This window comes from Erwinia sp. V90_4 (assembly GCF_029967685.1).
Classification (GTDB): Bacteria; Pseudomonadota; Gammaproteobacteria; order Enterobacterales; family Enterobacteriaceae; genus Erwinia; species Erwinia aphidicola.
Genome location: NZ_JASCAQ010000069.1, coordinates 1 through 48,888, shown reverse-complemented (window position 1 = coordinate 48,888; position 48,888 = coordinate 1). Strand labels below are relative to the sequence as shown.

Sequence of the window (48,888 nt, the reverse complement as noted above, 5' to 3'; positions counted from 1 at the left end):
ACCGGAACAAATGGTCGACCCCTACGATTCGTGGCAACTTCAGCATCAATACGCGTTGACCGGAAAAAAAATCGTCCCCCACGGTTCGTGGCAACTTCAGCATCAATACGCGCTGACCGGACCAAATGGTCGACCCCTACGATTCGTGGCAACCTCGCCTTTGTAGGGGCTGACCCTCTTTTTCGGTCAGCCCTCTGTCGACGCCACCACCACCAAACGCTCGCCGTACTTCGCCCGCTGCTTCAGCGCCGGGGAGGCCTCGGTAATAATCATCTCGATATCCGACAGCGGGCAGACGTGCGCCAGCGCGCGATAGCCCATTTTGCTGCTGTCGACCAGCACCACGGTCTTTTCCGCCGCCTGAATCATCGCCTTCTTCACCGGGATTTCGACGGTGTTGATATTGGTCACGCCACTGTCGAAATGCACCCCTTCGGCGCCGAGGAACGCCCAGTCGACGTGCAGGCTGTTGATCTTATCCACCGTCTCCTGGCCGATCAGCGTATAGACGTTATTCAGCATCATGCCGCCGGCGACGTGAATGGTGATGCCCGGGCAGGAACTGAGCGCCACCGCCGTCAGCACATCATTGGTCACTACCGTCAGGTTGCGTTTATCGCGCAGCGCCAGCGCCAGCTCGTATACGCTGGAGCCATTGTCCAGAATCAGCGACTGGCCGTCGCGCACCAGGCTGGCGGCATGGCGGGCTATCGCCACCTTCGCCGGGTTGTTCATCTGGTGACGCACGCTCCACGGGGTATCGAGATTGCTTTCCGCAACCGCCATCGACGGCAGCAGCCCGCCGTGGGTGCGCATCACCTGGCCGGTCTTCTCCAGCTGCGCGAGGTCGCGGCGGATGGTGGAGCTGTCAACGCCAAACTGCTCCGACAGCTCGGCGGCGTTCAGATAACCTTTTTCCCTGATCATCTCAACAATCTGTAATCGTCTTTGTGACGCGCTCATGTGTCCTTCCCGTTACGATAATTGCACGCTTTCATGCACATACTGTACGAACAATGCGCAGATGTCAGTATAGCAGACAAATTTACGGCAAAAAAATAAGCAATTGCGCGAAAAATGCACATTGACTGCACGAATTCGTGCAGCTATGTTTAATTCATCAGCAACATTAACGGGGAGTGAGTATCAATGGAAGCAACAGTGCTCAGCGAATACGAAAAAGATATTGAGCAGCAGGTTGATGCGCTGCGCGATCAGCTGGCCAGCCAGCTGCCTGCGCAGCTCAACAGCCTGGATCTGAATAGCTACGATCGTATCGTTCTGGCGGGCATGGGATCCTCGGATTATGCGCTGATCCCCATCGAGCGCGAACTGATCGAGCGCGGTTACCCGGTGTGGCGCATTGACGCCGGGCGGCTGCTGGATATGCCGCAGCTGGTCACCGCCGACAGCCTGCTGTGGGTCACCTCACAGTCGGGGATGAGCGGTGAAGTGGTGGCGCTGCTGGAGAACGTCAGCGCAGCGAAAACGCTGATTGGCGTGACCAACGATGCCGCCAGCGCCCTGGCGCAAAAAGCCGATGTGCAGGTGCTGCTGCACTGTGGGCCGGAGGCCACCGTCAGCGCCAAAAGTTATCTCAATACGCTGGTCGCCAGCTACCGCGTGCTGTACGCCCTGACCGGGCGCGATGAAAAAGATCTGCTGGCAGCGGTGCAGGCTGTTTTGCCCGCTATCGCCCACATTATCGGCCAGCGTGACAAGGTGCAGCAGCTGAGTGATGCTCTGCTGAAAGACAACAACCCGCGCGTGGCGATGGTCGGCATCGGCGCCGATGCAGCAACCGCGCTGACCGGCGCACTGATTACCAAAGAAGCGTCCAAAGTGGCGGCAGAGGGCTTTATCGGTGGGCAGTTCCGCCACGGCCCGATGGAAACCTCGGGCGCCGGTATGCTGGCCCTGCTGTTTGGTGACGGCAGCGACAGCACGCTGAATACTCTGGCGGCTGACCTGCGCCAGAACGGCACGCTGGTGACCAGCGTCGGTCCGGTGGCCTATGCCGACAGCGTGCATCTGCCCACTCCCGCTGAACCGCTGCCGCGCTTACTCTGTGCCATGCTGTGGGTTCAGCATCTGACCGTCACGCTGGCGCGTGGCAATGGTCGGGTGCCGGGTGAGTTCCTCTACGGCCAGAAAATAACGGTAAAAATATGACAACTTCTGACGCCCCCTCCCTCAAAGCAGGCATTGATATCGGCGGTACCGGTACGCGCATTATTATGCTGGCCGGGCAGCGTGAAATCGCGTCAGAAACCGTCCCGACCGCATGGTTCGCCACCCTGCCCGCCTGGCAACGTGCCGGGGCGCTGGCGGATAAGGTGCGCCAGCTGGTGCCGGCGGGCCAGCGTCTCGCCAGCCTCGGCATTGGCGCCAGCGGCCCGGTGAATATGCGTACTGAAGTGATTGAAAATCAGGATACGCTGGCCTGCTTCTCCGGCTTCCCGCTGGTGGCCCAGCTGCGCGAGCTGCTCGCGGTTCAGGTCGCCATCGATAACGATGCGGTAGCGGCGGCACTCGGCGAGTTTCATCTCGGCGCCGGCCAGGGCAGCGGGCGCATGTTAATGGTGACGCTCGGCACCGGAATTGGCGTGGCGATGCTGGAGGGCGGAACGCCGTTTCGCAACGTCGACGGCAGCCACCCGGAAGCCGGCCATATCCCGGTATCGGACCACCCGGTCGTCTGCTATTGCGGCCTGCAGGGCTGCTGGGAAATGCTGGCCTCACGCGGCTGGCTGCAGCAGGCACTGACGGCGGCACTTCCCGATCTGCGCTGGGACGCCACCCTCAGTGAGCGCATCGCCACGCTGTGCGCGGAGAACGCGCGCGTCAGCGGCATTCTGTATCAGTACGGTCAGATTGTGGGCCGCGGGTTAAATACCCTGCTGGCGCTGTACGGCCCGGATGTCACGGTGCTCAGCGGCAGCGCAGCCACGCTGTTTCCGCATTTTCAGGGAGGAATGGAGAAAGCGCTGGCGCGCGCCAGTGGTTATGCGGTTAACAAGCATATTATTCCATCTTCTCTGGGCGATGCGGCGGGCGCGCTCGGGGCGGCGATACTGCCAACACTTAGGGGAACCCGCCAACCATAATAAGCAAGACCTATAAGACACACTGATAATTAAGTATTTAAATTGAGTTATTTACGATAATAATAAATGTCTGAGCCGCTGACGTTTTACGGCTCAGCCATTTTATTGTTCCAGGCGAATAAGACCGTATATCTGACGCTTCCTTATCAAGGTTAAATGGAGAGTAAGTAATGAATAGCCGTTCTGCCGTGTATGTCATGACTCTGCTTGCTCTGAGCGCCTCCAGCGCCTTCGCAAAAACGCAACTCAACGCCCTCTTTATGTCCCAGGCCGCCTACAGCGAAAGCGACGTGCGTGCCATGACCAGTGATTTCGAAAAAGCCCACCCTGACGTCAGCGTTAACCTCGAATTTGTGCCGTATGAAGCCCTGCACGATAAAATCATCGCGGCACGCGGGGCGGGCAGTAACGGCTATGACGTGGTGCTGTTCGACGATATGTGGCCCGCTGAATTTGCCAAATTTGGCCTGCTGAAAGATATCACCAGCACGGTCAGCGCCGACGAAAAAGGCAAAGTGTTTGACGGGGCCTGGAGCACGGTAAGCTGGGATAAAAAACTGTGGGGCATGCCGTGGATCCTCGATACCAAATACCTGTTCTATAACAAAGCGATGCTGGCTAAGGCCGGGATTGCCAACCCGCCCACCAGCTGGGCGCAGGTGATGGAGCAGTCGAAAATCCTGCAGGACAAAGGCATCGTCAAATATCCGCTGGTGTGGAGCTGGTCGCAGGCCGAAGCGCTGGTGTGCGACTACACCACGCTGGTTTCCGCATTCGGCGGCCAGTTCTATCAGAACGGCAAGCTCAACTTCAGCGATCCCGGCTCGGTGAAAGCCGTCACCTTTATGAAAGAGTCGCTGGATAAAGGCGTGACGAACCCGAACTCACGTGAATATCTGGAAGAGGACGTGCGCAAAGTGTTCTCCAACGGCGATGCCGCTTTCGCGCTGAACTGGACCTATATGTACAACATGGCCAACGATGCGAAGCAGAGCAAAGTCGCGGGCGAGGTCGGGATCGTTCCGGCGCCATCGGAAATGCCGGGCAAGGTGGCAGCGATGAACGGCTCGATGGGGCTGGGCGTGACGCAGGCCAGCGCGCATCAGGGTGAGGCGCTGGCGTTTGTGCGCTACCTGACCTCGCAGCCGGTGCAGGATAAATACGCCAAACTCAGCCTGCCTATCTGGAAGTCTTCATACGACGACCCGGCGGTGCAGAAAGGCCAGGAGCCGCTGATTGCCGCGGCGAAAAAATCCCTTGATGTGATGCTGATGCGCCCGATTACCGCGGACTATTCACGCCTGTCTAACGGCCTGCAACAGCAGCTGCAGCAGGTATTACAGGGCCAGCAGACGCCGCAGTCGGCGATGGATGCCGTTACCAAAAGCGCGTCACGTCTACATTAAGAGGTCTTGATGCTCAGTCTGCAACACCGTGAGCAACGTCAGGCGTGGGTGCTGCTGGCACCCATGCTGATCGTCATGGGCCTGCTGACCGCCTGGCCGCTGCTGCGCACTATCTGGCTCAGCTTTACCGATGCTGAGCTGATTGGCAGCGGCGGCCAGACCGGTTATGTCGGGCTGGACAACTACCTCTACGCTCTCACCGACCCGGATTTTCTGGCGTCTATCGGCCGCACGCTCTACTTCACCGTGCTGTCAGTGGCGCTGGAGGGCATTATCGGCGTGCTGGTGGCGCTGCTGCTTAATCAAAAATTCCGCGGTCGCAGCGTGCTGCGCGTGCTGGTGATCCTGCCGTGGGCGCTGCCTACCATCGTCAACGCCATGATGTGGCGGCTCAACTTCAACCCGGATTACGGCAGTATCAATGCCCTGCTGACCCAGCTGCATATTATCGACAGCTACCGCAGCTGGCTGGGTTCGCCGGATTCGGCGCTGAATGCGGTGATGCTGGCGGACGTATGGAAAAACTACCCGCTGGTGACGCTGCTGGTGCTGGCCTCCATGCAGTCGATCCCCGGGGACCTGTATGAAGCGGCGCGGCTTGACGGCGCTTCCGCGTGGCGGCGTTTTCGTGCCATCACTTTTCCGGCCATCGTCGGCGCGCTGAGCGTGGCGCTGATCCTGCGCACCATCGACGCGTTTAAAATCTTCGACATTATCTATGTGATGACGCGCGGCGGCCCGGTCGACAGCACCAAAACCCTCAGCTTCTATGTCTATCAGGAGTCGTTCAGCTACCTGCGCGCGGGCAGCGGCGCGGCTTACGCCATTCTGATGACCCTGATGTGCAGCGTACTGATCGCCATTTACATGGCGCTGCTTTATCGCCAGCGCCGCAGGAGCTTCGCCGATGAAACGTAAACTGCGCCGTATTGGGCTGTATGCCGCCGCCGTGCTGCTGGGGGTGTCGATCCTCGGGCCAATGCTGTGGCTGTTTCTGATGAGCGTCAGTTCCAACAGTGACCTGGCGCGCATTCCGCTGGCGTGGCTGCCGCGCCAGTGGGACTTCAGCCGCTACGCCGCGCTGCTGTCGCTGCAGCCGGGGCAGCCCGGCGAACTGTTCCTGCATGCGCTCGGCAACAGCCTGCTGGTGGCCTGTTTTGCCACGCTGATTTCACTGCTGCTGGCGATCCCGGCGGCGTTCAGCTTCTCGCGCTACCCGGGGCGCGACGGCTGGCTGATGGCGTCGCTGGCGATTTACATGGTGCCGCCGGTCGCCTTCGTCCTGCCGCTCTACTTCGTGCTGCAACAGCTCGGCCTGCTGAACACCCACCTCGGGCTGGTGCTGGTTTACTGCTCGCTGATCCTGCCGTTCCTCACCTGGATGCTAAAAAACCAGTTTGATGCGCTGCCGCGTGATATCGAACAGGCGGCGCGCCTCGACGGGCTGCGCTTTTGGCAAGTGCTGCTGCGCATTACGCTGCCGCTGGCGAAGCCGGTGCTGGGCGCCTCGGCGCTGTTCGGCTGGCTGCTGGCGTGGGATGAGTTTTTCTATGCGCTGCTGTTCACCAGCAATATCAGCGCGCAGACGCTGCCGGTGACCATCGCCGGATTTACCGCCGGGCGCGCCACCGATGACGGACTGATCGCTGCCGTCGGTATTCTCGCCTCGCTGCCGCCGCTGCTGATCGCTATCTGGCTGCAAAAAAGCCTGGTCGGCGGCCTGGCCAGCGGCGGCAGTAAAGGTTAACGACAGACACCCGGTTGCGCAGGGGTCGGGCATGCCCGACCCGTACTAAAGGTTAACGACAGACACCCGGTTGCGTAGGGGTCGGGCATGCCCGACCCGTACTAAAGGTTAACGACAGACACCGGTTGCGTAGGGGTCGGGCATGCCCGACCCGTACAGGGCCAAACAACACGTACAGGGGCAAGGTGGCACAATTATCATGACGGGAACAGACTATGGCACGCGTTGAACTGGTGAAAGTCGCCAAACATTACGGCAAACAGACCGTATTACAGCCGCTCGATCTGACCATCGAAGACGGCAGCTTTACCGTGCTGGTTGGTCCCTCCGGCTGTGGGAAATCGACGCTGCTGCGCCTGCTGGCCGGGCTGGACACGCTGTCTGACGGCGCGATCCTGCTGGATAACCGTCAGATCAACGATCTCGATCCGGCGGATCGCGACATTGCGATGGTGTTTCAGAGCTACGCGCTCTATCCGCATCTGACGGTGGCCGAGAACCTGGCGTTTCATATGCAGGTCAAACGGGTAAAACGCGACGAGCAGCAGAGCCGCATCGCGCGCATCGCTGGCATTCTCGGTATCGACAAGCTGCTGAACCGCTACCCGCGTGCGCTCTCCGGCGGCCAGCGTCAGCGCGTGGCGATGGGGCGGGCGATGGTGCGTAATCCGCAGGTGTTTCTGTTCGATGAACCGCTGTCGAATCTGGATGCCCAGCTGCGTATGGAGCTGCGCGCCGAAATTAAATCGCTGCATCAGCGCTTTAAAACCACCATGGTCTACGTCACCCACGATCAGGTCGAGGCGATGACGCTGGCAGACCAGATCGTGGTGATGCGCGACGGCGTGATTGTGCAGCAGGGTAAACCGCTGGAGATTTACGACCGCCCGGTAAACACCTTTGTCGCGCGCTTTATCGGTTCGCCGCCGATGAACCTGCTGCCCGGCGAGCTGGAAACGCGTGGCGGCCAGCCCGGCGTACACTGCAACGGGCTGTGGTTTGCGCTGCCGCAGCGCTGGCACGCGGCCGCGGAACGTCAGGGCGCTCAGCCGGTGATCGTCGGGCTACGCGCTCACGATTTTGCGCTGGCCGCCGATTCTCCGTATCCTGCACGCCTTAAAGTGCTGGAAGTCACCGGTGAAGCCAGCCTGCTGCACGTTGACTGGCAGGGTTTTCCGCTGCACGTCCAGCTCAATGGCCGCGTCGATTTGCAGCCGGGCGACTCCCCGCATCTCGCCATCAACCCCGATAAAATTCATCTGTTTGATGCACAAAGCGGTGCGCGGCTGGCTTAAGCATCGCCATTAACCCGGGCGAGGCATGCCTCGCCCCTACGGGATATGTGGCATCGTGTAGGGGTCGGGCATGCCCGACCCGTTTTTATTTAATGGGGTAAAACATGGAACGTCTGGAATGCGATCGGATGTTTGTCGCGGTACTGGAGCTGGGCAGCTTTGCCAGGGCCGCCGCCCGCCTGGGCACCAGCAGCGGACAGGCATCAAAACTGGTTTCACGCCTGGAGAGCGAGCTGGGGGTGCAGCTGCTGAAGCGCAGCACGCGCGCACTGTCACCGACCGAAGTCGGCCAGGCGTATTATTCCCAGGTGAAAAACCTGCTCGACGAGTGGGATGCGCTCGACGCCTCGGTGCGCCACGCGGCGGGCAAACCCTCGGGCCGCATCAAGCTCAGTGCGCCGATCACCTTCGGTGCCAGCCAGCTTGCTCCGCAGCTTGTTGCCTTTGCGCAGGAGTTCGCCGATATCGAACTGGACGTCAGCTTCTCCGACCGGGTGGTGAATATCGTCGATGAAGGCTTTGACGTGGCGCTGCGCATCGGCAGGCTGAGCGACAGCAGCCTGATAGCCCGCCGCCTGTGTGATATGCGCGTGGTTATCGCCGCCAGCCCAGCCTATCTGCAGCAGCACGGCACGCCGGACGACCCTCAGCAGTTAAGCAATCATCACTGCATTATCGACACCAACTTTCGCGATCCGCACAACTGGCCATTTGGCAGCGGCGGCGCGACGGTGGCGGTCAGCGGTCGCCTGTACTTCTCCAACGCCGAAGCCTGCCTGACGGCGGCCGTTAGCGGGCTGGGCATTGCCAGGCTACCGACCTTTATCGCCGGCCCGGCCCTGAGCGCAGGCACCCTGCTGCCGCTGCTGCCCGCCAGCGAAATCCCGCCACTCGGCCTGTATGCTGTCTATCCGCCCGCCCGCCACCTTGCCCATAAAGTACGGGCGCTGATCGACTTTCTGGTCAGCCGTTACGCCGGGCAGCCGACGTGGGATCGGGACTGGTGATTCCTTCCATATCGGAAGGAATATTTGCAATTTTGACGGGATAATCGGCATAACGGAATGCGTGTAGAGTGTTCCTCAACAACTAATGAGGAACAAAACATGCTGGTAAACGGTAAATGGACGGTGGAATGGCACCCGGTGCAGGCCACTGATGAGAAAGGCGGCTTTGTGCGCCAGACTTCAAGCTTCCGCCACTGGGTCAGCGCGGCCGGCAGCACGGCGTTTGCCGCCGAGCCGGATCGCTATCATCTGTACGTTGCGCTCATCTGCCCGTGGGCGTCGCGCACGCTGATAGCCCGCAGGTTAAAGGGGCTGGAAGCGGTCGTCAGCGTGTCGGTGGTTGAACCGCAGCTGACTGATGAAGGCTGGCACTTTGGCGACTTCCCCGGCGCCGATCGCGACACGCTAAATCACGCCGACTATCTGCACCAGCTCTATACCCGCGCCGACGACAGCTTTACCGGGCGCGCCACCGTGCCGGTGCTGTGGGACAAGAAAACCGCCACCATCGTCAGCAATGAATCGGCAGATATCGTGCGCATGTTTAACAGCGGCTTTGGTGCGCTGGCAACGGGCAGTATTGACCTTTATCCTGCTGCACTGCGCAGCGAGATAGACCTGCTGAACGCCGAAATCTACCCGCGCCTGAACAACGGAGTTTATCGCGCCGGGTTCGCGACGACTCAGGAGAGTTACCTTGAGGCGTATCACGACGTGTTCGGCATGCTCGACGAACTCGAATCACGCCTGCAGCACGGCGGCCCTTATCTGCTCGGCAGCGCGCTGACCGAAGCGGATATCCGCCTGTTCGTCACGCTGATCCGTTTTGACGTGGCCTACCACGGTTTGTTTAAGTGTAATCAGCGCCAGCTGCGCAGCTATCCGGCGCTGGACGGCTATTTACAGCGCATGCTGGCCCTGCCCGGCGTGCGCGACACGGTGAATATTGACCATATCAAACACGGCTATTATTCGATTAAAGCCCTGAACCCGAACGGTATTGTTCCCGCCGGGCCGGATATGCAGGCTTACGGTTTTTAACGTTTACAGGAGGCCGCAAATGGCCGACAAATTAGTCATTTTACTCCACGGCGTTGGCAGCAGCGGCGACGATCTGGCAGGCCTGGGCGACCACTGGTCAGCAGCCTTGCCCGACGTCAGCTTCGCCAGCCCCAATGCGCCGTTTCATTTTCCGCACGGTGCGGGCTGGCAGTGGTTCAGCCTCGACGGCATTACACCGCAGAATCGTCCGGCGCGGGTCGCTGCCGCGCGTGAAGCGTTTGACCAGACTTTGCAGGCGATACTCGACCAGCATCAGATGGGCGATCGGCTGCATAACGTGGTGCTGGTTGGCTTCTCGCAGGGGTCGATTATGGCGCTCGATGCGCTGGTCTCCGGGCGCTGGCCGGTCGCTGGGCTGGTAGCCTTTTCTGGCCGCCTCTCCTCGCCTGAGCCGTTTAGCCCCGCGCTGAGCACGCCGGTGCTGGTGATCCACGGTATGGCCGACGGGGTGATCCCGGTGCAGGAGAGCGAATCGGCCGCCCAGCGCCTGCGGGCTCATGGCGTCGCGGTCGACAGCCAGTTTGAACCCGGCGTCGGCCACACCATTTCCGCGCAGGGCGCGCAGAAAGCGGCGGCGTTTATTGCGGCACGGTTAGCGTAAATCGGGCGAGGCATGCCTCGCCCCTACCCATCCCCGGCATCCTTATAACGCTGATGGCGTTTCCTGCCCCTTACGATGGCGGCCTGTTACCATCGCGATCAGACCTGGAAGGCACATCCCCAGCAGGATAAGTCCTCCACCCAGTAGCACATTTCCAGACAAGTTCTCACGCAGCAGCCAGACGGCAAAAAGCGCCGAAAAGACGGGTTCGAGGTTATAAATCAGTACGGCACGTGTTGGCGTGGTATAGCGTTGATAATGTGTCTGCACCCAGAAAGCGATGACGGTAGAAAATAGAGCCGTCACTATCAGGGCAATCACCAGCGTGCTATCCCACACCTGCGGGAACCACTGTCCGCCCCTGATATGCTGAATAAACATAATGACCAGCGCCATGGTGGCTATTTGTAAAAAAGTGAGTGCCGTGTTGTCGTGTCGGGCACTTAATTTATCCAGTGCAAGGATATGCAACGCGGTAAACACCGAACCAATCACGACCAGAGAATCTCCCCACTGCAACTGCCAGCCGTGAATATCTGACATCAAAAATAATCCTGCCACGCCAAACAGCGTTGCCAGAATAGCGTCGATAGAGGGTAATTTTCCCGCCAGCGGTCCGGAAAGTAATAGCACCCAAATGACGGCCAGCCCGGCGAGAAAACCGGTATTCGATGCCGTGGTCATTTGCAATCCGAGGATCAGAAAGACAAAAGCGGCACCCAGCAGCAAGCCCAGCGCTACGCCAGCAGCCAATGTCCGGCGCCCAATGGCGACCAGGTTTCTGGCACTCAACGGCAACATCACCAGAGCAGAAAGCAGAAAACGTAATCCCAGCACCATCAGTACCGGATGCATATCCACGGCCTGCTTCATTACCGGAAAACCAATTCCCCACCCAGCCGCTACGCATACCAACAACAGCTCAGCCACCCAGCGTTTGCGCATTGATAATCTGTTCATGATGTGCCCCTCAAGCGGTGAGCAGTACTGGTTATTAGCTCAAGTGCGTGGCCAAGCTCATCAGCATTTGTCGTGTTGCTAAAGCTCAAGCGAATAGCAGACTCCAGGGACATTTCGCTTAATCCCATAGCGCTCAAAACGTGACTGAATTTCTGTTCTGCTGAATGGCAGGCAGAAGCACTGCTTAATGCCACCTTCATCTTAAGCTTTTTCAATAAGGTGCTGGCTTTGATGCCGGGCAGGGAAAAATTAATCGTATTGGGCAGGCTTTTGTCGCGACAACCGTTAATGCTGGCGTCAGGAAATTGCGACAGCAGTTGCTCGATTGCTTTCTGCTTCATGTTACGGTGTCGGGCAAGGACTGCAACATGGTTGGAGATAAATAACTCTGCGGCTTTAGCCATTCCCGCCACACCCGGCAAATTAACAGTTCCGCTACGCACGCCCCACTCTTGACCGCCGCCATGAATGAGTGGCGAACCGAGGAGGAGTTCAGGCTTTGAACAATAGAGTGCACCGATCCCTTTGGGTCCGTAAAACTTATGTGCTGAGAAGCTGACAAAATCAGGCTGATATTCTCGTACGGAAAAAGGCAGTTTTCCAACAAACTGCGCAGCATCAGTGTGAAACAAAATACCGTGCTGTCTGGCAATCTCTCCAATCTCTCGCAGCGGTTGCAACGCACCCGTTTCATTGTTTGCTGCCATGATACTGATCAAACGGGTTTCTGGCCGGATGGCAGCAATTAGCCGATCAATCCTGATAACGCCCTGGAAGTCGACGGGTAAATAGGTCACTTCGCACCCCCGCTTTTCCAGATACTCGCAGGATTTAAGCAGGCACTTATGCTCAATGGCGCTGGTAATGATGTGTACTTTCCCCCGCTGGGAAAAAGAGTCAGCGACGGATTTGATCACCATATTGTTGGCTTCGGTCGCCCCGGAATTAAAGAACAGGTTTTCGGGTGCGGCTTCAATCATCTTTGCAACGACTGCGCGACACTCTTCAAGGTAAGTATTGGCCTTGATGCCCTCAAAATGATTGAGAGAGGCGGAGTTTGCATAATATTCCTCCATGCAATAAAAAACCGTCTCTCTGACTGCCGCAGCCGGGGCTGTTGTCGCGTTATTATCAAGGTAAATCATAACAGCGGACCCTTTTGACCATCGATACGGCAGATTTCACCCTCATCATCACCAAAGAATACATTTGTGATATCAACAGTAACTTTCTCCCTACTTAATCCACCCTGCAGAACTTGCAGCGCAATCTTTCCTTGTGAAATTTTATTTCTGTCTGCGAGATCGGACCAATCAACAATGAGAAAATGATCGCATTCAAAAAAACGTTGTCTTAATTTTAATAACACGTCCTTGTAATGCTGGGAGATAATTGCCGGGCACTTAGCGATAAAGGTACTCCCTTGCCTTTTGGCAAGCAGGAACTCGCTGTCATCAGGTGCACGTACTTTAATCTCATCATAATTGCCATTTTCTGTCAGCATTAATCCATCACATCCATTTTTAATGGATTTTTTTATGGTATCAATGGCACGGTTTTTACTGGTGCGTTCCGAGAAAATCATAAGCTTATCGCGCTTTATTAACTTACTGGCCCCAATAAAAGCTTCCAGCTCTTCCGGCAGCGAGGCCACACTCTGCTGGCTGATAACAGGTGTGATAGTACATTGTTCGTCTGCGCACGAAAGGCCTAAATCATCTGCCAGAATGCCATAAACTAATTTAATATTTTTATTGTATTTCTTGATGAGTATTGAACCGATATGGACTGCATCTTTTAATGAATTGAGACAGAAATCGTCCACCCCGAATCCTGTATTGAAATGCCCAGCCTCAAGATAAACAACTAATTTACCCTCTGAATTTTTATAATTATCATCTATTGATGATAACAGCGGTTCAATATATGAAGATACAGCATGGTCGATACAAGATAATGACATGACTCGTCCTTGATTGACTAAATGATAATTTCAGCGGAAGATTAAATCGAGTAATTATTAATAATCTGGCAGGAAGGAAAAAATTAAAATCGGCTCCATGATTTTACAACTCCTTGAATTAGCTTATGCGTTTATTTAATAACTTTGTGCAAATTTCAGAAATAGTAAAACATGTTGGTTAAGCAGGCACAACCAAAACATGCAGATTTATTAACTAAAAAAAGGCACTTCCATTGCCATTTCAATCGCACTAATCAATAAACATCCAATAAAACAACAAGTTGAAAAAACATAGTTTTCATCAAAAATTAATAAGCATTCACTTTTTTTAACTATTCAGTCAGCGTGTACGCTGCATTATTCGGCATAATCCGCAATCACCGGCGGCGGCGTCAGCGGCAGGTGGATGATAAAACGCGCACCGCCCTGCGGGTGGTTCTCAACGTGAATCTCGCCGCCGTGGAGGGTGACAATCGCCTGGCAGATTGCCAGCCCCAGCCCGACGCCCGGCACCGCCGACTCTTTATTGCCGCGCGAAAACTTCTCAAAAATCAGCTGCTCCTGCCCGCCCGTAATGCCCGGTCCGCGATCCCACACTTCCAGCTGGAGCTGCCGTTCGGCGGCGCGGGCGCGGATACCGATCTCGGCCTGCCCGGCGTACTTGAGGGCGTTCTCCAGCAGATTGGTCAGCACCCGCTCCATCAGCGGGCCGTCAACGTCAATCAGCAGCAGCTCGCCCGGCAGATCGAGCTGCACCTCGCGCCCGGCCAGCGACGGGGCCATCTGGCGCAGCGTGCTGCCGATCAGCTCATCCAGCGCCATCCATTCGCGCTTCAGGTTGAAGCCGCCGGACTGCAGACGCGCCATATCCAGCAGGTTATTCACCAGCCGCACGGTGTTCAGCGTCTGCTCGCGCATCGCGCTGGCCTGCGGAGCATACGGTGAATTCTCGGCGGCGAGATCGAGGGTCAGGATTTCCGCCTGGCCGAACAGCACCGTCAGCGGAGTGCGCAGATCGTGGGAGAGCGCCGACAGCAGCGCGTTACGCAGCTGCTCGCGCTCGGCGGCCAGCCGTGATACCGCTTCGCGCTGGCTCAGGTTCATGCGCTCCAGCGCGTTGGCGATCAGCACGGTAAAGGTCTCTACCAGCCGCTGCTGTTCAGGGATCATCAGCTGGCGCAGGTTGCGCGGTTCGAGGATCAGCAGCCCAAGCGTCTCGCTACCGCTTTTTAGCGGCAGCATCTGCCACGGCACGCCGGGCAGCGTATCGGTGCCCGCGCCCGCGGGCTGGCCCTTATCGAAGCTCCAGCGCGCAATGGCACGGTCCGGCACCGCGCTGAGATGGGTTTCACCCACGGCCACCAGCTCGCCGTTTTCATCCGGCAGATAGAGCTCGCAGCTGGCCTGCAGGGTGCTTTCAACGCTGTGCTGGAGCGTAGCGGCAATATCGCGCTGGCTCAGCGCCCGGCTCAGGGATTTCGCCATCTCATACAGGTGGTGCGCCCGCTGTTCGCGATAGCGCGCCACCCGCGCCTGATAGCGCACCCCGGCGGTGAGATTACCGACGATCATCCCCACCGCCAGCATCACGCCGAAGGTCACCAGATACTGCACGTCGGAGACCGCCATGGTGCCGGTCGGCGCAACAAACACCAGATCGAAGGCGACGATATTCAGCAGCGTGGCCACCACCGACGGCCAGCGCCCGTAGCGTAGCGCGACAATCACTACCGCCAGCAGATAGACCATCACCAGGTTGACTGAATCGACGGCGGGCAGCAGCCAGCGCCCGGCCACGGTCACCAGGGTACACAGCAGCAGCGCCGCCGCACAGCCGCGCAGCTGAGCCTGCCATTTGTGTTCACTGCTGCGCGGGGCCAGCGGGCTGGCGGCTTCTGGCGGCGGGTCATCCAGCGCGACAATCAGAATATCGAGGTCCGGCCCAAGTTCACCGAGCCGGTCGGCAAAACGCTCACGCCACCAGCGCCTGGTCGGGCGGCGGCCAATAATGATTTTGCCGAGGTTGTGCTGGCGGGCATAGCGCAGCACCGCACTGGCTTCGCTCGGATCGGAAAGCGTTGCCGTCTCCGCGCCGAGATCGGCCGCCAGCTGCAGGGTGCGCAGAATGCCGCGCCGCCGCGCTTCGGACAGGCGATACAGCCGCGGGGTTTCGACATACACCGCGTGCCAGGCGCTATCGAGCCGCGCCGCCAGCCGCGCCGCGCTGCGCACCAGCTTTTCGCTGCCGCTGTTGTCGCCGATGCACAGCAGAATAGCATCGCGCGTGTGCCACACTTTCTCGCGCCCCTGGGTGTCACGCCAGGCACGCATCTGGTCGTCGACGCGGTCGGCAGTACGGCGCAGGGCCAGTTCGCGCAGGGCGATCAGGTTGCCCTTGCGGAAGAAGTTTTCGATGGCGCGTTCAGCCCCTTCGCCGATATAAACCTTGCCCTCTTTCAGCCGCTGGCGCAGGTCGTCCGGCGGCAGGTCCACCAGCACGACTTCATCGGCGGCATCGAAAAAGGGATCCGGCACGGTTTCGCGCACGCGTACGCCGGTCACGCCGCCGACCACGTCGTTAAGGCTTTCCAGATGCTGCACGTTGACGGTGGTCATCACGTCGATGCCGGCATCCAGCAGCTCCTCAATATCCTGCCAGCGTTTGGGATGGCGCGAGCCACGGGCGTTACTGTGCGCCAGCTCATCCATCAGGATCACCGCCGGATGACGGGCCAGGGCAGTATCAAGGTCGAACTCCGGGTGGCGATGCTGGCCGGTGGCGCGGCGCGGCAGCAGCGTCAGGCCGTCGAGCAGCTCCGCCGTTTCGGCGCGGTTGTGGGTCTCCACCACGCCGACCAGCACCTCCAGCCCCTGCGCGCGCAGGCGCCGTGCCTCCTGCAACATCGCGAAGGTTTTCCCCACCCCGGCGCAGGCGCCAAAGTAGATTTTCAGCTTGCCGCGCCCGCTGTGAGCCGTCTGGCGCAGCAGCGCATCCGGGTCAGGCCGCTGGAGTTCGTCGTTCATTGGTTTCCTTAAGGTATAAAACCTCGGGCGAGGCATGCCTCACCCCACCAGATCGGCGTAGGGGGTCGGACATGTCCGACCCGATGTTATTTATCGCTGTAATTCATCCAGCGCCATATTCAGTGCCAGCACATTGACCCCCGGCTCGCCGAGAAACGCCGGGCGCGGCGTGACGGTGTTATCGGCGATCAGGCGCTGCACTTCCTCAATGGGCAGATGGCGCGCCGAGGCCACGCGAGCCGCCTGAAACGCCGCCGCCTGCGGCGAAATCTGCGGGTCCAGCCCGCTGCCGCTGGCGGTCACCAGGTCGACCGGCACCTGTTGCCCGCCCTGTGGATTTTCCGTGCGCAGTGCCATAACCCGCTGTGCCACCGCCTGGTCCAGTGCCGGGTTGCTGCCCGCCAGATTGCTGCCGGAAGAGGCCAGCGCATTATACGGCGCATCACCCGCCGCTGAAGGGCGCCCGTGAAAATAGTCGGCGCGGGTAAAGTTCTGGCCGATCAGCGCCGAGCCGCGAACGGTGCCCTGTTCGCGCAGCAGCGAGCCGTTAGCCTGCTGCGGAAACCACCACTGCGCAAGGCCAGTGGTTAACAGAGGATAGAGCAGCCCGGTGACCAGCGTAAGCAGGATCAGTAAAAACAGTGCGGGACGTAACTGACTCATCATTATTCTCCTTATGCCAGGCCGGTGACGGTCAACAGCATATCAATTAGTTTGATGCCAACAAACGGCACCAGCAGCCCGCCCACGCCGTACAGCCACAGGTTGCGGCGCAGCAGCGCGGCGGCACTCAGCGGGCGATAGCTCACGCCCTTCAGTGCCAGCGGGATGAGAAACACAATCACCAGCGCGTTAAAGATCACCGCCGAGAGAATGGCTGAATTGGGCGAGTGCAGCTGCATCACGTTCAGCCTGTCCAGCTGCGGATAGGTCGCGGCGAAGGCGGCCGGGATAATCGCAAAGTATTTCGCCACGTCGTTGGCGATACTGAAGGTGGTCAGCGAGCCGCGCGTCATCAGCATCTGTTTGCCGATGTGCACCACCTCCAGCAGCTTGGTCGGGTTAGAGTCGAGATCGACCATGTTGCCCGCCTCTTTCGCCGCCTGGGTACCCGAGTTCATCGCCACCGCCACGTCGGCCTGCGCCAGCGCCGGGGCATCGTTGGTGCCATCGCCGGTCATCGCGACCAGACGCCCTTCGGCCTGATACTGGCGGATCAGCGCCAGCTTAGCTTCCGGGGTCGCTTCCGAGAGGAAGTCATCCACCCCGGCTTCAGCGGCGATCGCGGCGGCGGTCAGCGGGTTGTCCCCGGTGATCATCACGGTTTTGATGCCCATTTTGCGCAGCTCGGCGAAGCGCTCTTTAATGCCGCCTTTCACGATGTCCTTCAGCTCGACCACGCCCAGCACGGTCGGCCCGTCGCACACCACCAGCGGCGTACCGCCCGCGCGCGCGACCTGCTCCACCAGGCCGTTCACTTCCGGCGGGAACTGGCCGCCGTTGCTGTCAATATGGCGGCGCACTGCGTCCACCGCCCCTTTGCGGATCGCCCGCTGCTGCACGTTGACGCCGCTCATGCGCGTCTGCGCCGAGAATGGAATAAAGGTGGCGTCCATGCTGGCGAGGTCGCGTTCGCGCAGGTTAAATTTCTGCTTCGCCAGCACCACGATGCTGCGCCCTTCCGGGGTTTCATCCGCCAGCGAGGCCAGCTGTGCCGCATCGGCCAGCCGTTCTTCACTGACTCCCGCCGCGGGCAGGAACTGCGTGGCCTGGCGGTTGCCGAGGGTGATGGTGCCGGTTTTGTCCAGCATCAGCACGTCGACATCGCCCGCCGCTTCCACCGCGCGCCCACTGGTGGCAATCACGTTGGCCCCCAGCATGCGGCTCATGCCCGCCACGCCAATCGCCGACAGCAGCCCGCCGATGGTGGTGGGGATCAGGCAGACCAGCAGCGCCACCAGTACCGTGACGCTCACCGCGCTGCCGCCCCAGGCGGAGAACGGATAGAGCGTGGCGGTCGCCAGCAGGAAGACGATAGTCAGCGCCACCAGCAGAATGGTCAGCGCGATCTCGTTGGGGGTTTTGCGCCGCGTAGCCCCTTCCACCATCGCGATCATGCGGTCGAGGAAGGTTTCGCCCGGGTTGGCGCTGCACTGGATAACCAGCCAGTCGGAGAGCACGCGCGTGCCGCCGGTCACCGAAGAGAAGTCGCCGCCGGACTCGCGGATCACCGGGGCAGATTCGCCGGTGATGGCGCTCTCATCCACCGATGCGCCCCCCTCCAGCACTTCGCCGTCGCAGGGGATAGTATCGCCCGCTTCCACCAGCAGCCAGTCGCCTTTGCGCAGGGATTCCGCTGCCACCGGCTGATGGCTGGCGCCATATTTCGCCTCCGCCAGCTTCTTGGCCATAATGGTTTTGGTCACGCCCTTCAGGCTGTTGGCCTGCGCCTTGCTGCGCCCTTCCGCCAGCGCTTCGGCGAAGTTGGCAAACAGCACGGTAAACCACAGCCAGACGGCAATCGCGCTGGTAAAACCGGTCTCGCCGGGGGTTTTGCCGCTGGCAATGGCGATCGCCAGCAGCGTGGTCATCACGCTGCCCAGCCACACCACAAACATCACCGGGTTGCGCCACTGGGTGCGCGGGTCGAGCTTTTTCAGCGCATCGACCAGTGCAGTGCGCAGCAGCGCGCCGTCAAACAGTGCCTGTTGATTACGACTCATGACTCATTCCGTCCTTACGACAATAACCAGGGGCGCGGCATGCCTCGCCCAATGGTCGCTAGCGGGTCGGGCATGCCCGACCCCCACGTTAACTCAGGTGTTCCGCCACCGGCCCTAAGGCCAGCGCCGGGATAAAGGTCAGCGCACCAACCAACAGCACAGTGCCAATCAGCAGGGCAATAAACAGCACGCCGTGCGTTGGCAGCGTGCCCTGACCTGCGGGCTGAACCTTTTTCAGCGCGAGGGAACCCGCAATCGCCAGCACCGGAATGATGATGCCGAAGCGGCCAACCAGCATGCAGAACGCCAGCAGCAGGTTCCAGAACGGGGTGTTGGCACTCAGGCCCGCAAAGGCGCTGCCGTTGTTGTTCGCCGCTGACGACACCGCGTACAGCACCTCGGAGAAGCCGTGGGTGCCTGGGTTCGCCATGCCGCTGCGCCCGGCCTCGGTCATCATTGCCAGCGCGGTGCCGAGCAGCACCAGGCAAGGCGTGACGAGGATCGCCAGGGCGGTCATTTTCATCTCCCAGACGTCGATTTTTTTCCCGAGGTACTCCGGTGAGCGACCGATCATCAGCCCGGCGATAAACACCGCCAGCAGCACAAACAGCAGCATGCCGTACAGCCCGGCCCCGACGCCGCCGAATACCACCTCACCAATCTGCATCAGCCACATCGGTACCATGCCGCCAAGCGCGGTAAACGAGTCATGCATGGCGTTCACCGCCCCGCACGAGGCCGCGGTGGTGATCACTGCAAACAGGCTGGAGTTGAGAATGCCGAAGCGCGTCTCTTTACCTTCCATATTGATGGCGCTATCGGCGCCAAGCGTGAGGAAATGCGGGTTGCCATTTAGCTCGGCCCACATCACCACCACCACCGCCCCCAGGAACATCAGCGACATTGCCCACAGCAGCGTGTGCCCCTGACGGCGATCGCGCAGCACGTCGCCAAAGGCAAAGCACAGCGCGGCCGGGATCAGGAAGATCGCCAGCATCTGCACAAAGTTGCTATACACGGTCGGGTTTTCAAACGGGTGCGCGGAGTTGGCGTTAAAGAAACCGCCGCCGTTGGTACCGATCATCTTGATCGCTTCCTGCGAGGCCACCGGCCCCATCGGCAGCGTCTGCTTGACCCCTTCCAGCGTGGTCAGGCTCAGGTAGCCGTCGGTGTTTTGCAGCACGCCCTGGCTGACGAGGAACAGCGCCATCAGCAGCGACAGCGGCAGCAGCACGTAGAGCGTGATGCGCGTGATATCGCGCCAGGCGTTACCGAGGTCGCCCACTGCACGGTTAACGAAGCCGCGCATCAGCGCAAAGGCCACGGCGATCCCGGTGGCGGCAGAGAGGAAGTTCTGCACCGTCAGTCCAACCATCTGGCTGAAATAGCTCAGGGTGCTCTCCCCGGCGTAAGCCTGCCAGTTGGTATTCGTGACAAAGCTAACGGCGGTATTCAGCGCCAGATGCCAGCTGAGGTTGGGCAGCTGCTGCGGGTTAAGCGGCAGCGACGCCTGGTTCATCAGCAGGATAAACAGCAGCAGCAGGCCGCAGGCGTTAAACAGCAGGATAGCCACAAGGTAGCGCTGCCAGTTCATGCCCGCCGGGCGCACCCCGCTGACGCGCCATAGCACACGTTCAAACGCGCCAAGGCCCGCTAACGGGCGATCCTCCACCAGCCGCGCCAGCCCTTTGCCCAGCGGGCGGGCCAGCAGCATCAGCAGCGCCAGATAGCTGGCAATCAGTAAGAATGCAGGGGCAGCCATCAGAACGCCTCCGCATTGATCAGGGCATACACCAGGTACGCCAACAGCATAAAGACCAGCACAATTCCGCTTATTACGGCAACGCTCACAACACACCTCCAGAGGCGTTTCAGGTTGCAGCTATTGTTGCGAGCGGCGTGCAAAGTTGATGTAAAAATAGGGGGGAGAGGTGTAAAAAAAGTATAAAAATGCGCAGGATCAGTACGAATTTTAATCTGACTGCAACAGGGAGTTCAGGCGCAATGACAACACCAACGACACCACCAGGATTTGACACATGCGCACCCTCCCTTTCCGCATTGATGATGAGACGAAACGGCTGGCGATGCTGGCCGTTGGACAAGCCAGCCAGGGGGGCGGGCATGCCCGACCTGCGGCTTATTCAAAATCTGGCAGAAACCGCTTAACGTCGACTTCCTGAAACTGGCAGCGCTGGAAGCGATCTTTCAGCGCATAGGGCACGGTACAGTCGAAAATGGTTTTGCAGGAAATACCCTTCGCGCCGATCGACGGGCTGAATTCCGGCACCTGCGACGGGTCCAGCGGGTGGCAGCGCACGCCGGGGATAAACAGGGTATCGACATCGCCCTGATAGCGGGTCTGCATCGCCCATAGCACGTCGTTGCTGTCGAAAATATCCACGTCCTCATCCACCATCATCACGTGCTTCAGCTCGGGGAAGGCGGAGAATGCCAGCAGCGCCGCCTGCCGCTGTCGCCCCTCATCCATCGGTCCGGCTTTTTTAAACTGCATCACCGCGAGGAATTTCCCGCCGCCGGATGAGTGGGCAAACACGTTCAGCAAACGCCCCGGCATCGCCCGCTCCACCATGCCGAGTATGCTCGCCTCGGTTGGGATACCCGCCATATTGACATGCTCTTCGCTGCAACCGAGGGTGTGCTGCAGGATGGGGTGGCGGCGATGGGTAACCGCTTTCACCTTGATCAGCGGCAGGGAGGCGTTGGCCGCGCCGGTATAGCCCGGAAACTCCGGCATCGCCTTACCCGTATTCGTGTTCTGGTCCTCGCGCACGCGCACAGTGGGGAGCAGCTCGCCCTCAATCACCACCTCAGCATGGGCAATCGCCCGCGCATCCACCGACACCGCCTGCGCCAGCTCAACCGCTTGCCCGCGCAGCGCGCCGGCCACGCATAACTCGTCGAAGCCGAGCGGTGTGGTTGGCGGTTCGAAGCAGGCACCGATATAAATCGCCGGATCGACGCCGATGCTGATGGTGATCGGCAGGGCTTTCCCGGCGGCTTCGGCCTTCTGGCGAAACGCATCAATATGACGGCCGGGAACAAAATAGATCGACAGTTCATCGCGCCCCTGTATACACAGGCGGTGAATGGTGATGTCCGATTCGCCGGTTTGCGGGTCGCTGGCGTAGCACAACCCCATGGTAAAGTAGGGGCCGGCGTCCTCTTCAGTATTAGTGGGCGCAGGCAGCAGCGTGCGGATATCAAAACCCTTATCGCTGGCGAGATGTATCACCTGCTGGCAGGGGATGTCGGTGGCTTTGGTCAGCACTGGCGGGATCGGGTTGTTCACCGAATTAATCAATAAATGCCCGAGCCGCGCAGGCTCGCAGCCGAGCAGTTGCCCGACGCGGCGGCGTGATGCCAGCACTCCGGTGACGACGCGAAAATCGTCAAAACCTCTGACTTTGTTAAATAACATTGCCGGCCCCGCGCGCGTAGGGCGCAGCGTGGTGCCGCCTGCCCCGACATAGCGATAGACGCCGGAAAGCTCGGCGTGCGGGTTCACTTCAGTATCGGTGCTGACCAGCTCACCCGGCGTCTGCGCCAGCAGCGCCAGCGCGGATCGCAGGTCATTAACGCTATTTGCCATTTTCCCCTCCTGGGCAGGCCGGGAGTCGCCGCCGAGAGACCAGCTTTTACTCCCCTGTGACTGAGAAACTCAGTCAACATACCCTTTCACTCCCGCTTTAGCCCTTCAGTAAATGCGGTGACCTGCGCCTTGGGTTTTGCACCGCCGGTCACCAGCCACACCGCGACGATAATCACCAGCGCCCCGGCGATAAAGCCTTCCGAGAGGGTTTCACCGAGGAAAAGATAGCCCCACAGTACGCCAAACGGCGGGATCAGGAAGGTGACCGTCAGGGTGCGCAGCGGGCCAATATCGGCAATCAGGCGGAAGAACAGAATATAAGCCCAGGCGGTACACACCAGACCGAGCGCCAGCACGCACAGCCAGACGCCAGGGTGGTTCCACTGCACTGGCGGCTGGGTCGCCACCGAGCCGATAAACACCGGCAGCATAAACAGCGTTGCACCGATCTGGCTGCCGAGCGCCACCAGTTTGGCATCCATTCCGCCGCGGTCGCCAATCCACTTTTTCGTCAGAAACCCGGCCATCGCATAGCAGGCGGTAGCCACCAGGCAGGCGGCAATGCCCATGAGCACCAGATGCGACAGCGCCAGGCTGCCGGTGGTCGTCAGCAGCACAATCCCCAACAGCCCGATAAACACGCCCAGCACTTTGCGCACGGTGAAAGTTTCAGAGAACAGCAGCCCACCAATCAGCACGCCCATCAGTGGCGTGGTGGCATTCAGGATCGCCGAGTAACCCGCCGGCAGCCACTTGGCCGCCAGGCAGTACATGACAAAGGGCACCGCTGAATTGATCACTCCCAGCAGCATCGCCGGCAGCGCTTTACCGCTAAAATTTATCCTGACGCGCAGTACCAGCAGCAGGGCCAGCAGGCCAAGGCAGCCGAACAGCACGCGCAGAAATGCGGTATTCAGCGAGCCGAAAACCGGCGTGGCCACACGCATAAATAAAAAGCTGGCGCCCCAAATGGCCGCCAGCAGTAAGAGTCGCCCAATATCCAGTTGCTTCACCCTGCTCTCCTGCCCGTATAGTTAAGCATCATTTATAGGCGGACCCGCCGGTCGAAACAAGCCGTTATCGGTCATTGAAATCGCTTATACCCTAAATAATTCGAGGTACAGGAAGAATGACGGGTAGACATTTATTTGCGAGCTGCGTCGTGGTATCAAGATAACAGGCGCTGCAGGGGTTCTCATCCGCCGCCCCCGGTGTTTAAATCCGCTAATCATCATCGACCGGAGGTTTTTAATGCTGTCCTCACACACCCTTAGCCTTGCCATTCATCGTAACTGGGTCGATCTCTATGAAACGATCTGGAAACCCGAGTTCTTCCCGAAGTGGGCATCCGGCCTTAGCCAGGGTCCGCTGGAGCAGGAAGGCAGCGTCTGGAAAGGCCGTGGACCACAGGGCCCGGTCAAGGTGCGCTTCACCGATCACAACCCGTTTTGCATCATGGACCACTACATCGACAGCGGTTACAGCAAGGAAATTTTTGTGCCGATGCGTATCGTCGCCAATGAAGAAGGGGCGCAGGTACTGATTACCCTGTTCCGCCAGCCGCTGCTGTCGGACGAAAAGTTTGCCCAGGAAATGGAATGGGTGAAAAACGATCTCCAGGCGCTGCATAATCTGCTGACCCGCTGATGTTCAGGCAGGGATGCGCGCTCAACGGATAAGGAGCTTCTGATGGAAAAAGTGATCTTTGATACCGATATTGGCGTCGATGACGCCTTTGCGCTGGCGTATGCGGCGCAAAGCGTCGATATCCTCGGCATTACCACCGTTTTTGGCAATGTTCCCGTCGCGCAGGCGGTCAGCAATGCCCGGCTGTTCAGCCAGAAAATCAACCTCGACGTGCCAATCTATCGCGGCTGCTCGCGCCCGCTGGCGCATCAACCCACCGAGCCAGCCTGGGCCGTACACGGTAACGACGGCCTCGGCGGGGTGTTTGATAACCCGTGGAGCGGAGCGGCGGAAAATGCCATTGAATTTATTATCCGCAGCGTGCGCGCGCATCCTGACGCGCTGACGATTGTCGCCATCGGTCCGCTGACTAATATCGCCACGGCGATTAACCAGGCACCGGATATTATCCCGCAGATTAAACAGCTGGTGATGATGGGTGGCGCGTTTGGCAGCCACGGCCACGCCGGCAACGTCACGCCGTTTGCGGAATTTAATATCTGGAAGGACCCGCACGCCGCCGATCAGGTGCTGTGCAGCGGTATTCCGGTAGTGATGCTGCCGCTGGATGTGACGCTGGAGGTGCAGCTCAGCAGCGATGAGATCCGCTCCCTCAATCATCCGGTACTCAGCGCAATCTCGCAGGGCTATATGGAGTACGCCCTGCAAAAAGAGGGCATCGCGGGCATGGCGCTGCACGATACCCTGACCATCGCTTACCTTAATCACCCGGAGTGGTTTGGCGTGACCGAATCCCCGGTGCGCGTGGTCACCGACCGCGTTTCCCGGGGCCAGACGCTGCGCCAGCTGCAAAGCCCGGCGTCCATGGACGATCCCTTTGCTGGCTGCCCGCGCCAGAAGCTGTGCCTGACGGTAGCAGCAGAGAAAGTGAAAGCACATTTCCTCACTACGCTGCGGCGTTAATTCAGGTTCCGATTGGGCTGGCCAAATGTCACAAACTGTCTAGTGTGTCAGGCCAGCTTTTTAAGCGTAAAACAGCGTCAATTGTTGAACAATAATTTTGAACAACTTCTGCAAAACCCTCCGCTATCAGATTTCCTTCAGCAGGCGTAACATTGTTTTCAACGGGGCACACTGCCCCAGCCAATCAAACTTAATGAAGGAATTATCCGATGAAATCTATCAAAACTTTTGCTGCTGTTATCGTACTCTCTACCGTCTCTTTCGCCAGCTTCGCGCAGAGCGTGAGTGCTACCGGTTCAACGCTGGACAGCGCTGAAGCAAAAATTGCCGCACAGGCAGAGCAGGCTGGTGCTTCTTCATACAAAATCACCGGTGCTAACTCTAACAACGGTGTTTACATGACCGCTGAACTGATTAAGTAATTCTGCACCACCGGCAATGCCCGAACTCTGGATCCCAGGGGGCGGGCATGCCCGTTTTCCCCCCTGCTTTCCCCACTTCACCTCACACCATCACCGGCACAAAATAATCAATGTGGGCCTGCTTGCCCGCCGCAGCGGCAAAACTTTGCGCATCAATGCGTTCAATGTCGTAGCCGTCACGGCGCACCGCACCGGCGGTCGGCAGGGCATGTTCATAAATCAGCTTAATAAAATCCGCGTAGTGACGCACATCGCCGCCAAAGGTGAAGTGCAGGTAAGGCTGCCTGACGATCTCAAGCATAAGCGGAGCGGCCGCTGAGGGCGCGTCATCCTCCAGGCAGGTCAGATACTGCAAGGTGCCACAATCCTCTTCGCGCGGGCCGCCCTTAACCACGTTAATCATGCCGTACAGCGTGCCGGGGTTTGCGGCCCTGCCCGCCAGCCGCGCCTGCCAGAACCGCTCACGCGCTGACCAGCCAAAGTCACCGATGGTCGCCAGCGTAAAGGCATACTCGTTTAGCGCGCCCGTCAGCTGCAATCCATCCAGCTCCACCTGCTCTCCCTGCGGTATGGATTGCGCGCTAAGGTTGATTGGCGGGCACAGCCCCTTGCACGGCCAGTGCAGCGCATCGCGATACTGCGCGGGCGTGACGTTGAAGTGGCGCTTAAAGGTTTTGTGATAGACATTGTGGCTGGAGAAGCCGTGTTCGCTGCCCACTGAATCGATCTGCCGGTCAAACAGCCGCAGCATAAAGGCGCTGGAGGTCAGCCGCCGCTGACGACAGTAGGACGCCAGCTTCTGCCCGGTCACTTCTTTAAAAATGCGCTGCAAATGCCATTTCGAGTAGCCCGACTTTTCCACAAAATCATTTATCGTCAGCGGCGTATGGATATTCCCTTCCAGCCAGTGCAGCAGTTGATGAACAACTTCCTGTTTGAAGGTCGATTTCACAATGGTTCACTCTCTCGGGTCAGGGCCAGTAAATGGTTTTTCAGGATCTGCGCATCGCGCACGGCGCTGTGCACTTCCAGCGAGCCGGACAGCCAGGCGCCGTCCGTCGCCAGCCGCGCCACCTCATGCAGCGGATGACTGTCGGTCAGCTGGTGCTGCTGCAGACGCCCCGCCAGCCACTCATTCCAGCGCTGGCACAGGGCGGGGGATGCCATCATCGACAGTGAGAGGGGAATGTGAATATTCTCTCCGCGCTGGGACATCTCCTCAAACGCCGTGGTGATATACGCCCGCGTAAAGCGGCCGCCAGGATGGGGGTCGGCAGCTATCAGCGCATCTATCTCCTGCTCGCGCTCGGCCATAAAGGCATCAAACACCGCATCCAGCAGCGCCTGCTTGTGGGGAAAATGGTGAAAAAATCCGCCTTTTGTCACGCCAGCGGCGTCAGAGACGGCCTGAACGGTCACGCCGGTCAGACCCTGGCGGGCGGCCAGCTCGGCCGCACACTGAATAAGCGCGGCACGCACCTGCTCTGGCTGCTTTTTACGATGCCAGCCGCGCTGACAGGTGGGCGTTTCGCCAGCTGAGCTGCCGGGTTGGTGTGATTTCATCAACATTCTCTTTACAAAAGATACCGGGCGGTATGTTTGCACAAGATAGCATAAAATTTGTGCTTTCCGCACCTTCTCCTCACAGCAAAATGAAACGTTCAGACTTTAAGACTCATATAATAAAAAAAATAATCTGACTCGCATCATATCCCGCAAATTAATTCGCGCGAGCGGCTGGCGGGCCGTGATAGTTTTTTCTCATTACGCTTATCAGGGAGCCGTAGCCGATGAAAAAAACCACGCTGACAGACATTGCCCACGAGGCCGGAGTGGGGGTTGCCACCGTTGACCGGGTGCTGAACCGTCGCGCGCCGGTCAGGCCCGATACGGAAAAACGGGTGGTGCAGGCTGCGACGCGCCTCGGTTACCGCTTCGACCCCGAGTTTTTGCCGCAAGATACCCCGCTCCGCCGTAGCGGTACGCTGCGCATTGGGGTGATCCTGCTGTCGCGCGACTACTCCTTTTACGACACCTTCTCCCGCGCGCTGGAGAAGCAAGCCGCGCCTTACCTGCAGGAGGGCACCGGGATTGAATTCGCCTTTCACGGTATTCATGCCATTGAACAGACCGCCGCCGCGATTGAGCAGTTAAGTAATAGGGTCAATATGCTGGCGTTAATCGCGCTGGATAACGCGCTGATACGCCGGGCAGTGGAGCAGGCGGTGAAGAAAGGGGTGAAGGTCTTCACCATCCTGTCGGACCTTTCGCCATGCGGCCATGCGGGTTACATCGGGCTGGATAACCGCAAGGCGGGAAGAACCGCCGCCTGGGCCGTCCAGCGCCTGAGCGGGCCGCCGGGTAAAGTGGGGGTGATCGTCGGCGATAACCGCTTCCTCTGTCAGGAGACCTGTGAGATCAGCTTCCGCTCCTATCTGCGTGAATTTGCTACCGGGCACAGGGTGCTCGAGCCGGTAAAAAGTTTTGAAAACGTCGAGCAGGGCTACCAGGTCACGGCGGAACTGATCCGCAATCATCCTGAACTGTCAGTGATCTATGCGCCCTGTGGCGGTGTCGAAGGGGTGGTCAATGCCCTGCGCGACAGCAGCAGGCGGCAGGAGATCACGCTGATCTGCCATGGTCCGTTGCAGGATGCGCAGCTGGCGCTGATCGACGGTACGCTGGATATCATGATCGCCCACCGGCTTGATGAGCTGGCCGCACGGGTGATTGAGGCGATGCAGCTGGCACACCGCCAGGAGTCGGGCAGCTTTATCACGTTGACCAGCGGCTTTGAACTGATTACCAAAGAGAACTACTGAGCCCTGCACCCTACGCGCTGACCGCCGGATAACGTCCTGAAATGGCTAAAATGATAGAATTTTATCATTTAAAACTATCAAATATAGTGAGATCGCCATCAAAAAATAAACATTCCATCATTGGTGGTAATGGAATATTCATTTAATACTTCCTGCAAATAACGTTGCTGGAGTCTCCCGTGCCCTCATTTCCTGCGTCATCAAATCCATGCGCCAGCACGACCGGCTCTCCCCGGTTGGGCCGTCTCCAACGTCATTATCGGCTACACGGCGGACAAACTGGCCGGCCGCTGTGGGCGCAAAAGCATGCCTGTCGTACCAACATCAATGCAGATCAGCGACTCATTCATTAACAAAGGAGCCCGTGATGACGATCCATATTGCTAACGCCCCCTGCAGCTGGGGCGTGGACGACCCGAAAAACCCGCATCTGCCGCCGTATGAGAAAGTGCTGAAAGAAGCGGCGCAGGCGGGCTATCCGGCCATTGAACTTGGCCCCTGGGGCTATCTGCCTACCGACCCGGCACGGCTGACGCAGGAGCTGAATCAGTACGGTCTGACGATTGTGGCGGGCACGATTTTCGACGACCTGGTGAGTGAAGCTAACTTCCCGGCCATGGTCGAACTGACCCACGCTCTGTGCGGCAACCTGGCCAACGTGCCGACCGCCAGCAAAACGCACGGCGATAATCTTCCGGCTCCTTATCTGGTAATTATCGACTTCGGTAACGCCGACCGCGCCCGCCTTGCCGGTCAGTACGACAAGGCAGAACGCCTGTCCGACAGCGACTGGCAGCGCATGATGCGCCACATCACCGAAATCGCCCGCATCGCTCAAGGGTACGGCGTGCGCCCGGTGATCCACCCGCATGCCGGGGGCTGCATCGAGTTTTCCGACGAACTGGAAAGGCTGGTGCGGGATATTCCGCACAGCGTGGCGGGCCTGTGCCTCGACACCGGGCACCTCTACTACGCGGGTATGGACCCGGTCCCGGCGCTGGCGCACTATTTTGACCGCATCGACTACCTGCATTTCAAAGACATCAACGACGCGGTGTTCCGCGATGCGATCGCCCGCGAGCTGGACTTTTTCACCGCCTGCGCCGAAGGGGTGATGTGCCCGCTTGGTCAGGGGGCGATTGACTATCCGGCGCTGCGTGCCTTCCTCGCGGAGCGCAACTATCAGGGCTGGATCACCATCGAGCAGGAGCGCGACCCGCGCAGTGCCGATGGCAGCCTGCACGACGTTAGCGAAAGCCTGCGCTACCTGCACACCGTCGGGTTTTAATTGAGGAATTACATATGATTAACGGCATTAAACCTCTCAACCGCTCCCTGCGCTGGGGCATGGTCGGCGGCGGCGGCACCAGCCAGATTGGCTATATCCACCGTTCCGCTGCGCTGCGCGACGGCACGTTTACCCTGATTGCGGGCGCGTTTGATATTGATGCAGCACGCGGCCGGGCCTTTGGCGAGAGCCTGGGCGTTGACGGTGAGCGCTGCTACCCGGACTATCAGACGCTGTTCCAGCAGGAAGCAAAGCGCGCTGACGGCATTGAGGCGGTCTCTATCGCTACGCCGAACAACACCCATTTTGCTATCTGTAAGGCGGCGCTGGAAGCCGGACTGCACGTGGTGTGCGAGAAGCCGCTGTGTTTCACCACGGCGGAAGCGAAGCAGCTGGCCGAACTGAGTCAGCGGCAGAAGAAAATTATCGGCGTCACCTACGGCTACGCCGGTCATCAGCTGATCCAGCAGGCGCGCAGCATGATAGCTGAAGGGCTGCTGGGCGATATCCGCATCGTCAATATGTCGTTCTCGCACGGCTTCCACCACGAGGCGGTGGAGCTGGATAACCCCAGCACCCGCTGGCGCGTGGACCCGAAATTTGTCGGGCCAAGCTACGTGCTGGGCGACCTGGCGACACACCCGCTGTTCCTGGCGGAGACCCTGCTGCCGGAGCTGAAAATCAAGCGCCTGATGTGTTCGCGCCAGAGCTTTGTTAAAAGCCGGGCGCCGCTGGAAGATAACGCCTTTGTGCTGATGGAGTACGATAACGGCGCGGTGGGATCGCTGTGGTGCTCGGCGGTGAACTGTGGATCGATGCACGGGCAGAAGATCCGCGTGATCGGATCCAGGGCCAGCCTGGAGTGGTGGGACGAGCAGCCCAACCAGCTGCGCTATGAGATTCAGGGCGAACCGCTACGCATTCTGGAGCGCGGCATGGGCTACCTCGCCCCGCGCGCGCTGGAAGAGGACCGCATTGGCGGCGGCCACCCCGAAGGGCTGTTCGAAGCCTGGTCAAATCTCTATCGCCGTTTTGCCGTAGCGATGGATGCCACCGATCGCGGTGACGCGCAGCTGCTGGCCGATTTCTGGTATCCGGATGTGCATGCCGGCGTCGCGGGCGTGCAGTGGGTTGAACGCTGCGTCGCGTCGGCGGATGCCGGGGCAACGTGGGTGGATTACGAATAAGTTATCCAGCGTAAGAAACGGGCGGACCGGAAAAGAGGGTCCGCCCCTACAGCTCGCACGCAGCCATAATCATGATCCATTAAGATAATTTAGACCTTTATCGCACTTCCTTTGTTTTCTCTCCCATTTCACCCTTTTCGCAAAAATCACGCATGCTGTTTATGTCATAACCCATTGCGCCATCAGCGGATCTGATGTCGGCTTTATCATTCAACAATCCAGGTGCCAATTTCTTTAAAACGCTAAAGACAAGGACGCTGAAAACCATGATATATAAAGATAACCAGCAAATTGATGATATTGTCAAAAGCTTTATCCAACGTAAGTTAAACAGATTTTATGATTTTACCTATTCCTACCTGGCAATTAACAAAAAAGACCCCAGTAAAATAAAGATAATTTCAAATTACCCTCTTGAATGGATTGAGTTATATAAAAAAAACAAATTTCATCATATTGACCCTATTGTTCTTTCATCTTTAAATAGAATTACACCATTCTCATGGGATGAGAACCTAAATATTAAATCAGGCATTATTTTTAATTCATCCAAAAAATTCAACATTCAACATGGATTTACTTTTGTATTACATGACTCATATGATAACTTAGCTCTGCTATCCTTGCTTATAAAAAAAGACGAGAGTTATGACTTAGAAGCTATTATTGAAGAGAACAAAGATAAGATTCAGATGGTTATTTTAAATTCACATGATAAGATATTGTCTTTATATAGAGAGAGCTTAGAAATCAATTGTATTAATACTTCTCAAAAAACCATGCTATCTCAAAGAGAGAACGATATTCTCTACTGGTCTAGCATAGGTAAAACCTATCAGGATATAGCACTGATTCTTGATATTAAAGTTTGCACTGTAAAACTTCATATGAGTAAAGTTGTGAAGAAACTAGGAGTGCTCAATGCTAAACACGCCATACGTTTAGGGATTGAATTAAACATAATAATTACCCCCTGGAATGTCTAAAATTACAACATAGCCCCAACCTCGCACTTAGGTCTATCAGTAAACTAGACCTTAGTATAGGTGTATTGCTTCCCTGAAACCCATATCCTTCCTATAGGTTTGTCTTATCCAACTTTGTATTATGTAAAAATTATTTATAAATAATACATTACCCAGGATATAAAGTGATCAGAAAAAAAGACTGGCACAGGGCAGATATCATGGCTGCCGTCAGAAAAAAACATCATTCGCTCGCTGCATTGTCCAGAGAAAATGGTCTCTGTTCTGCAACGTTAGCCAATGCGCTGTCACGCCCCTGGATTAAAGGTGAGGAGATCATCGCCAGAGCGATCGGAGTGGAGGCTAAAGAAATTTGGCCATCGCGATATATTAATGAAAAGGGTGAATCAATTAAACGTGCGCGGAAAATTATCCCCTAAGTTTAGTGCAAACCAGGCAGACCGGAAAAGAGGGTCCGCCCCTACAACGATAGAGCAGCCCAGCCGTAGGGGTCAACCACTGAGGTATCCCCACAAAAATTGATTTGAGTATTGTTGCGGGATGACAGGAGCCCGGTTTCAGGGGGGAGGGCTGCTCTCTGCACCGGCATGAATACCTCCTTGCACCGAAAGCGGCAGCGTTGCGGTTTGAAAGCCACAGCGAGCATGATGCGAGTGGGGGATGAGCACGGCCTGAGGTAAGCCGGACGTCACGCGGCAGGGATGCCGCGTGCCGAGGCCCGCAGGGAGCGTCTTTTGCCGTTCCGGCGTGCTCAGGCTGCGCTCAGACCGGTTAGCGGACGTTTAGCGATGAAAGTGATTTCTGGGGATACCTCAAGGTTCGACCATTTTTTTCGCTCGACCTGTAAAATCCGGTGACAGCGCTCTGACAGAACGTCACCTTTTCTCAGCATGAAGTCGTGATGAATTTTTTGTGGTGCGCGGAGGAAGCGGTGGAGGTGATAAGCCCCGGTCAATCCGTGACCGAAGTTATCGAGGGTTTTCGATTGCTGCCGGGCTCAGAGTACTGCGCCTGGCGGTACGTGTTTGAAGGTATCGACATAGATGCGAAACACGTATTTAAAGAATTTTTTCATGGGGTCCGCTTGTAACTTTTGTTGAATTACGCAAAAAAATTATACAACCAGCGCGTTTTTCAGGCAATGAATTTTGAAGCAGATCACACTTTCGACTTTTAGTATGTCAGGAAAAAGTTAAACCTTCCCTAAACGAGCCGCTGCGCTTAGCGATTTCTCCGCGTGATTAGCGGAGCAGTTTACTGCCCGCCTGCGCAATATTTTCCAATATTTCCCTCTCAGCGCGGGTGATAATCTGCCTCTTTTTCATGCTGGATCGGACGCCAATGCCCTTCTCTAACGGTTTTTTACTCAGTCTTTCTCTCTGCCTCGACATTGGCATCGCCAATATCGCGATGATCACACTGGCGATGCAGCGCGGTTTTTTTCACGGCCTGTGGCTGGGGATCGGCACCTGCATTGGCGATCTGATCTACGCGATCCTCGCAATGGCCGGAATGGCGGTGCTGTTGCAGTTCACCCCGGTGCGCTGGGTGCTGTGGATTGGCGGTTCGCTGATCCTGCTGTGGTTTGCCTGGAAGATGGTGCAGAGCGCGCTCAAGCCTGCTACGTCACTTAGCGTCGGTGATATTGGCGAAGCGCTGAGCATCCGCCAGAACTTTTTGCGCGGCATCTTCCTGGCGATGTCATCACCAACGGCGATCCTGTGGTTTGCCGCCGTGGGCGGCGCGCTGATTTCGCGCATGGGCAGCGGCAGCACGGCGGATTCCGGCTGGTTTTTAGGCGGCTTCTTTCTGGCGGGCGTCAGCTGGTCAGTGATGCTGTGCGCGGTCGGCAGCATTGGCGGGCGCATGCTCGGGGCGAAAATGCTGCGCTGGTCGTATATCGCTTCGGCAGCGATCTTCTGCTACTTCGCGGGATATGTGATTGTTTCCGGCTATCACGAGTTTATCGGCGGATAAGGCGCAGGTATTGATGCGGCGTGATGCCCATCATTTTACGGAAGCTGTTAATAAAGTGGCTCTGATCGTAGAAGCCCAGCCGGTGCGCCACCTCCAGCGTGCCGTGCTGATGGCGCAGCAGATTGCGCGCCGCCAGCAAGCGCAGCTGCATATGGTACTGCAACGGCGCAATGCCCATCTGCTGACGAAACTGACGCACGAAGTGGAATTTGCTCAGCCCGGCAGCGGCGGCCAGCTGGTCCAGCGTCAGTTTGCTGGTCAGGTTATCGCGCATACACTCCAGCGCCTGGCCCAGCGACTCCGGGGCCGATGACAGCGCTTCATCCCGGCTATATTTCAGCAGCTGGCTGGTCAGCCACAGCAGGTTTTGCTGCTGCACCTCCTGCTCCTGCGGCGACTGCGCAAAGCCACAGATTGCGGCAAACAGCTGGGGATCGCGCAGCACCCCTTCCCGCAGGATCGGCGGCGCACGATCGGCGAGATCGGCAAACACCTGCTGCGGCAGGTGCACGCTGAAAAACTCGACCGGACGATCGCCAAACTGCGAGGCCTGTAAAGTTTCGGGGTTGTAGAGGGTGATTTCCCCGGCGTGGACCGACAGGGTTTGCTGATGCAGGCTGAGCTGTTCAACGCCGCTGAGATTGGCACTGATTACATACTCTTCGTGCGTGTGCAGCGGGAAAGCCGCATTGCGGGCGGTGAGGTGCGCGCACTCAATCTGATTGTGGCTGTTCCAGTTAACGACCGATAACGCCATATCCGCTCCGCTGCGCGCTGAAAGGGCGGAGGATTAACTCATCAGCCCAAGGTGTTCAACCAGAATACTCGAACCGATACCGATCAGCACCACGCCGCCGAAAATTTCTGCCCATTTGCCCATCACCGGGCCAAGGAAGCGGCCGAGAAGGATACCCGCGGTCGCCATAATCATGGTCGAGGCGCCAATCGCCAGCGCGGTAGTGACGATATTGACCTGCAGGAACGCCAGGCCAACGCCCACCGCCATCGCATCAAGACTGGTGGCGACTGCGGTACAGACCAGCAGCCAGAAACCGTGACGGGTTGGCGCTTCTTCCGGCTCCTGTTCTTTTTTACGCAAGCCTTCAACGATCATACGGCTGCCTAAAATAAACAGCAGGCCGAATGCGACCCAGTGATCCCACGCCATCACGTATTGACTGGCGGCAAGGCCAATAGCCCAGCCAATCAGCGGCGTCAGCGCTTCAATCACGCCGAAAATCAGACCGGTGCGCAGTGCTTCTTTCAGGGTCGGACGATGCAGGCTGGCACCTTTGCCAATTGCCGCTGCGAAAGCGTCCATCGACATGCCGAAAGCGAGAATCAGGGTGGCGTATAGGTTCATTGTATTTATCCCGGTCTGAAGCGACGGGTGCGTTCCAAATCGTTAAAACATCAGCTTATGTCGGAAAAATAACCACAAGCCAGCTCAAGTGAAACGCATCCTAGCACGCAAATGGTCAGAAAAAAAGACAGTAAAATCAGGGATTTGAGTATAGCCTCGGCTATACTTTTTAACAGCGGCTATTTTAGACAGGGATTTTAAAGCGGAAACTGTAAAAGAATTACCGTCTTACAAAAAGAGTAGGGATATACACCCCTGAAGGCGTTGGGGGATATTTCGCCCGTTTAAGACGCCAGTATCCCCTCAAATCTATGGCCTAAAGAGTTGGCGCTGAATCAAGGCGGCAAATAACCCATCCCGATGAGCTTACCTAAGTAAGTGATTCGGGTAAGTGCATGCAGCCAACGCAGAGACAGCGTCAAGGTTGACGGGCATTACCAGACGCGGTAAACGCGCCCCGTCTCATTGCCATCGACGCTGCGGCGATAGGCTAACGCCACGCGGCTGGCCGGGGCACTTTCAAATCCGGGGAAGAACGGACCGTAGCTCTCCAGCGATTCGGTTAATACCGTCGGGCTGACGGCGTTGATGCGCAGGCCGTTTAGCTCATTGGCCGCTGCCAGCACGAAGCCTTCCAGCGCCGCATTGACCGCGGTGGCATTGACGCCGGTACGGATCGGCTGCTGCGCCAGGATGCCGCTGGTCAGGGTAAAGGAGCCGCCCGGGTTAACGAACGCTTTGCCGATCAGCACCAGGCGCACCTGGCCCATCAGCTTATCCTGCAGCCCGCTGTCGAACTGCGCGCTGGTCATTTCGCCCAGCGGACCGAAGTGCACGCCGCCGGTGGCGGAAATCACCGCATCGACCTTCCCCGTCCTGGCAAACAGCGCTTTCACACTCTCTTCACGGGTCAGGTCGACCTGGAAATCGCCCTGGGTTTTTCCCACGCGGATCACCTGATGGTCACGGCTCAGTTCGTTCACGATGCTCTGGCCGACGGTACCGGATGCGCCAATCACTAAAATTTTCATCTGTTCTCTCCTCATAGGTGCGGTTGAGGGATTGTCGCGCAGTGCAGAGCCGGGATAAATGCGCGATACTTTCGGGAACTCCTAACCCAGGGTTTGTAATCATGGATAAATTACGCAGTATTGAAGCCTTTATCTGCGCGGTCGACAGCGGCAACTTCAGCGAGGCAGCGCGGCGGCTGGATATCACCGCCGTGATGGTCGGCAAGCATGTGCGCCAGCTGGAGAGCGCGCTCGATACCCGCCTGCTGCAGCGCAATACCCGGCGCCAGAACCTGACGGAAGCGGGCGAGAGCTACTACCGGCAGTGCAAACAGGCGCTGCTGCAGCTGCGAGTGGCGGAAGAGAGCGTGGAGAATATGAAGCGCACGCCGTCCGGGCTGCTGCGCATCAGCGCGCCGCTCAACCTTGGGGCCAGTGCGGTGGCTGCAGTGGTCGCCCGCTACCAGGCGCGTTACCCGCAGGTGAAGATCGAGCTGGATCTCAACGACAACTTCGTCGATCTGATCGCCGAAGGGTTTGATTTCGCCCTGCGCGTGGGCAGCCTGAAAAATGCCGAACCGCTGGTTGCCCAGAAGCTCGGGGATTATCAGATGGTGGTGTGCGCCGCGCCGGAATATCTGGCGCAGCACGGTACGCCGCAAACGCCAGAGGCGCTTTATCAGCACCGCTGCCTGTGCAATATGGCGTGGAATAAGGGCAATGCCTGGCGGCTGGGTGAGGTGCAGTGGCCGACCGACGGCAGCTTTATCTGTAACGATGGCCAGGCGCTGCGCCAGGCAGCGCTGGCCGGGGCCGGATTGATTCTGCAGCCGCATATTCTGCTGGCGGAAGATATTGCAGCGGGCCGGCTGGTGCCGCTGCTGCGCGAGTGGCAGCAGAGCAGCCGCCCGATCCATCTGCTGTGGCGCCAGGATCTCAGCCCGTCAGAGAAGCGCAGCAGCTTTGTCAGCTGGATGCGCGAACAGCTGCCGCTGGCGCTGGCCGTTTAAAGGTTGAACCGCGGGCATCGATGGCTGAAAATAGCCGCAACTCGCTGACACGGAACCGTGATGAAAAATCCATTTTTAACCTTTTTGATGCCGATGAGTACGCTGATGCTCGGCTTTCTTTCGGCGTTGCTGCTGCCTGCACCGGCATTTGGCCTGACGCTGACGCGTAAACTGGTGGAGATGTTCCATCTGGCGGATATCAGCCAGCTGTATACGCTGGTGTACTGCCTGTGGTTTTTACTGCTGGGCGCGCTGGAGTATTATGTGATTCGTTTTATTTATCTGCGGTTTATCCGCCCTTAACGTCAAGGGTCGGGCATGCCCGACCCCTACGCTTAGGTTCACTGGATTGCTGTAGGGGCGGACCTTATTTTCGGTCCGCCCGCTCGGGCGACTCAGCCGCTAAAAATCATCGCCAACCCGCTGGAAAAAATCAGCAGGCCGACAAAAAACAGCACGATAGCGGTGACTGCATTGTCTTTTTTCACCACTGTTTCCCCCTCAGAACCACTGGCCGAAACGGCGGATATACAGGCGCTTCATGCCCTGCGTCAGCAGGCAGTAGCCGAGCAGCGTGGCCAGCAGCCATGGGAAGTAGTTCCACGGTAATGGCACCAGCCCAACGGCGTGACCCAGCGGTGAGAACGGGATCATGATGCCGAGAATCATCACCAGCCCGGTGGCCAGCATCACCGGCAGCGCAGCGCGGCTCTGGATAAACGGGATCTTCTGGGTGCGCAACATATGCACCACCAGCGTCTGCGACAGCAGCCCTTCAACAAACCAGCCGGACTGGAACAGCGCCTGCATTTCAACGCTGTTTGCCGCAAACACATACCACATCAGGCAGAAAGTCGAGATATCGAAGATCGACGACGTCGGTCCCATCCACAGCATAAAGCGCCCGATGTTCTTCGCATCCCACTTACGCGGCTTGCGCAGGAACTCTTTGTCCATTTTGTCCCACGGCAGCGCCAGCTGTGACAGGTCGTACATCAGGTTCTGCAGCAGCAGATGGATTGCCAGCATCGGCAGGAACGGAATAAACGCGCTGGCAACCAGCACCGAGAACACGTTGCCGAAGTTAGAGCTGGCGGTCATGTTCAGGTACTTGATGATATTACCGAAGGTCTCGCGCCCCTTAATCACCCCCTGTTCCAGCACCATCAGGCTTTTTTCCAGCAGGATGATATCCGCTGACTCTTTGGCGATATCGGTGGCGCTGTCAACGGAGATCCCGATGTCCGCCGCACGCAGCGCGGGCGCATCGTTGATGCCGTCACCGAGGAAGCCGACGGTGTGGCCATTGCTCTGCAAAGCCTGCAGAACGCGGGTTTTCTGCTGCGGGCTGAGGCGGCAGAACAGCGTTCTCTGCTCCACCAGCCGCGCCAGCTCGGCATCGCTGATGCGTGAGATTTCACTGCCGCACAGCGGGTCGCCCGGCTCCAGCCCGACTTCCCGGCAGATCTTACTGGTGATAATCGCGTTATCTCCGGTCAGAATCTTCACCGTGACGCCATTTTCATGCAGCGCAGCAATCGCCGCGGCCGCACTCTCTTTCGGCGGGTCGAGGAACGTCAGCAGGCCAGTGATGACCAGATCACGTTCATCGGCCGCGCACAGCGGCTGAGTTAGTGCATGCTCACTTACATTGCGCGACGCGACCAGCAGCACGCGGAAGCCCTGCTGGTTATACTCTTCCGCCAGCAGCTGCACCTTAAGACGCGCGGCATCATCCAGCGGACGTACTTCCCCCGCATCCAGCCAGAAAGAGGAGACTGCCAGCATCTCATCCACTGCACCTTTGCAGATCAGCAGCTGCTTTTGCTCGTCGGCCACCAGCACCGACAGGCGGCGGCGTTCGAAATCAAACGGCAGCTCGTCGATTTTGCGATAGCGCCACAGCCCGCTAACCGACTGATTTCCCTGGCTGAAGCCGAGAATCGCCTTATCCATCAGATTTTTAACACCGGTCTGATGGCGGCTGTTAAGCCACGCCTGTTGCAGCACGCGCTCATCGCGCTGCCCCTGCAGGTTAAGGTGCTGAGCCAGAATAATCCGGTCCTGAGTCAGGGTGCCAGTTTTATCGCTGCATAGCACGTCCATCGCCCCAAAGTTCTGGATAGCATTCAGTCGCTTAACCACCACTTTGCGTTTTGACAGCGCAATCGCCCCCTTCGCCAGGTTTGAACTGACGATCATCGGCAGCATTTCCGGCGTCAGGCCGACCGCCACCGCCAGTGCAAACAGCAGCGCATCGCTCCAGTCGCCTTTGGTGTAGCCGTTGATCAGCAGAACAATTGGCACCATTACCAGCATAAAGCGGATCAGCAGCCAGCTGACACTGTTGACGCCTCTGTCGAAGGAGGTTTGTGGGCGCTCACCTACTAATGACTTCGCCAGCGAACCAAACCAGGTCTGGCTGCCGGTCGCAACCACCACCGCCGTGGCGCTGCCGCTGGCGACGTTGGTGCCCATCAGGCAGATCCCCGGCTGGCTCAGCAGCTCCTGCTCGTCAATCTCTGCCGCCTGATTGGCCGCCAGCGACTGGCTGTGGGTGTCGTACTTTTCAATCGGCAGGGCTTCGCCGCTCAGCGCCGCCTGGCTGACGAACAGATCGCGGGAGGCCAGCAGCCGCACATCAGCGGGGATCATATCCCCGGCGGAGAGCATCACGATATCGCCCGGTACTACCTGCTGCAGCGGCACTTCCATGCTGACCGCTTCGCTGTCGGCGTGGCTGCGGCGCAGCACCGTGGCGGTGGTGCTGACCAGCGATTTCAGCGCTTCCGCCGCTTTGTTGGTGCGGTACTCCTGCCAGAAACGCAGCAGCCCGCTCAGGCTGACCATGATCAGCATGATGATCACGCCGGTCAGGTCAGTCTCTTCCCCTCTACGCGCGGGTAGCAGGTAGTCGGTAAAGAAGCTGATGGCAGCCAGCACCATCAGAACCCAGATAAATGGGTTGTTAAACGCCTGCAGCAGCTGCACCAGTGCCGCCGGGGCCTTATCGCTGGCAACCTGGTTCGGGCCATAATGTTGCAGACGGGCTTCTGCATCTTCCTGGGTCAGTCCCTGACGCTGGGTATTAAGACGAGCCAGGGTGTTATCCAGGCTCTGGGTGGCCGCGCTGGCAATAGCCAGGTCACGCGCCATTTTCAGGTTGGCTTTATGCATTTTCATAGGCCAGCTCCCTTGAATGAGGTGTTTTTTACGCGCAGGAAACCGCTCCTGCGAACGAGGATTTTTTCATTATTCAGAGGGGGCGGAGCTGACAGGTGGGAGGGAACGAGCCTTAGTTGCCGTTATGCCTCCTCAGTTGCCACCGCCGCCTTTCTCGGGATGGAGGTTCTTTCATCGTGATGCTCCTTTAGTTAAGCCGTGATGGCCGGGGCGATTTGCCAGTGCACCGCACTGACGCTCTTTTCCAGGCTGATGCGGCAGACGATATTTTCGATTTCCCGCTGTGCGGCGGGGAATGCCATCACTTCGGCGCTCACTTCCAGGTGCCCGGGCCGGGCAATATCTGCGCTGTACAGCGACTGCAGGCGCAGCGCCATGCCGTTCAGTGCCTGGAGGATCAGCGTGCGCACCATAATTTCATCTTCGCTGCCGCAGACAATCTGAATGCGGTAGCGCTGTTCGGTTTCGTTATCCACCGCGCGCGGCTGCTTATTGATGCGCTGGGCCGCCTCGCGCAGCAGGATATTGGCGCACAGCAGCACCAGCGTGGCGGCCACCGCGTTGGTGAACTGACCGAGCCCGCACAGTACGCCGACCGCAGCGGAGCACCACAGCGTGGCGGCGGTATTAAGGCCGGAGATATTCACGCCCTGGCGCATAATCACCCCGGCACCAAGAAAGCCGATGCCGGAGACAATCTGGGCGGCAATACGCCCCGGGCTGTCCGGGGAAGTGCTGATTGAACTCAGAATAAAAATTGCTGCACCGGTCGCCACCAGCGCATTGGTGCGCAGGCCGGCCATGCGCTGACGCCACTGGCGTTCAGCACCGATAATCGCGCCCAGCGTTACCGCCAGGGCCAGATGCAGGATAAAAGGGGTCCATGTCATTTTCTCGTCCTCATTATCGTCTCACGACGGGAGTTGAGGTGCGCGCAGGCGCACCGGTTACGGGCTAATCAGCGCGTGAAACCGGGAGGAAACAGATGATGACGTTGTGGCGTAATCAGTAAACGGCGCATAAGCAATCCCTGTCCGGCAGTAAGCCTGGACGATATTCAGTATCAGATTACGGGATGCAACAGCTCTGGGGAGAGGTGGAACATGGCCCGCCGGTAAACGGCAGGCGCACAATAGGAGTAGGCCTGCCTTTATAACGTGTCAGTTACAGGGTGACTGTCCAATTGTGTGCTCCTGAGAAGAAAGTGGGCGAATTCTAAACCGCACAAGCAAAGTTGTAAACCTTGATAACTGTTTCCTGTCTAAACCTTTTATCAACGAGCGATGAATCTTCCCGGGCGGCCTGGCGAAACATCCCGTCATATCAGGCTACATCCTGATAATAAAATGGCGAAATAGCGGAATATGGGAAAACTCAGCCTGAAAACCAGTTGAAAATCGCGACCTCTGGCGATAATTCGCGCAAAAGACAGCATTTATCGCTGGGGGCTAACTTTTATTTAGCCTTTTTGCAGTGATTCCCGCCAGAAATAGTCGATTTCACCCTGCCATCTACGTGCAATTATCGCGTATTGAAAATTATCCACTTTTTGCCCGCCAGGCCCGGCGCGGCGGGGTTTTTTCACCATTGAATGCACCTTATGCTGTGCGTAAGATTCTGTGTTCACTTCTACTTATAAGAAACAATTATGCCAGCCTCAATCGCACCCGCTATCGCCACCGATCCCGACGCCACGCCCGTAAACTCACGCGGAAAAGTAGTGATTGCGTCGCTGGTCGGTACGGCTATCGAATTCTTCGATTTCTATATTTATGCCACTGCGGCAGTGATCGTCTTCCCGCATATCTTCTTCCCACAGGGCGATGCCACCGTGGCGACGCTACAGTCGCTGGCCACCTTTGCTATTGCCTTTGTTGCCCGCCCGATTGGCTCGGCGCTGTTTGGCCACTTTGGTGACCGCGTCGGGCGCAAAGTGACGCTGGTCGCATCCCTGCTGACCATGGGTATCTCCACCGTGGTGATCGGCCTGCTGCCGGGCTACGAGACGATTGGCGTCTTTGCCCCGCTGCTGCTGGCGCTGGCGCGCTTTGGTCAGGGTCTCGGACTTGGTGGTGAATGGGGCGGCGCGGCGCTGCTGGCGACGGAAAATGCCCCGGCGAAAAAGCGTGCGCTGTATGGCTCGTTCCCCCAGCTCGGTGCACCGATTGGCTTCTTCTTCGCCAACGGTACTTTCCTGCTGCTCTCCTGGCTGCTGACCGACGAGCAGTTTATGACCTGGGGCTGGCGCGTGCCGTTTATCCTTTCTGCGGTACTGGTGCTGATTGGCCTGTATGTGCGCGTCTCGCTGCATGAGTCGCCGGTATTTGCCAAAGCGCAGAAAGAGAAGAAGCAGGTAAAAGTCCCGATCGGCACCCTGCTGACCAAACATCTGGGCACCACGGTGATCGGCACGTTTATCATGCTGGCAACCTATACGCTGTTCTACATTATGACAGTGTACTCAATGACCTACGGCACCACGCCAGCGCCGAACGGGCTGGGGATCCCACGGAATTCCTTCCTGTGGATGCTGATGGTGGCGGTAATTGGCTTTGGCGTGATGGTGCCGATTGCCGGGATGCTGGCGGACCGCTTTGGCCGTCGCAAAACCATGATCGTGATTACGCTGCTGATTATCGCCTTTTCGCTGATCTTCCCGTCGATGCTGGGTTCTGGTAACCAGGCGCTGATTATGGCCTTCCTGCTGTGCGGGCTGAGCATTATGGGGCTGACCTTCGGCCCGATGGGCGCGCTGCTGCCGGAGCTGTTCCCGACCGAAGTGCGATATACCGGGGCGTCGTTCTCTTACAATCTGTCGTCGATTCTCGGGGCGTCAGTCGCGCCTTATATTGCCACCTGGCTGGCGCACACTTACGGCCTGTTCTACGTCGGCATTTACCTGGCCGCCATGGCCTGCCTGACGCTGATTGCGCTGATCCTGTGTAAAGAGACGCGCCACGAATCGCTGTTTGATTGATCCTGCCCCACGCACGGGTCGACCGGAAAAAATGGTCGACCCGTACAAAATTATCAGACTGCTGTCGGGGCTGACCCTCTTTTGCGGTCAGCCCGCTTCCCGGGTTATTTCCCTTTCATCTGCTGCAGCACGCGCGTGCACTGATTATCATCGTTATCGCTCGGTGAGATCAGCGCCAGCAGCGCGGCGGCCGGCGCCACCACGGCACCCAGCGCCACAGCGGCGGCACCACGGGCGATCAGCGGGCCAGCTTTTACCCCGGCATCCGGATTTTTAAAGGTGCCGCGCACGTACAGCGGCGAGCGCAGGGTAATAATCCTGATGCCCTTGCTGTCCGGGTTGATCGACAGATCCAGCCGCTCGTTGGCGAAGTTAGTGGTACCGGTAATATTGATAATCGCGTTTTCGGTATCAAAGATAAACAGCCGTGAGGACGCCAGGCCGTTGTTCACCTGCAGGTTAGCGGCGGCGCAGTTGATTTTCACCTCATCGTCGCCAAACAGCTTGCCGACCACGTAGTTCCCGACGTTCAGGCCGACAATCTCCATCAGGCTGCGGCTGATCAGGCCATCGTTCATCAGCAGCTTGAGCTCGCCGTTGCTGGTTGCCAGCAGGTCGGCCACCGAGTTACCCCGCCCGCTCAGCGTAGCGTCACCGTTCATCTGGCCGAGGGCGCTCTGCATCGCCTCGACGTCCGGGAACAGCTGGCGCAGCTTCAGATTGCGCGCGTGCAGATCGATGCGCCCGCGCATCGGCGATTTATCCCCTTCCAGATGCAGCGTGGCATTGAGATTACCGCCCGCCATGCCGAAGCGCAGCGGGTCGAGCAGCAGGTCGCCGTTTTTCAGGGTGAGATGAGTAGAAAGATCGCTGATCGGCAGCGAACTGCTGTGTTCTATGCGCTTGCCGCTGAACTTCACGTCGGCATCCATCACGTCCCAGCTTTTGGTATCAAACTTGTCGTGCGGCAGTACGCGGTCGGCAGGCTGGCTGGTAGCCTCGCCGCGCTTCGCCTTGGCCTGCTCGGTTTTCTCGCTGCCCTTGCCTGATTTGACGCCAATCAGCGGACCAAGGTCAGCCATGCGCAGCTGGCGGGATTCCAGCGCCCCTGCCAGTTTCGGGCGCGGTTTGCCCTGGGTGTAAGTGAGCGAGCCGTGAATATCGCTGTCGCCGATATGACCGTTAAAGTTCTGATAGCGGAACACCGGGCCGCCCTTCTGCTGGAAGCGCGCCGTCAGATGGCCGTCGGTCTCATACGGTGGCGTATCGGGCAGCAGAATGCCGGTCAGCCCATACAGGTTGGCCAGCGTATCGCCGGAGAAGCGCAGGCGGATATCCACGCCGCCGAGATTCATCGGATCCTGAATGGTGCCCGCGACGCGCACGCGGGTCGTGCCGTTACGCAGGTCGGCCTGGATCGGGAACGGCGTGGTCTGGCTGCGCAGCGACAGCATGCCGCCAATCTTGCCGTCTCCATTCAGCTTCTCGTTGTTATAGGTGCCGCTGGCGTGCCAGCCAAAGACGAAATCGGCGGCGCCCTGCTGCTTATCATCGCCGCCTGCCAGCTGCGCATACGGCACCGGTTTGCCCAGCGGGTCCACCGTCACCTGCACATCAGCTTTGTTGATCGCATCGCGATAGCCAATCTGCCCCTGGTCAAACGCGATATTATCGAGGCGGTAGGACCACGCTGACGGCGCGGCATCATCCTGCTTCTGGTCACTGCCAGCGAGGTTAAAGGTCCAGTTGTTTTTCTTATCGGCGGTCTGCACCAGCTTCGCTACCGGCTGCTGCAGCTTGATCCACGGCAGGTAAACCTGCTTGCCGAGCAGGGCCAGCGGGGAGATAGTGGCATCCACGCGCTGCAGATGCACCATCGTCACATCGGGGATTTCCGGCGGGTTGCCCAGCATAATATCCTGAGCATGAATGTGCGGCCACGGCACCCAGGAGCGCCAGCCCGGCTCGCTGCGGTTACGCTCCCACGCCACGCCAAGGTCGCCGCGAATGGCGAATGGGCGGTTGATCTCCGCCGACACTTTCTGGTTGATGGTCGGCTTAAGGCGATTCCAGTCAAAGGTGGCTATCACCACCACAATCACCACCACCAGCAACAACAAAATCCCGGCTATCCAGCTAATTATTTTCCCCGTACGCGACATTCGTCGTCTCCTTGTCGGCTTCCGTCTGCTGTAAAGATAGTCCAGACGACGGCAGAAGGCATCAGACAAGGTTTAGCGGCAGGCTCTCCAGCTGGTCAAACGGCAGCGGGCGGGCGAAGAAATAGCCTTGTGCGGCGCTGGCCGGGGAGTTACGCACCTGCTCCCACTCCTCTTCGGTCTCCACCCCTTCAACAATCACCCCTTTGCAGTAGCGATTGATCAGCGCCAGCAGCATGCCGAACAGGTTGCGCCCCTCTTCGCTCGCGCGCAGCAGGATAAACAGCTCGCGAGCCAGCTTGATGTAGTCGTACTTCAGCTCGGTCAGCGCCGAGAAGTTCGCCATGCCGCAGCCGAAATCGTCCAGCCACAGCGGGCCAAGCTCCGGCATCTGCGCGAAGATCGCATCCTGCGGCAGCACGTGGTGCTCGACCAGCTCAAAGCGCACCCACGGACAGCGCGCAATCAGCTGGCGAATCGTGCGGTTGTGCTGGATCTCCAGCAGCGTCGGGCCGTCGATATTGACCGAGGCCACAATCCTGGCGCTGACAAACTTATCTTCCCATTGCGCCAGCAGGTCGAGCTGCTCGGCGACGATTTGCAGGCGCTGGCTGATTTCCAGCGTGGCAAAGTAAAGCTCCGGCGACACTCTCTGGCTCGGCGCGGTGGGGTGAAACACCGCAGTGAGCAACTCAATTGCCATCAGGCTGCCGTCAACCCGGTAAATCGGTTGGAAGTTATAGGAACGCTGACACTGCTGCCAGTACCCCGGTTCTTTAAGCTGCTCTTGAACAACAATTGCGTTTGGTAGCCGGTGACTGAGGCTATTCAGCACCATTATTGTGACCCTTTATCTGTGAGACCGCCTTCATATGGCATCCCGTGTTGCAAGTATCGGCCACGGCCCTGAGAACTTTATCGGCATTACGGTCACGCCTCTGCGTTAAGTGTCACCGATATTCTGCCGCTTCAATCGCCAAAACAGGTGCCTTTTGGGGCGTTTTATCAGCAGTTGGTCACGGCTAAACCGCCATCACAATAAAAATAAAACGACGTTTTAAATCATTGACTGTTGCTCCGCGCCCGGCGAGACTGTGAGCAGATTTTTTATCGGGCGAAGACTATGACGCAGCAGAAACTGGCCGTGATCGGCGAATGTATGATTGAACTCTCCCAGCAGGGCCGCGAGATGAGCCGGGGTTTTGGCGGGGATACGCTTAATACGGCGGTGTATGTTGCCCGCCAGGTGGCCCGGCAGGCGCTGCGGGTGGATTACGTCACCGCACTCGGCACCGACAGCTTCAGCCGCGAGATGATCGCCGCCTGGCAGGCGGAAGCGCTGCACACCGGGCTTATCCAGCAGATGGACAACAAGCTACCGGGCCTGTACGTGATTGAAACCGATGCCCGCGGCGAGCGCACCTTTTACTACTGGCGCAATGACGCCGCCGCCCGCTACTGGCTGGACGGCGAACGGGCAGACGCCATCTGCCAGCAGCTGGCGCATTACGACTACCTCTACCTCAGCGGCATTAGCCTGGCTATCCTCAGCCCGTCAGCGCGCGAAAAACTGTTCGCGCTGCTCGCCGATTGCCGCGCCAACGGCGGCAAAATCATCTTCGACAATAACTATCGTCCGCGCCTGTGGCCGAGCCGGGAAGAGGCGCAGGCCGCCTACCGGGCGATGCTGACCGTTACCGATATTGCCTTCCTGACGCTGGATGATGAAACCCTGCTGTGGGGCGATGCGCCAGCATCCGCCGTGATTGCACGCACGCAGCAGGCCGGCGTGAGCGAAGTGGTGATCAAACGTGGAGCCGATGCCTGCCTGGTGGCCGTGGGTGATGAGCCGCTGCTGGAGGTGCCGGCGGTGCACCTGCCGCCGCAGGCGGTGGTGGATACCACGGCCGCCGGTGACTCCTTCAGCGCCGGCTATCTGGCGCTGCGGCTGACCGGAGGCAGCGCTGCCGATGCGGCCAAACGCGGTCACCTGACCGCCAGCACCGTGATCCAGCATCGCGGCGCCATCATTCCGCGCGCGGCGATGCCGGAATAATATTGCCAGGCGGCACACTCTGCCGCCTGACTTATTTACGCTGATTAACTCAAATTAATACTCCTCACAAACTCCTCTTCAACGCCTATTATTTACAACGTTTATTTATGGCTAAATAAACAGTTTGAGTTTAGAGAAATCTTGCAAAAAAACTAATGTAAGCGCGCGCTGAACCCAGGCGCGCTGCTGCCTGAGCGCCTGCAGCCCTGAAAATTGAGCATATTCTGAAACTGCCTGAAACGTGCGCGAAATAGTGGACGACAGCGACTGCAATCGGCAATGCTTCTGCTAATTAGGCCGTGACGGATATCCCGTTTATTTCTATTACGGCATCTACACTCTTATTTAAATGATAACAATAATCAGGAGCGCCCATGAAAGCTGAAATATTTAATCTCTGGCCCAACGGCGATGCGCCGGGGGCCAGCGACTCACGGGCGGAGCCAAAAATTATCGATCTGGCCACACAGTATGAACCATTTGATCGCGCCGCCAGCGGCGTGCGCTGCCCGGAGCTGGCAATCTGGTATCCCGAGCAGTCGAACGGTGTAACCCTGCTGGTGGCGCCCGGCGGTGGCTATGAGCGCATTATGATCGACAAGGAGGGCAGCGCGCTGGCGATGTTCTTTAATGCGATGGGCTACACGCTGGCAGTGATGACCTATCGCCTGCCCGCGGACGGCCACCATGAAGGTGCCGATGCGCCGCTGGCCGATGCCCAGCGCGCCGTGCGCGTGCTGCGTGAGCGCGCGCTACGCGGGCGCAACGGCGAGCGGATCGTGATGATGGGCTTCTCCGCCGGGGGCCACGTTGCCGCCAGCGCGGGGACGCGCTTTAACGAGAAGCTCTACCCGGTGCAGGATGCCGCCGATGCGCGCTCGCCGCGCCCGGATGCGCTGGTACTGATCTATCCGGTGATCAGCATGCGCGATGGCCTGGCGCACCGCGGCTCACGCCAGCAGCTGCTGGGGGAAAATCCGGGGCAGCAGGAGATTGACGCATACTCGATGGAGACGCGGGTCAGCGACAGGACGCCGCAAACGCTGCTGATCCACGCAGTGGATGATGAGTCGGTGCCGGTGAATAACAGCATGGTGATGTTCAGCGCGCTGCGCGAGCACAAGGTGCCGTGCGAGCTGCATTTCTATGAGAAAGGCGGCCACGGCTTCGGCATCCGCAACGTCGCCGACCTGCCGCTCGCCAGCTGGCCCATGCTGGTCAACGAATGGCTGCGCGCCCGTATCTGGTGATACAAACGGCAAAGCAACAGGTACGGGTCGACCCGTGGCGGTGATTCGCAATAACGGGCTGACCGAAAAAGAGGGTCAGC

At 58.4% G+C, this 48,888-nt stretch carries 44 protein-coding genes; 23 read left to right on the top strand and 21 right to left on the bottom strand.

Annotated elements, in window-relative coordinates:
- Positions 1 to 186 precede the first annotated feature (186 nt).
- On the bottom strand, positions 187 to 963 hold the full coding sequence (locus tag QLG07_RS22680) for a DeoR/GlpR family DNA-binding transcription regulator (RefSeq protein ID WP_048918696.1): 777 nt from the start codon (positions 961 to 963) through the stop codon (positions 187 to 189).
- A gap of 186 nt (positions 964 to 1,149) precedes the next feature.
- Between QLG07_RS22680 and QLG07_RS22675 the strand changes: the two genes are divergently transcribed.
- The 9 genes from QLG07_RS22675 to QLG07_RS22635 all read left to right on the top strand — a co-directional run bounded on the left by QLG07_RS22675 (position 1,150) and on the right by QLG07_RS22635 (position 10,225).
- A complete protein-coding gene (locus QLG07_RS22675; RefSeq protein WP_282470207.1) occupies positions 1,150 to 2,172 on the top strand; it encodes an SIS domain-containing protein in 1,023 nt (340 codons plus the stop codon).
- The gene (locus tag QLG07_RS22670; RefSeq protein ID WP_282470206.1) at positions 2,169 to 3,107 is read left to right on the top strand and encodes an ROK family protein; all 939 of its coding nucleotides are present in this window, start codon (positions 2,169 to 2,171) and stop codon (positions 3,105 to 3,107) included. Before QLG07_RS22675 ends, QLG07_RS22670 begins: the two co-directional genes overlap by 4 nt.
- A gap of 170 nt (positions 3,108 to 3,277) precedes the next feature.
- Entirely contained in the window at positions 3,278 to 4,513 is a 1,236-nt protein-coding gene (locus tag QLG07_RS22665) for an extracellular solute-binding protein (RefSeq protein ID WP_282470205.1), read from the top strand.
- Between the two features lie 9 nt (positions 4,514 to 4,522).
- Positions 4,523 to 5,431: a sugar ABC transporter permease gene (locus QLG07_RS22660; protein ID WP_282470204.1), complete on the top strand. Its 909-nt coding sequence runs from the start codon at positions 4,523 to 4,525 to the stop codon at positions 5,429 to 5,431.
- Positions 5,421 to 6,260 (top strand): carbohydrate ABC transporter permease, encoded by an 840-nt coding sequence (locus QLG07_RS22655; protein WP_099753343.1) that lies wholly within the window; start codon positions 5,421 to 5,423, stop codon positions 6,258 to 6,260. Before QLG07_RS22660 ends, QLG07_RS22655 begins: the two co-directional genes overlap by 11 nt.
- A 215-nt stretch (positions 6,261 to 6,475) precedes the next feature.
- Entirely contained in the window at positions 6,476 to 7,555 is a 1,080-nt protein-coding gene (locus QLG07_RS22650; RefSeq protein ID WP_282470203.1) for an ABC transporter ATP-binding protein, read from the top strand.
- A gap of 104 nt (positions 7,556 to 7,659) precedes the next feature.
- The gene (locus QLG07_RS22645; protein WP_133622459.1) at positions 7,660 to 8,562 is read left to right on the top strand and encodes a LysR family transcriptional regulator; all 903 of its coding nucleotides are present in this window, start codon (positions 7,660 to 7,662) and stop codon (positions 8,560 to 8,562) included.
- 99 nt (positions 8,563 to 8,661) lie between these two features.
- The gene (locus QLG07_RS22640) at positions 8,662 to 9,603 is read left to right on the top strand and encodes a glutathione S-transferase C-terminal domain-containing protein (protein ID WP_282470202.1); all 942 of its coding nucleotides are present in this window, start codon (positions 8,662 to 8,664) and stop codon (positions 9,601 to 9,603) included.
- On the top strand, positions 9,581 to 10,225 hold the full coding sequence (locus QLG07_RS22635; RefSeq protein ID WP_282470208.1) for a dienelactone hydrolase family protein: 645 nt from the start codon (positions 9,581 to 9,583) through the stop codon (positions 10,223 to 10,225). The genes QLG07_RS22640 and QLG07_RS22635 overlap by 23 nt, the downstream gene beginning before the upstream one ends.
- Positions 10,226 to 10,267: 42 nt before the next feature.
- Here QLG07_RS22635 and QLG07_RS22630 read toward each other — a convergent pair whose 3' ends face one another.
- From QLG07_RS22630 to QLG07_RS22585, 10 genes are all read right to left on the bottom strand, one after another.
- Positions 10,268 to 11,170, bottom strand: coding sequence for a DMT family transporter (locus tag QLG07_RS22630; RefSeq protein WP_282470201.1), 903 nt, complete (start codon positions 11,168 to 11,170; stop codon positions 10,268 to 10,270).
- Positions 11,171 to 11,181: 11 nt separating this feature from the next.
- A complete protein-coding gene (locus tag QLG07_RS22625) occupies positions 11,182 to 12,330 on the bottom strand; it encodes a cysteine desulfurase family protein (protein ID WP_282470200.1) in 1,149 nt (382 codons plus the stop codon).
- Positions 12,327 to 13,148 carry a hypothetical protein gene (locus QLG07_RS22620; RefSeq protein WP_133622456.1) on the bottom strand — a complete coding sequence of 274 codons (822 nt, stop codon included), beginning with the start codon at positions 13,146 to 13,148 and terminating at the stop codon, positions 12,327 to 12,329. The genes QLG07_RS22625 and QLG07_RS22620 overlap by 4 nt, the downstream gene beginning before the upstream one ends.
- Before the next feature lie 357 nt (positions 13,149 to 13,505).
- On the bottom strand, positions 13,506 to 16,172 hold the full coding sequence (gene kdpD / locus QLG07_RS22615; RefSeq protein ID WP_062818512.1) for a two-component system sensor histidine kinase KdpD: 2,667 nt from the start codon (positions 16,170 to 16,172) through the stop codon (positions 13,506 to 13,508).
- A 90-nt stretch (positions 16,173 to 16,262) separates the two neighbouring features.
- Positions 16,263 to 16,835, bottom strand: coding sequence for a potassium-transporting ATPase subunit KdpC (gene kdpC / locus QLG07_RS22610; protein WP_282470199.1), 573 nt, complete (start codon positions 16,833 to 16,835; stop codon positions 16,263 to 16,265).
- Between the two features lie 11 nt (positions 16,836 to 16,846).
- Positions 16,847 to 18,895: a potassium-transporting ATPase subunit KdpB gene (gene kdpB, locus QLG07_RS22605; protein ID WP_282470198.1), complete on the bottom strand. Its 2,049-nt coding sequence runs from the start codon at positions 18,893 to 18,895 to the stop codon at positions 16,847 to 16,849.
- 88 nt (positions 18,896 to 18,983) lie between these two features.
- On the bottom strand, positions 18,984 to 20,657 hold the full coding sequence (gene kdpA, locus QLG07_RS22600; protein ID WP_048917804.1) for a potassium-transporting ATPase subunit KdpA: 1,674 nt from the start codon (positions 20,655 to 20,657) through the stop codon (positions 18,984 to 18,986).
- Positions 20,657 to 20,746 carry a K(+)-transporting ATPase subunit F gene (gene kdpF, locus QLG07_RS22595; RefSeq protein ID WP_099754023.1) on the bottom strand — a complete coding sequence of 30 codons (90 nt, stop codon included), beginning with the start codon at positions 20,744 to 20,746 and terminating at the stop codon, positions 20,657 to 20,659. The genes kdpA and kdpF overlap by 1 nt, the downstream gene beginning before the upstream one ends.
- A gap of 289 nt (positions 20,747 to 21,035) precedes the next feature.
- On the bottom strand, positions 21,036 to 22,508 hold the full coding sequence (locus tag QLG07_RS22590; RefSeq protein ID WP_282470197.1) for a UbiD family decarboxylase: 1,473 nt from the start codon (positions 22,506 to 22,508) through the stop codon (positions 21,036 to 21,038).
- An 86-nt stretch (positions 22,509 to 22,594) separates the two neighbouring features.
- Complete coding sequence (locus QLG07_RS22585) at positions 22,595 to 23,521, bottom strand: DMT family transporter (protein WP_282470196.1); 927 nt, start codon at positions 23,519 to 23,521, stop codon at positions 22,595 to 22,597.
- Between the two features lie 238 nt (positions 23,522 to 23,759).
- Between QLG07_RS22585 and QLG07_RS22580 the strand changes: the two genes are divergently transcribed.
- From QLG07_RS22580 to QLG07_RS22570, 3 genes are all read left to right on the top strand, one after another.
- Positions 23,760 to 24,155 carry a polyketide cyclase gene (locus QLG07_RS22580; protein ID WP_282470195.1) on the top strand — a complete coding sequence of 132 codons (396 nt, stop codon included), beginning with the start codon at positions 23,760 to 23,762 and terminating at the stop codon, positions 24,153 to 24,155.
- Between the two features lie 42 nt (positions 24,156 to 24,197).
- On the top strand, positions 24,198 to 25,118 hold the full coding sequence (locus tag QLG07_RS22575; RefSeq protein WP_048917808.1) for a nucleoside hydrolase: 921 nt from the start codon (positions 24,198 to 24,200) through the stop codon (positions 25,116 to 25,118).
- A 209-nt stretch (positions 25,119 to 25,327) separates the two neighbouring features.
- Positions 25,328 to 25,540, top strand: a complete 213-nt coding sequence (locus QLG07_RS22570; RefSeq protein WP_048917809.1) for a DUF1471 domain-containing protein — start codon at positions 25,328 to 25,330, stop codon at positions 25,538 to 25,540.
- 82 nt (positions 25,541 to 25,622) lie between these two features.
- On the opposite strand, the gene QLG07_RS22565 is transcribed toward QLG07_RS22570, so the two are convergent.
- A complete protein-coding gene (locus QLG07_RS22565) occupies positions 25,623 to 26,492 on the bottom strand; it encodes a helix-turn-helix domain-containing protein (RefSeq protein WP_282470194.1) in 870 nt (289 codons plus the stop codon).
- Positions 26,489 to 27,103, bottom strand: coding sequence for a TetR/AcrR family transcriptional regulator (locus QLG07_RS22560; protein ID WP_282470193.1), 615 nt, complete (start codon positions 27,101 to 27,103; stop codon positions 26,489 to 26,491). The genes QLG07_RS22565 and QLG07_RS22560 overlap by 4 nt, the downstream gene beginning before the upstream one ends.
- A gap of 227 nt (positions 27,104 to 27,330) precedes the next feature.
- Here QLG07_RS22560 and QLG07_RS22555 point away from each other — a divergent pair, with 227 nt between their 5' ends.
- From QLG07_RS22555 to QLG07_RS22530, 6 genes are all read left to right on the top strand, one after another.
- On the top strand, positions 27,331 to 28,362 hold the full coding sequence (locus QLG07_RS22555) for a LacI family DNA-binding transcriptional regulator (RefSeq protein ID WP_062818513.1): 1,032 nt from the start codon (positions 27,331 to 27,333) through the stop codon (positions 28,360 to 28,362).
- A 367-nt stretch (positions 28,363 to 28,729) separates the two neighbouring features.
- Positions 28,730 to 29,650, top strand: coding sequence for a TIM barrel protein (locus tag QLG07_RS22550; protein WP_282470192.1), 921 nt, complete (start codon positions 28,730 to 28,732; stop codon positions 29,648 to 29,650).
- 14 nt (positions 29,651 to 29,664) lie between these two features.
- Complete coding sequence (locus QLG07_RS22545; RefSeq protein ID WP_048917815.1) at positions 29,665 to 30,837, top strand: Gfo/Idh/MocA family oxidoreductase; 1,173 nt, start codon at positions 29,665 to 29,667, stop codon at positions 30,835 to 30,837.
- A 266-nt stretch (positions 30,838 to 31,103) separates the two neighbouring features.
- Positions 31,104 to 31,823 (top strand): LuxR family transcriptional regulator, encoded by a 720-nt coding sequence (locus QLG07_RS22540; RefSeq protein WP_282470191.1) that lies wholly within the window; start codon positions 31,104 to 31,106, stop codon positions 31,821 to 31,823.
- 164 nt (positions 31,824 to 31,987) lie between these two features.
- Positions 31,988 to 32,242: a helix-turn-helix transcriptional regulator gene (locus QLG07_RS22535; protein WP_282470190.1), complete on the top strand. Its 255-nt coding sequence runs from the start codon at positions 31,988 to 31,990 to the stop codon at positions 32,240 to 32,242.
- Positions 32,243 to 33,164: 922 nt separating this feature from the next.
- Positions 33,165 to 33,800, top strand: a complete 636-nt coding sequence (locus tag QLG07_RS22530; protein WP_282470189.1) for a LysE family transporter — start codon at positions 33,165 to 33,167, stop codon at positions 33,798 to 33,800.
- Here QLG07_RS22530 and QLG07_RS22525 read toward each other — a convergent pair.
- The 3 genes from QLG07_RS22525 to QLG07_RS22515 all read right to left on the bottom strand — a co-directional run bounded on the left by QLG07_RS22525 (position 33,787) and on the right by QLG07_RS22515 (position 36,194).
- On the bottom strand, positions 33,787 to 34,557 hold the full coding sequence (locus QLG07_RS22525; protein WP_048917818.1) for an AraC family transcriptional regulator: 771 nt from the start codon (positions 34,555 to 34,557) through the stop codon (positions 33,787 to 33,789). The two genes, QLG07_RS22530 and QLG07_RS22525, sit on opposite strands and share 14 nt — an antisense overlap.
- Before the next feature lie 33 nt (positions 34,558 to 34,590).
- Complete coding sequence (mntP, locus tag QLG07_RS22520; RefSeq protein ID WP_048917819.1) at positions 34,591 to 35,163, bottom strand: manganese efflux pump MntP; 573 nt, start codon at positions 35,161 to 35,163, stop codon at positions 34,591 to 34,593.
- A gap of 434 nt (positions 35,164 to 35,597) precedes the next feature.
- Positions 35,598 to 36,194: a short chain dehydrogenase gene (locus tag QLG07_RS22515; RefSeq protein WP_187497581.1), complete on the bottom strand. Its 597-nt coding sequence runs from the start codon at positions 36,192 to 36,194 to the stop codon at positions 35,598 to 35,600.
- Positions 36,195 to 36,295: 101 nt separating this feature from the next.
- On the opposite strand from QLG07_RS22515, the gene QLG07_RS22510 reads away from it, so the two are divergent.
- Positions 36,296 to 37,183: a LysR family transcriptional regulator gene (locus QLG07_RS22510; RefSeq protein WP_048917821.1), complete on the top strand. Its 888-nt coding sequence runs from the start codon at positions 36,296 to 36,298 to the stop codon at positions 37,181 to 37,183.
- A gap of 60 nt (positions 37,184 to 37,243) precedes the next feature.
- The gene (locus QLG07_RS22505; protein WP_048917822.1) at positions 37,244 to 37,486 is read left to right on the top strand and encodes a DUF1158 family protein; all 243 of its coding nucleotides are present in this window, start codon (positions 37,244 to 37,246) and stop codon (positions 37,484 to 37,486) included.
- Between the two features lie 198 nt (positions 37,487 to 37,684).
- On the opposite strand, the gene mgtA is transcribed toward QLG07_RS22505, so the two are convergent.
- The 3 genes from mgtA to QLG07_RS22490 all read right to left on the bottom strand — a co-directional run bounded on the left by mgtA (position 37,685) and on the right by QLG07_RS22490 (position 41,954).
- Entirely contained in the window at positions 37,685 to 40,366 is a 2,682-nt protein-coding gene (gene mgtA, locus QLG07_RS22500; RefSeq protein WP_282470188.1) for a magnesium-translocating P-type ATPase, read from the bottom strand.
- Positions 40,367 to 40,557: 191 nt separating this feature from the next.
- Positions 40,558 to 41,256, bottom strand: coding sequence for an MgtC family protein (locus QLG07_RS22495; protein ID WP_048917824.1), 699 nt, complete (start codon positions 41,254 to 41,256; stop codon positions 40,558 to 40,560).
- A gap of 569 nt (positions 41,257 to 41,825) precedes the next feature.
- Positions 41,826 to 41,954, bottom strand: coding sequence for a hypothetical protein (locus tag QLG07_RS22490; protein ID WP_282470187.1), 129 nt, complete (start codon positions 41,952 to 41,954; stop codon positions 41,826 to 41,828).
- 60 nt (positions 41,955 to 42,014) lie between these two features.
- Between QLG07_RS22490 and QLG07_RS22485 the strand changes: the two genes are divergently transcribed.
- The gene (locus tag QLG07_RS22485; RefSeq protein WP_133622435.1) at positions 42,015 to 43,343 is read left to right on the top strand and encodes an MFS transporter; all 1,329 of its coding nucleotides are present in this window, start codon (positions 42,015 to 42,017) and stop codon (positions 43,341 to 43,343) included.
- Positions 43,344 to 43,447: 104 nt separating this feature from the next.
- Here the strand turns inward: QLG07_RS22485 and QLG07_RS22480 are convergent, their stop codons facing one another.
- Both QLG07_RS22480 and pdeH read right to left on the bottom strand, forming a co-directional pair.
- A complete protein-coding gene (locus QLG07_RS22480) occupies positions 43,448 to 45,505 on the bottom strand; it encodes an AsmA family protein (RefSeq protein WP_282470186.1) in 2,058 nt (685 codons plus the stop codon).
- Between the two features lie 61 nt (positions 45,506 to 45,566).
- Entirely contained in the window at positions 45,567 to 46,340 is a 774-nt protein-coding gene (gene pdeH, locus QLG07_RS22475; RefSeq protein WP_133622433.1) for a cyclic-guanylate-specific phosphodiesterase, read from the bottom strand.
- Between the two features lie 285 nt (positions 46,341 to 46,625).
- On the opposite strand from pdeH, the gene QLG07_RS22470 reads away from it, so the two are divergent.
- Both QLG07_RS22470 and QLG07_RS22465 read left to right on the top strand, forming a co-directional pair.
- Complete coding sequence (locus QLG07_RS22470) at positions 46,626 to 47,558, top strand: sugar kinase (RefSeq protein ID WP_133622432.1); 933 nt, start codon at positions 46,626 to 46,628, stop codon at positions 47,556 to 47,558.
- A 374-nt stretch (positions 47,559 to 47,932) separates the two neighbouring features.
- Positions 47,933 to 48,808 carry an alpha/beta hydrolase gene (locus QLG07_RS22465; protein ID WP_048917829.1) on the top strand — a complete coding sequence of 292 codons (876 nt, stop codon included), beginning with the start codon at positions 47,933 to 47,935 and terminating at the stop codon, positions 48,806 to 48,808.
- The last annotated feature ends 80 nt before the right edge of the window (positions 48,809 to 48,888 follow it).

Coding starts and splice junctions, on each gene's coding strand:
- QLG07_RS22545 (WP_048917815.1), top strand. CDS start 29,665: ATGATTAACGGCATTAAACCTCTCAACCGCTCCCTGCGCTGGGGCATG.
- QLG07_RS22495 (WP_048917824.1), bottom strand. CDS start 41,256: ATGACATGGACCCCTTTTATCCTGCATCTGGCCCTGGCGGTAACGCTG.
- QLG07_RS22525 (WP_048917818.1), bottom strand. CDS start 34,557: ATGGCGTTATCGGTCGTTAACTGGAACAGCCACAATCAGATTGAGTGC.
- QLG07_RS22490 (WP_282470187.1), bottom strand. CDS start 41,954: ATGGTGAAAAAACCCCGCCGCGCCGGGCCTGGCGGGCAAAAAGTGGAT.
- QLG07_RS22570 (WP_048917809.1), top strand. CDS start 25,328: ATGAAATCTATCAAAACTTTTGCTGCTGTTATCGTACTCTCTACCGTC.
- QLG07_RS22660 (WP_282470204.1), top strand. CDS start 4,523: ATGCTCAGTCTGCAACACCGTGAGCAACGTCAGGCGTGGGTGCTGCTG.
- QLG07_RS22590 (WP_282470197.1), bottom strand. CDS start 22,508: ATGGCAAATAGCGTTAATGACCTGCGATCCGCGCTGGCGCTGCTGGCG.
- QLG07_RS22670 (WP_282470206.1), top strand. CDS start 2,169: ATGACAACTTCTGACGCCCCCTCCCTCAAAGCAGGCATTGATATCGGC.
- QLG07_RS22485 (WP_133622435.1), top strand. CDS start 42,015: ATGCCAGCCTCAATCGCACCCGCTATCGCCACCGATCCCGACGCCACG.
- QLG07_RS22645 (WP_133622459.1), top strand. CDS start 7,660: ATGGAACGTCTGGAATGCGATCGGATGTTTGTCGCGGTACTGGAGCTG.
- mgtA (WP_282470188.1), bottom strand. CDS start 40,366: ATGAAAATGCATAAAGCCAACCTGAAAATGGCGCGTGACCTGGCTATT.
- QLG07_RS22530 (WP_282470189.1), top strand. CDS start 33,165: ATGCCCTTCTCTAACGGTTTTTTACTCAGTCTTTCTCTCTGCCTCGAC.
- QLG07_RS22515 (WP_187497581.1), bottom strand. CDS start 36,194: ATGAAAATTTTAGTGATTGGCGCATCCGGTACCGTCGGCCAGAGCATC.
- mntP (WP_048917819.1), bottom strand. CDS start 35,163: ATGAACCTATACGCCACCCTGATTCTCGCTTTCGGCATGTCGATGGAC.
- QLG07_RS22575 (WP_048917808.1), top strand. CDS start 24,198: ATGGAAAAAGTGATCTTTGATACCGATATTGGCGTCGATGACGCCTTT.
- QLG07_RS22505 (WP_048917822.1), top strand. CDS start 37,244: ATGAAAAATCCATTTTTAACCTTTTTGATGCCGATGAGTACGCTGATG.
- QLG07_RS22625 (WP_282470200.1), bottom strand. CDS start 12,330: ATGATTTACCTTGATAATAACGCGACAACAGCCCCGGCTGCGGCAGTC.
- QLG07_RS22680 (WP_048918696.1), bottom strand. CDS start 963: ATGAGCGCGTCACAAAGACGATTACAGATTGTTGAGATGATCAGGGAA.
- pdeH (WP_133622433.1), bottom strand. CDS start 46,340: ATGGTGCTGAATAGCCTCAGTCACCGGCTACCAAACGCAATTGTTGTT.
- QLG07_RS22480 (WP_282470186.1), bottom strand. CDS start 45,505: ATGTCGCGTACGGGGAAAATAATTAGCTGGATAGCCGGGATTTTGTTG.
- QLG07_RS22510 (WP_048917821.1), top strand. CDS start 36,296: ATGGATAAATTACGCAGTATTGAAGCCTTTATCTGCGCGGTCGACAGC.
- QLG07_RS22550 (WP_282470192.1), top strand. CDS start 28,730: ATGACGATCCATATTGCTAACGCCCCCTGCAGCTGGGGCGTGGACGAC.
- QLG07_RS22650 (WP_282470203.1), top strand. CDS start 6,476: ATGGCACGCGTTGAACTGGTGAAAGTCGCCAAACATTACGGCAAACAG.
- QLG07_RS22630 (WP_282470201.1), bottom strand. CDS start 11,170: ATGCGCAAACGCTGGGTGGCTGAGCTGTTGTTGGTATGCGTAGCGGCT.
- QLG07_RS22580 (WP_282470195.1), top strand. CDS start 23,760: ATGCTGTCCTCACACACCCTTAGCCTTGCCATTCATCGTAACTGGGTC.
- kdpC (WP_282470199.1), bottom strand. CDS start 16,835: ATGAGTCAGTTACGTCCCGCACTGTTTTTACTGATCCTGCTTACGCTG.
- QLG07_RS22640 (WP_282470202.1), top strand. CDS start 8,662: ATGCTGGTAAACGGTAAATGGACGGTGGAATGGCACCCGGTGCAGGCC.
- QLG07_RS22665 (WP_282470205.1), top strand. CDS start 3,278: ATGAATAGCCGTTCTGCCGTGTATGTCATGACTCTGCTTGCTCTGAGC.
- QLG07_RS22465 (WP_048917829.1), top strand. CDS start 47,933: ATGAAAGCTGAAATATTTAATCTCTGGCCCAACGGCGATGCGCCGGGG.
- QLG07_RS22470 (WP_133622432.1), top strand. CDS start 46,626: ATGACGCAGCAGAAACTGGCCGTGATCGGCGAATGTATGATTGAACTC.
- kdpA (WP_048917804.1), bottom strand. CDS start 20,657: ATGGCTGCCCCTGCATTCTTACTGATTGCCAGCTATCTGGCGCTGCTG.
- QLG07_RS22655 (WP_099753343.1), top strand. CDS start 5,421: ATGAAACGTAAACTGCGCCGTATTGGGCTGTATGCCGCCGCCGTGCTG.
- QLG07_RS22675 (WP_282470207.1), top strand. CDS start 1,150: ATGGAAGCAACAGTGCTCAGCGAATACGAAAAAGATATTGAGCAGCAG.
- kdpB (WP_282470198.1), bottom strand. CDS start 18,895: ATGAGTCGTAATCAACAGGCACTGTTTGACGGCGCGCTGCTGCGCACT.
- QLG07_RS22555 (WP_062818513.1), top strand. CDS start 27,331: ATGAAAAAAACCACGCTGACAGACATTGCCCACGAGGCCGGAGTGGGG.
- QLG07_RS22540 (WP_282470191.1), top strand. CDS start 31,104: ATGATATATAAAGATAACCAGCAAATTGATGATATTGTCAAAAGCTTT.
- kdpD (WP_062818512.1), bottom strand. CDS start 16,172: ATGAACGACGAACTCCAGCGGCCTGACCCGGATGCGCTGCTGCGCCAG.
- QLG07_RS22560 (WP_282470193.1), bottom strand. CDS start 27,103: ATGAAATCACACCAACCCGGCAGCTCAGCTGGCGAAACGCCCACCTGT.
- QLG07_RS22620 (WP_133622456.1), bottom strand. CDS start 13,148: ATGTCATTATCTTGTATCGACCATGCTGTATCTTCATATATTGAACCG.